The 56,887-nt window shown below is 67.6% G+C and carries 52 protein-coding genes (2 of these 52 cut by a window edge); 26 read left to right on the plus strand and 26 right to left on the minus strand.

Annotated features, from left to right (window positions below; translation table 11 throughout):
* On the minus strand, nt 1-982 hold the start of the coding sequence (gene acnA / locus PPZ50_RS16480) for an aconitate hydratase AcnA (RefSeq protein ID WP_272815544.1). 1,694 nt of this gene lie to the left of the window's left edge; only the first 982 of its 2,676 coding nucleotides appear in the window; its start codon is at nt 980-982; its stop codon lies beyond the left edge, outside the window.
* Nucleotides 983-1,185: 203 nt separating this feature from the next.
* Complete coding sequence (locus PPZ50_RS16485) at nt 1,186-2,259, minus strand: acyltransferase family protein (RefSeq protein ID WP_272815545.1); 1,074 nt, start codon at nt 2,257-2,259, stop codon at nt 1,186-1,188.
* Between the two features lie 165 nt (nt 2,260-2,424).
* On the opposite strand from PPZ50_RS16485, the gene PPZ50_RS16490 reads away from it, so the two are divergent.
* The 6 genes from PPZ50_RS16490 (at nt 2,425) to PPZ50_RS16515 (ending at nt 8,317) form a co-directional block, all read left to right on the plus strand.
* Complete coding sequence (locus tag PPZ50_RS16490) at nt 2,425-3,705, plus strand: lipopolysaccharide biosynthesis protein (RefSeq protein ID WP_272815546.1); 1,281 nt, start codon at nt 2,425-2,427, stop codon at nt 3,703-3,705.
* On the plus strand, nt 3,702-4,298 hold the full coding sequence (locus tag PPZ50_RS16495) for a serine O-acetyltransferase (RefSeq protein WP_272815547.1): 597 nt from the start codon (nt 3,702-3,704) through the stop codon (nt 4,296-4,298). Before PPZ50_RS16490 ends, PPZ50_RS16495 begins: the two co-directional genes overlap by 4 nt.
* Nucleotides 4,285-5,514 carry a glycosyltransferase gene (locus PPZ50_RS16500; protein ID WP_272815548.1) on the plus strand — a complete coding sequence of 410 codons (1,230 nt, stop codon included), beginning with the start codon at nt 4,285-4,287 and terminating at the stop codon, nt 5,512-5,514. The genes PPZ50_RS16495 and PPZ50_RS16500 overlap by 14 nt, the downstream gene beginning before the upstream one ends.
* A 9-nt stretch (nt 5,515-5,523) precedes the next feature.
* Entirely contained in the window at nt 5,524-6,672 is a 1,149-nt protein-coding gene (locus PPZ50_RS16505) for an acyltransferase family protein (RefSeq protein WP_272815549.1), read from the plus strand.
* Nucleotides 6,669-7,736 carry an acyltransferase family protein gene (locus PPZ50_RS16510; RefSeq protein ID WP_272815550.1) on the plus strand — a complete coding sequence of 356 codons (1,068 nt, stop codon included), beginning with the start codon at nt 6,669-6,671 and terminating at the stop codon, nt 7,734-7,736. The genes PPZ50_RS16505 and PPZ50_RS16510 overlap by 4 nt, the downstream gene beginning before the upstream one ends.
* A 134-nt stretch (nt 7,737-7,870) precedes the next feature.
* Nucleotides 7,871-8,317 carry a PilZ domain-containing protein gene (locus PPZ50_RS16515; protein ID WP_272815551.1) on the plus strand — a complete coding sequence of 149 codons (447 nt, stop codon included), beginning with the start codon at nt 7,871-7,873 and terminating at the stop codon, nt 8,315-8,317.
* A gap of 3 nt (nt 8,318-8,320) precedes the next feature.
* Here PPZ50_RS16515 and PPZ50_RS16520 read toward each other — a convergent pair whose 3' ends face one another.
* Nucleotides 8,321-9,724 (minus strand): hypothetical protein, encoded by a 1,404-nt coding sequence (locus PPZ50_RS16520; protein ID WP_272815552.1) that lies wholly within the window; start codon nt 9,722-9,724, stop codon nt 8,321-8,323.
* Between the two features lie 202 nt (nt 9,725-9,926).
* Here PPZ50_RS16520 and PPZ50_RS16525 point away from each other — a divergent pair, with 202 nt between their 5' ends.
* Both PPZ50_RS16525 and PPZ50_RS16530 read left to right on the plus strand, forming a co-directional pair.
* Nucleotides 9,927-11,000, plus strand: coding sequence for a glycosyltransferase family 4 protein (locus PPZ50_RS16525; RefSeq protein WP_272815553.1), 1,074 nt, complete (start codon nt 9,927-9,929; stop codon nt 10,998-11,000).
* A 116-nt stretch (nt 11,001-11,116) separates the two neighbouring features.
* Entirely contained in the window at nt 11,117-11,317 is a 201-nt protein-coding gene (locus tag PPZ50_RS16530) for a hypothetical protein (RefSeq protein ID WP_272815554.1), read from the plus strand.
* A gap of 4 nt (nt 11,318-11,321) precedes the next feature.
* On the opposite strand, the gene PPZ50_RS16535 is transcribed toward PPZ50_RS16530, so the two are convergent.
* The 3 genes from PPZ50_RS16535 to PPZ50_RS16545 all read right to left on the minus strand — a co-directional run bounded on the left by PPZ50_RS16535 (nt 11,322) and on the right by PPZ50_RS16545 (nt 14,181).
* Nucleotides 11,322-12,629 carry an SGNH/GDSL hydrolase family protein gene (locus PPZ50_RS16535; protein ID WP_272815555.1) on the minus strand — a complete coding sequence of 436 codons (1,308 nt, stop codon included), beginning with the start codon at nt 12,627-12,629 and terminating at the stop codon, nt 11,322-11,324.
* 2 nt (nt 12,630-12,631) lie between these two features.
* Entirely contained in the window at nt 12,632-12,898 is a 267-nt protein-coding gene (locus tag PPZ50_RS16540) for a spike base protein, RCAP_Rcc01079 family (RefSeq protein ID WP_272815556.1), read from the minus strand.
* Nucleotides 12,899-12,990: 92 nt separating this feature from the next.
* Nucleotides 12,991-14,181, minus strand: a complete 1,191-nt coding sequence (locus PPZ50_RS16545) for a glycosyltransferase family 4 protein (RefSeq protein WP_272815557.1) — start codon at nt 14,179-14,181, stop codon at nt 12,991-12,993.
* 162 nt (nt 14,182-14,343) lie between these two features.
* Here PPZ50_RS16545 and PPZ50_RS16550 point away from each other — a divergent pair, with 162 nt between their 5' ends.
* The 8 genes from PPZ50_RS16550 to PPZ50_RS16585 all read left to right on the plus strand — a co-directional run bounded on the left by PPZ50_RS16550 (nt 14,344) and on the right by PPZ50_RS16585 (nt 22,839).
* Nucleotides 14,344-14,922, plus strand: coding sequence for a serine O-acetyltransferase (locus PPZ50_RS16550; protein ID WP_272815558.1), 579 nt, complete (start codon nt 14,344-14,346; stop codon nt 14,920-14,922).
* 48 nt (nt 14,923-14,970) lie between these two features.
* Complete coding sequence (locus tag PPZ50_RS16555) at nt 14,971-16,197, plus strand: glycosyltransferase family 4 protein (RefSeq protein ID WP_272815559.1); 1,227 nt, start codon at nt 14,971-14,973, stop codon at nt 16,195-16,197.
* A gap of 71 nt (nt 16,198-16,268) precedes the next feature.
* Nucleotides 16,269-17,495 carry an outer membrane beta-barrel protein gene (locus PPZ50_RS16560; protein WP_272815560.1) on the plus strand — a complete coding sequence of 409 codons (1,227 nt, stop codon included), beginning with the start codon at nt 16,269-16,271 and terminating at the stop codon, nt 17,493-17,495.
* A 28-nt stretch (nt 17,496-17,523) separates the two neighbouring features.
* On the plus strand, nt 17,524-18,324 hold the full coding sequence (locus tag PPZ50_RS16565) for a polysaccharide biosynthesis/export family protein (protein WP_272815561.1): 801 nt from the start codon (nt 17,524-17,526) through the stop codon (nt 18,322-18,324).
* A gap of 49 nt (nt 18,325-18,373) precedes the next feature.
* Nucleotides 18,374-19,702, plus strand: coding sequence for an ATP-binding protein (locus PPZ50_RS16570; RefSeq protein WP_272815562.1), 1,329 nt, complete (start codon nt 18,374-18,376; stop codon nt 19,700-19,702).
* Complete coding sequence (locus PPZ50_RS16575) at nt 19,699-21,063, plus strand: GNVR domain-containing protein (protein WP_272815563.1); 1,365 nt, start codon at nt 19,699-19,701, stop codon at nt 21,061-21,063. Before PPZ50_RS16570 ends, PPZ50_RS16575 begins: the two co-directional genes overlap by 4 nt.
* Nucleotides 21,060-21,743, plus strand: coding sequence for a hypothetical protein (locus PPZ50_RS16580; protein WP_272815564.1), 684 nt, complete (start codon nt 21,060-21,062; stop codon nt 21,741-21,743). The genes PPZ50_RS16575 and PPZ50_RS16580 overlap by 4 nt, the downstream gene beginning before the upstream one ends.
* Before the next feature lie 22 nt (nt 21,744-21,765).
* Nucleotides 21,766-22,839 carry a glycosyltransferase family 4 protein gene (locus PPZ50_RS16585; protein ID WP_272815565.1) on the plus strand — a complete coding sequence of 358 codons (1,074 nt, stop codon included), beginning with the start codon at nt 21,766-21,768 and terminating at the stop codon, nt 22,837-22,839.
* A 183-nt stretch (nt 22,840-23,022) separates the two neighbouring features.
* Here PPZ50_RS16585 and PPZ50_RS16590 read toward each other — a convergent pair whose 3' ends face one another.
* The 3 genes from PPZ50_RS16590 to PPZ50_RS16600 all read right to left on the minus strand — a co-directional run bounded on the left by PPZ50_RS16590 (nt 23,023) and on the right by PPZ50_RS16600 (nt 32,026).
* Nucleotides 23,023-24,414 (minus strand): HlyD family type I secretion periplasmic adaptor subunit, encoded by a 1,392-nt coding sequence (locus tag PPZ50_RS16590; protein ID WP_272815566.1) that lies wholly within the window; start codon nt 24,412-24,414, stop codon nt 23,023-23,025.
* Complete coding sequence (locus PPZ50_RS16595) at nt 24,411-26,612, minus strand: type I secretion system permease/ATPase (RefSeq protein ID WP_336314562.1); 2,202 nt, start codon at nt 26,610-26,612, stop codon at nt 24,411-24,413. Before PPZ50_RS16595 ends, PPZ50_RS16590 begins: the two co-directional genes overlap by 4 nt.
* A gap of 230 nt (nt 26,613-26,842) precedes the next feature.
* The gene (locus tag PPZ50_RS16600; RefSeq protein ID WP_272815567.1) at nt 26,843-32,026 is read right to left on the minus strand and encodes a hypothetical protein; all 5,184 of its coding nucleotides are present in this window, start codon (nt 32,024-32,026) and stop codon (nt 26,843-26,845) included.
* Nucleotides 32,027-32,333: 307 nt separating this feature from the next.
* Between PPZ50_RS16600 and PPZ50_RS16605 the strand changes: the two genes are divergently transcribed.
* On the plus strand, nt 32,334-33,671 hold the full coding sequence (locus PPZ50_RS16605) for a hypothetical protein (RefSeq protein WP_272815568.1): 1,338 nt from the start codon (nt 32,334-32,336) through the stop codon (nt 33,669-33,671).
* An 11-nt stretch (nt 33,672-33,682) separates the two neighbouring features.
* Nucleotides 33,683-34,279 carry a 5'-methylthioadenosine/S-adenosylhomocysteine nucleosidase gene (locus PPZ50_RS16610; RefSeq protein ID WP_272815569.1) on the plus strand — a complete coding sequence of 199 codons (597 nt, stop codon included), beginning with the start codon at nt 33,683-33,685 and terminating at the stop codon, nt 34,277-34,279.
* A gap of 1 nt (nt 34,280) precedes the next feature.
* Here the strand turns inward: PPZ50_RS16610 and PPZ50_RS16615 are convergent, their stop codons facing one another.
* Genes PPZ50_RS16615 through xseA form a run of 5 tightly spaced genes read right to left on the minus strand, consistent with a single transcriptional unit; the run spans nt 34,281 to nt 38,470 of the window.
* Nucleotides 34,281-35,357 (minus strand): lactonase family protein, encoded by a 1,077-nt coding sequence (locus PPZ50_RS16615; protein WP_272815570.1) that lies wholly within the window; start codon nt 35,355-35,357, stop codon nt 34,281-34,283.
* A 35-nt stretch (nt 35,358-35,392) separates the two neighbouring features.
* A complete protein-coding gene (locus PPZ50_RS16620; protein WP_272815571.1) occupies nt 35,393-35,917 on the minus strand; it encodes a superoxide dismutase family protein in 525 nt (174 codons plus the stop codon).
* A gap of 56 nt (nt 35,918-35,973) precedes the next feature.
* Nucleotides 35,974-36,765: a M23 family metallopeptidase gene (locus tag PPZ50_RS16625; protein ID WP_272815572.1), complete on the minus strand. Its 792-nt coding sequence runs from the start codon at nt 36,763-36,765 to the stop codon at nt 35,974-35,976.
* Nucleotides 36,762-36,959, minus strand: a complete 198-nt coding sequence (locus PPZ50_RS16630; RefSeq protein WP_272815573.1) for a DUF2093 domain-containing protein — start codon at nt 36,957-36,959, stop codon at nt 36,762-36,764. Before PPZ50_RS16630 ends, PPZ50_RS16625 begins: the two co-directional genes overlap by 4 nt.
* A 14-nt stretch (nt 36,960-36,973) precedes the next feature.
* Complete coding sequence (gene xseA, locus PPZ50_RS16635; protein ID WP_272815574.1) at nt 36,974-38,470, minus strand: exodeoxyribonuclease VII large subunit; 1,497 nt, start codon at nt 38,468-38,470, stop codon at nt 36,974-36,976.
* Here xseA and purD point away from each other — a divergent pair.
* Both purD and PPZ50_RS16645 read left to right on the plus strand, forming a co-directional pair.
* Nucleotides 38,469-39,740, plus strand: coding sequence for a phosphoribosylamine--glycine ligase (gene purD, locus PPZ50_RS16640; RefSeq protein ID WP_272815575.1), 1,272 nt, complete (start codon nt 38,469-38,471; stop codon nt 39,738-39,740). The genes xseA and purD overlap by 2 nt on opposite strands.
* 4 nt (nt 39,741-39,744) lie before the next feature.
* The gene (locus PPZ50_RS16645) at nt 39,745-40,320 is read left to right on the plus strand and encodes a hypothetical protein (RefSeq protein WP_272815576.1); all 576 of its coding nucleotides are present in this window, start codon (nt 39,745-39,747) and stop codon (nt 40,318-40,320) included.
* A gap of 28 nt (nt 40,321-40,348) precedes the next feature.
* Here PPZ50_RS16645 and PPZ50_RS16650 read toward each other — a convergent pair whose 3' ends face one another.
* On the minus strand, nt 40,349-40,963 hold the full coding sequence (locus PPZ50_RS16650; protein WP_272815577.1) for a PAS-domain containing protein: 615 nt from the start codon (nt 40,961-40,963) through the stop codon (nt 40,349-40,351).
* 83 nt (nt 40,964-41,046) lie between these two features.
* The gene (locus tag PPZ50_RS16655; protein WP_272815578.1) at nt 41,047-42,351 is read right to left on the minus strand and encodes a hemolysin family protein; all 1,305 of its coding nucleotides are present in this window, start codon (nt 42,349-42,351) and stop codon (nt 41,047-41,049) included.
* Between the two features lie 174 nt (nt 42,352-42,525).
* On the opposite strand from PPZ50_RS16655, the gene PPZ50_RS16660 reads away from it, so the two are divergent.
* Nucleotides 42,526-43,203, plus strand: coding sequence for an OmpA family protein (locus PPZ50_RS16660; RefSeq protein WP_272815579.1), 678 nt, complete (start codon nt 42,526-42,528; stop codon nt 43,201-43,203).
* Between the two features lie 46 nt (nt 43,204-43,249).
* On the opposite strand, the gene map is transcribed toward PPZ50_RS16660, so the two are convergent.
* From map to PPZ50_RS16680, 4 genes are read right to left on the minus strand one after another with little or no spacing between them, the layout of a single operon-like run.
* The gene (gene map / locus PPZ50_RS16665; RefSeq protein WP_272815840.1) at nt 43,250-44,023 is read right to left on the minus strand and encodes a type I methionyl aminopeptidase; all 774 of its coding nucleotides are present in this window, start codon (nt 44,021-44,023) and stop codon (nt 43,250-43,252) included.
* Nucleotide 44,024: 1 nt separating this feature from the next.
* The gene (locus tag PPZ50_RS16670; protein ID WP_272815580.1) at nt 44,025-44,231 is read right to left on the minus strand and encodes a ParD-like family protein; all 207 of its coding nucleotides are present in this window, start codon (nt 44,229-44,231) and stop codon (nt 44,025-44,027) included.
* Between the two features lie 48 nt (nt 44,232-44,279).
* Entirely contained in the window at nt 44,280-44,714 is a 435-nt protein-coding gene (locus PPZ50_RS16675; RefSeq protein WP_272815841.1) for a nucleoside deaminase, read from the minus strand.
* A gap of 58 nt (nt 44,715-44,772) precedes the next feature.
* Nucleotides 44,773-45,000, minus strand: a complete 228-nt coding sequence (locus tag PPZ50_RS16680) for a hypothetical protein (RefSeq protein ID WP_272815581.1) — start codon at nt 44,998-45,000, stop codon at nt 44,773-44,775.
* 163 nt (nt 45,001-45,163) lie between these two features.
* Here PPZ50_RS16680 and rpmB point away from each other — a divergent pair, with 163 nt between their 5' ends.
* Nucleotides 45,164-45,463, plus strand: coding sequence for a 50S ribosomal protein L28 (gene rpmB, locus PPZ50_RS16685; RefSeq protein ID WP_066688500.1), 300 nt, complete (start codon nt 45,164-45,166; stop codon nt 45,461-45,463).
* A 129-nt stretch (nt 45,464-45,592) separates the two neighbouring features.
* On the opposite strand, the gene PPZ50_RS16690 is transcribed toward rpmB, so the two are convergent.
* Nucleotides 45,593-46,567, minus strand: a complete 975-nt coding sequence (locus PPZ50_RS16690; RefSeq protein ID WP_272815582.1) for an esterase-like activity of phytase family protein — start codon at nt 46,565-46,567, stop codon at nt 45,593-45,595.
* A 113-nt stretch (nt 46,568-46,680) separates the two neighbouring features.
* Here PPZ50_RS16690 and dapE point away from each other — a divergent pair, with 113 nt between their 5' ends.
* The gene (dapE, locus tag PPZ50_RS16695; protein ID WP_272815583.1) at nt 46,681-47,808 is read left to right on the plus strand and encodes a succinyl-diaminopimelate desuccinylase; all 1,128 of its coding nucleotides are present in this window, start codon (nt 46,681-46,683) and stop codon (nt 47,806-47,808) included.
* A 194-nt stretch (nt 47,809-48,002) separates the two neighbouring features.
* Here the strand turns inward: dapE and PPZ50_RS16700 are convergent, their stop codons facing one another.
* Complete coding sequence (locus tag PPZ50_RS16700) at nt 48,003-48,983, minus strand: SDR family NAD(P)-dependent oxidoreductase (protein ID WP_272815584.1); 981 nt, start codon at nt 48,981-48,983, stop codon at nt 48,003-48,005.
* Between the two features lie 4 nt (nt 48,984-48,987).
* Nucleotides 48,988-50,289, minus strand: a complete 1,302-nt coding sequence (locus PPZ50_RS16705) for a UDP-glucose dehydrogenase family protein (RefSeq protein WP_272815585.1) — start codon at nt 50,287-50,289, stop codon at nt 48,988-48,990.
* Nucleotides 50,290-50,615: 326 nt separating this feature from the next.
* Here PPZ50_RS16705 and PPZ50_RS16710 point away from each other — a divergent pair, with 326 nt between their 5' ends.
* Nucleotides 50,616-52,004 (plus strand): sugar transferase, encoded by a 1,389-nt coding sequence (locus tag PPZ50_RS16710; protein ID WP_272815586.1) that lies wholly within the window; start codon nt 50,616-50,618, stop codon nt 52,002-52,004.
* A 13-nt stretch (nt 52,005-52,017) separates the two neighbouring features.
* Here PPZ50_RS16710 and PPZ50_RS16715 read toward each other — a convergent pair whose 3' ends face one another.
* The 3 genes from PPZ50_RS16715 to PPZ50_RS16725 are packed head-to-tail and all read right to left on the minus strand — an operon-like array spanning nt 52,018 to nt 54,492.
* Complete coding sequence (locus PPZ50_RS16715) at nt 52,018-52,578, minus strand: Smr/MutS family protein (protein ID WP_272815587.1); 561 nt, start codon at nt 52,576-52,578, stop codon at nt 52,018-52,020.
* Entirely contained in the window at nt 52,559-53,830 is a 1,272-nt protein-coding gene (gene mltA, locus PPZ50_RS16720) for a murein transglycosylase A (protein ID WP_336314563.1), read from the minus strand. Before mltA ends, PPZ50_RS16715 begins: the two co-directional genes overlap by 20 nt.
* Nucleotides 53,831-53,850: 20 nt before the next feature.
* Nucleotides 53,851-54,492 carry a Tim44/TimA family putative adaptor protein gene (locus tag PPZ50_RS16725; protein WP_272815842.1) on the minus strand — a complete coding sequence of 214 codons (642 nt, stop codon included), beginning with the start codon at nt 54,490-54,492 and terminating at the stop codon, nt 53,851-53,853.
* Nucleotides 54,493-54,675: 183 nt separating this feature from the next.
* Here PPZ50_RS16725 and secB point away from each other — a divergent pair, with 183 nt between their 5' ends.
* Complete coding sequence (gene secB, locus PPZ50_RS16730; protein WP_272815589.1) at nt 54,676-55,176, plus strand: protein-export chaperone SecB; 501 nt, start codon at nt 54,676-54,678, stop codon at nt 55,174-55,176.
* A 257-nt stretch (nt 55,177-55,433) separates the two neighbouring features.
* A protein-coding gene (gene murJ, locus PPZ50_RS16735) for a murein biosynthesis integral membrane protein MurJ (protein WP_272815590.1) crosses the window boundary here: on the plus strand, nt 55,434-56,887 show its 5' portion. The gene runs 127 nt beyond the window's last position; only the first 1,454 of its 1,581 coding nucleotides appear in the window; the start codon lies at nt 55,434-55,436; its stop codon lies beyond the right edge, outside the window.

Raw genomic sequence — 56,887 nt, forward strand, 5'->3', positions numbered from 1 at the left:
TCGTCTTGTCATCGACCGGGAAGAAGCCGCAGGTCGCGCCATATTCCGGCGCCATGTTGGCGATCGTCGCACGGTCGGCGAGCGTCATCGACGACAGACCCGGACCGTAGAATTCGACGAAGCGGCCGACCACGCCCTTGGCGCGCAGCATCTGCGTGACGGTCAGCACGAGATCGGTGGCGGTGATGCCTTCCTGCAGCTTGCCGGTCAGCTTGAAGCCGACGACCTCGGGGATCAGCATCGACACCGGCTGGCCGAGCATCGCGGCTTCCGCCTCGATGCCGCCCACGCCCCAACCGAGCACACCGAGGCCGTTGACCATCGTCGTATGGCTGTCGGTGCCGACCAGCGTGTCGGGATAGGCGATCGTGCCGCTGCCATCGGTCGATTCCGACGACCACACCGCCTGCGCGACGTATTCGAGGTTCACCTGGTGGCAGATGCCGGTGCCCGGCGGTACGACCGAGAAATTGTCGAGCGCCTTCGAACCCCATTTCAGGAATTCATAGCGTTCGATGTTGCGCTTATATTCCAGCTCGACATTCTCTTCCGCCGCGGTCGGCGTGCCGAATTCGTCGACCATCACTGAGTGGTCGATCACGAGGTGGACGGGGACCTGCGGGTTGATCTTGCCCGCGTCGCCGCCGAGCGTGGTGATCGCGTCGCGCATCGCCGCCAGATCGACGACGCAGGGAACGCCGGTGAAGTCCTGCATCAGCACGCGCGCCGGGCGATACTGGATCTCGCGGTCCGACCGGGCATCCTTCTGCCAGTCGACGATCGCCTGCGCATCCTCTTGCGTGACGGTCACGCCGTCTTCGAAGCGGAGCATGTTCTCCAGCAGCACCTTCATCGAGAAGGGCAGCCGCGACACGTCGCCGAGCTTGGCCGACGCCTTGGCCAGCGAATAATAAGAATAGGTCTTGCCGCCGACAGTAAGCGTGTCGCGGGTGCCGAGCGTGTCCTGGCCAATGGCGGTCATGCGGGTCCTTCCCAGTTGGTCATGGCAGCCCGGCCCGGACGGAGCGGCGTATCCGCTCGCAAGGCCCGCCGCACATGCGAATACGAGCGATAACCGCTGCGCCTTAGCAACCGTGGGCACCGGGGGGAAGGGCATGATGCGCCCATAATTCGCGCAAAAGGTCAATCACTTTTGATCGGCATTCGCATTAGCAAGAATCGCCGTTACGGAACCCCCGCCCCCAGATTGGGTCGACGATAGAAGCGGGACAGCAACGGCTTTTCGATCGCATAGTGGACGACGAACGACCCGATCACCGCCGCGACTACCGTTCCGGCCCAGAACGCCCAGGGCGCGCGGTCGAACAGGCCGATCCTGCCCGCGATCGCATCGGTCACGCGAATCGTCACCGGGTGCGACAGGTACAGCGCGTAGGACGCATCGCCCCCCAGCACGAGCAGCCCCAGCCACCGCCCCGGCGTGCCCCGCGGTTCCAGCCCGAACACCGCCCCGCCCAGGATCAGCGCCGCCGGGATGCCGCCGGTCCACAGCCGCCAGATATGGTCGTACAGGTCGAGTTGATAGCTGATGACCGCCAGCACCAGCCCGGCGATGACCATCGCCCACCCGGTGCCGCGCGACACCCGCCAGCCGCGCAGGAACGCGGCCGCCAGACCGATACCGAACAGGAATTCGCCGATGATCGGATAGCCCCAGAAATGCAGCATCGACCACGACGCTGGCACGACCTGTCCGACGACGATCAGCCCGAAGATCAGCGCGACGACCACGGCGACGCCGGTCCGCCGCGAAAAGCCCAGCGCGATCGCGAACAGCGCGTAGAACAGCATCTCGTAATTGATCGTCCAGCCCAGCGTGAACACCGGGAAGCAATATTCGCCGCACACCGGCCCCGGCAGGAACAGGTAGGAGAACAGGATATTGGTCCAGCCCAAGTCGATCGCCCCGGTCGCGAGGCCGACCGACAGAACCAGCGTGGTGAACAGCCAGTACATCGGCACCACGCGCACGATCCGGCGGCGCAGGAAGGTCGCGGTCGCGCCCGGCCGGGCGAACCGGTCGTGCATCAGATAATACATGACGAAGCCCGAGATGACGAAGAACACGTCGACCCCCAGCCCCCAGTCGAGCGGCACGAACGCATAGCGCCCGGCCCCCGCCCCCAGCCGTTCGAGCAGCGCGTGCTGCGTATGGCCGACCAGCACCAGGAACGCGGCGAAGAACCGCAATATCTGAAGCGAATCGAGCCGCGAGGTCGCCCGTCCTGCTGTCTTCACGACCCGCCTTCCCCTCTGTATCGCGCGACCGCCCGGTTCAGCCGGGCGCTTTACGCATGGTTCATAATCGCCTAGCGCAATTTTGCAGTGCAGCAATATCGTTCGATCGCCGGTCCGGCAGTTTTTCGGTTTGCCGGTCCGGCTGAATGGAGTGATGAATAGGCCATGGCAGGGTTTGCGGGCAAATTGATGCGCGGCGGGTTGCCGAACATGGCGATTCGCGGGTCGCAGCTCTTCTTCCGTTTCGCCCTGTCCTTCTACATCGTCAGCGAGCTGGGGCTGGAGGCGGCGGGCATCTACGGCCTCGCGATCGGCGCGATCGGCATCGTGCCCGCGACGGTCGGCTGGGGCCTCAACTATTTCATCTCGCGCGAGGTGGTGGGCCATACCCCGGCGACCGCCGCCGGGCTGATCCGCGACCGGCTGGCCATCACCATCGCGTCGCTGCTGGCCGGGACCATCGTCGCCGTGCCGGTGCTGATCTGGATGACCGGGGGGTTGAGCGAGACCGCGATCCTGATCCTGGTCCTGCTGTGGCTGGAGACGCTGGCGCTCGACATCTACATGCCGATGATCGGGCTGGAGATGGCGTTGTTCGCCAACGTCATGGTCTTCATCCGCTCGGCGCTGTGGATTCCGATCGTGGTCGGCATCGGCTTTGTCTATCCGCCGCTCCAGACGCTGAACGCGATCTTCCTCGGCTGGATCGCCAGCCATTTCGTCGCCTATGCGATGCTGTTCGTCTATCTGCGCCGCTGGCCGATCCGCGAGGGCCTGCGCGAGCGGATGCAGCTCGGACGGCTGGGCAAGCGGGTGCGGACGGCGTGGTACATCTATTTCAGCGACCTGGGCATCGTCGGTCTCGGCTATGCCGACCGCTTCATCCTGAACGCGCTGCTGGGGCTGACCGCGACCGGTATCTACAGCTTCTATTTCTCGATCACCAATGCGCTTCAGACGTTGATCGCGACCGCCGTGGTGCAGCTGGCGCTGCCGCGCATGGTGCGTGCCGCTCGCGGTGGCGACCGGGCCGAATGGCGCGCCGAACTGCGCCGGCAGATGACCAAGACGCTGACCTATGCCGGGGTGCTGGGCGCGATCATCTTCGTCGCGACCGAGATCATCTTCTATGTCAGCCCCGAAGGGCGCTTCCCGGTCTATCGCACGCTGCTGGCGGTGATGCTGCTGGCCGCGACGATCCGGTCGGGGTCGGACCTGCTGAACGTGGCGATCACCAGCATGGGGCGCGACCATGCCTATGCCGTGACCAACGTCATCGGCGTCGTGCTGGCGCTGGTGTTCGGCGCGGGGTTCATGTGGGCGTTCGGGTTGATCGGCGCGGGCATTTCCGCCGTCGCCACCGCGCTCAGCCTGCTGGTTATCCGGGGCGTCTATCTGCGCAATATCACGCAGCCTGCCATCGGCGCGGAAGGGAGCCCCGCATGACCCGGCCGTCGATGGGTACCGGCTGGCGGCAGTTCCGCGAAGCGGTGGCGGGCGACCTAGCCCGCTTCGCGCGGGTCGGCGGGCGCCGCACACCGCAACGCGGCTTCCTGCTGAAGGCGTGGCTGTTCCTGCCCGGGTTCCGGTTCGTCCTGACGCATCGGTTGCAGGCCCTGATCGCGACCGTCCCGGTCGTCGGGCCATTGGTCGCCAAGCTCTACTGGGCGCGAAGCTGCCGCCGCTATGGTTCGGAAATCGCGCAGATCGCCCGTATCGGGCCGGGCTGCTACATCCCGCACCCCTATGCGGTCGTGCTGGGCGATTGCACGCTTGGCCGGAACGTGGTGATCCTCCAGAGCGTCACGATCGGGAAACGTGGCGACAGCGCGGCGCATGGCCCGCGGATTGGCGACGAAGTCGAGATCGGCGCCGGCGCGATCCTGCTCGGCGCGATCACGATCGGCGACGGGGCGCGGATCGGGGCCAATTCGCTCGTCCTGATCGATGTCCCGGCGGGCGCGATCGCCATGGGATCGCCGGCGCGCATCGTCCAGCCCAAGCCGCCTGCCCCGGAGCAAATCCATGAACGCGCCTGATTCCGGTCACCCGCTTCGTGTCTTCTATATCGGCGCCGGCGATCCGGTTTCGCCGCGATCGGGCATGGACGTCGTCGCGCGGGGGCATATCGCCGAACTCGCCCAATCGCCCGACATCGCGCTCAGCGGCGTGTTCGCCACCTTGCCGGCGGATGGTCCCGCCCCCTCGTTCGGCGGGGTGACCGGCTTTCGCGCCGATACCGCCAAGCCCCCCCGCGGACGCAAGTTGCGCCACATGCTGTCGGGCAAGTTGCTGATGAGCATCGGCTTCGTGTCCGAAGCCGCCCGCCGCGCGGTCCGCGACGGGCTCGCCGCAAAGCCGGACATCGTGGTCGTCGACCATATCCAGGCGCTCGCCAACGTGTCGCTTTGGCGCCTGCTGGTCGGGCGCACGCCGTTCGTGTTCGTCGGCCACAATGTCACGCCCGACACGCTGCTCGACGCGGCGCGACTGCGTACATCGCGGGCGTCGCGGCTGTTTCTGCGGCTGGAAGCGCTGCAGTCCTGGATCATGGAAGCGGCCTTGCTGCTGCGCGCTCGCCTGTCGGTCTTCATCTCGCACACCGATGCCGAGCGATACCGCCACTTGACCGGCAGTCGCGCGGTGGCGCTCTGCCCCGTGATCGAACGCGACGAAAGCGTGGCCAGGACGGGCGACGACCGAGACGCCCGCCGCGTCCTGTTCATCGGAAGCCCCGGCTTTCCGCCGAACCGCAGCGCGATCGACTGGATCGTCCGCGAACTGGCCCCCCGCCTGCTGCAGCGCGACGTTCCGGTCACGGTCAGTTTCATCGGCGGCGGAACGCGCGACTATATCGGTCCGCCGGCGACGAATGTCGAAACGCTGGGGTTCGTGGCCGATGCGGAAATGGAGCGGCTGTTGTCGCAGTGCCTGTGCATGCTCAGTCCCGTCGTTCACGGCAGCGGCCTGAAGATCAAGGTGCTAGAAGCGTTCGCAGCCGGTGCCCCGGTTCTTGCCACGCCCCTGTCGCTGCAGGGATTTGGATTCATGGGACAGCCGCCGATGCTGGACCTCGCGGACCCCGATGCCGCGGTCAACCGGATCGCCGCGCTCGCCGCCGACCCCGTCGCCGCGGCGTCGCTGCGCGATCAGGTCCGCCGCGCATGGAGTGCGCATGTCGCGGCACGGCACGGCGCGCTGGCCGACGCCATCCGCGTCGCAGCCGGACGTCGCCGGGTGCATCGGACAGGATAGGATAAGGCGATGACCACCGAGATATTGCCGGCCGGCGAAGCACCCACGCGCGCAATCCCCGCCGCTGTCCTCGACCAGAATCTTTCCATCTATCTCGACCTGTTGCGGCTGGTCGCGGCCGTGGAAGTCGTGCTGGGCCATGCCCGCCATTTCGTCATGCCGCGCCTGCCCGGTTTCCTGTCCGGGCATACGGGAGAAGCGGTCGCGATATTCTTCGTGCTGTCGGGTTTCGTGATCGCCTTCGTCGCCGACCGCAAGGAACGCACCCTGCGCAGCTACGCCACCGCGCGACTGTCTCGGCTCTTCTCGGTCTGCCTGATCGCGCTTGCGTCCAATGTCGTGTTCGATGCGATCAGCCGGCATTATGGCGCTCAGCCGCTGACCGCGCTGCCCTATTACAATGGCGATTACCTCGGCACGCTACCCTTCTCGCTGACGTTCACCAACGAACTGTGGTTCTCGCACCGGGTCTTCGGCACCAACGAGCCCTATTGGTCGCTCGGGTTCGAAGCGGCCTATTACGCCATCTTCGCGGCGTTCTTCTATGGCGGCCGGCGGCGGGGGGCGATCCTGGGGGTCGGGCTGATGCTGTTCTTCGGGCCGAAGATCGTCGCCTATATGCCCATCTGGCTGATCGGCTACGCTACCTATCACCTGCTGCGGACGGGACGCATCCGGCTGCATCCCGCGATGGCCGCCGGAGGCTTCGTGGTGTCGATCGGCCTCTATCTGATGGTCAAACGTACGATGGAGCATTGGGCGTCGCCGATGTTCGAGCCGGTTGCCGCCGAACAGCTGGCACGCAGCTTCGTCTATTTCGCGATCGTCGGCCTGCTGGTCGCGGTCAATATCGTGGCGTTGCGGCAGCTGGCACCGACACGCAGACTGATACCGGACCGCGTCGCTGCGGCGATCCGCTGGCTGGCCGGGGCCAGCTTCACGCTGTACCTGGTGCATCAGCCGTTCCTCGTCATGTTGTCGTCGCTGTTCCCCGGCATCCGCACCAGCGCAGTTGCGGGTGGCGCGGCCATCCTCGCGACGTTTGCGCTTGCCCTGGTGCTGGCGGAACTGGGGGAACGCCGCAAACGCACGTTCCAGTCGGCGTTCGGGCGGATTCTCGGCGTCGCACCTGCATCGAAGGATATGCCGGCGGCATGAACATCGACCGTTCCGAAGCGGCCCCCGTCATCGGTGGCAAGCGTCCCGGCGTCATGCTGTACAATCTGCACGCGTTGCGCGCGGTGGCGGCGATCCTCGTCATCTTCGTGCATACCACCGACGTGCTGGCGCCGGTCGGACTGCGCGACACCAAATTCTATTTCGGCATCGCCGGGGTCGACCTGTTCTTCGTCATCAGCGGGTTCGTGATGACCTTTACCCAGGATCGCAAACCGATCGCCCCGCGCGAATTCGCGATCCATCGCATCATCCGCGTCGTGCCGCTCTACTGGACGATGACGCTGGCGGTGTTCGCGGCGGCGATGGTCGTGCCATCGCTGTTCGCGTCGGAGACGGTGACGGTCGCCAAGCTGCTCCAGTCGCTCTTCTTCTGGCCGTACATGAATGATGTCGGCCGAATCCAGCCGCTGCTGTTCGTCGGTTGGACGCTGAACTATGAATTCTTCTTCTACCTGATTTTCACGCTCAGCATCGCGCTCTGCGCCGGGCGGCAGCGGGTCGCGCCGTTGCTGTGCGTCGCGTTGCTGGCGGCGATCGTCGCGCTGGGCGCGGCCGTGCCCGACCTGCCGGTCGCGGCGCAATTCTTCTCCAATTCGGTGATCCTCGAATTCGCGCTGGGCATCGTCGCGGGCCGGCTGTTCGCGCGCGATGCGCTGCCGCGTGGAGCATGGGCGTGGGCGCTGATGGCGATCGGGTTCGTGGTGCTGCTGGGTGCCGAACAGGCGGGGCTGCGCGCGCCGCGGGTGCTGGTACAGGGGATCGCGGCGACCGTCGTGGTGGTCGCCGCGCTGGGCATCGAACGCGACGGCCATGCGCTGCGCGGGGCCTTCGTCCAGTTGCTGGGGGCGGCCAGCTACGCGCTCTATTTGTCGCATCCCTTCGTCATGAAGGCGTTCGGGATCGTCAGCCGCAAGCTGCCGGCGGGACCGCTCACGTGGATGCTGGCGCTGCTGGCGATGATCGCGTCGGTGGCCGTCGCGATCGCGATCCACAAGCTGTACGAGGTGCCGGTCACCAAATGGCTGCGGCGGCGCGCGGGCTGACCGGCAAGTCCCTGCCGCCGGGCGGCAAGACGTTGCCGGCGCGGTAACCATTTAGGAACACGTTTTCGGAACCGCCCCTGCGGTAGAGCTGCGGTCCAGGGACAATATGTCTCGTGTAGTGACCGGGAACCGACGTGAACATCAACGCGCATCTCTATCGCCAGGACGATCGCCGTCATGAGGATCGGGTACTCGTGGAGCGGGCGGGCACGCTCCGGCTGGCCGAACACCCCCCCGAATCGATCACCATCGCCGACCTGACCCGCGACGGTTGCCGGATCGACGCACCGGTGCCGCTGGCCCCCGGTACGCAGATCGGGGTCGGCATCGCCGGCGTCGGCGTGGTGCGGGCCGAAGTCCGGTGGCGCAACGGGTCCGAACATGGCTGCGCCTTTGCCGAGCCGCTGCGGTCGGGCGCGGTCACGGCGGCGTTGATGTCGAACGTCCATCCGTTTCCGGGCAGCGCCGAACCGGTCGCCGCATCGTCGAAATTGTCGGTCGGCACCAGCAGCGCGGCGTTGTTCGCCATCGCCGCCAGCGGGTGGGGCGTCGTCGCCGCGCTGCTCTGGCTGGTCGACTGACGATCAGTCGAACGTCGCGCCGAGCGGAACGCCCGACAGCGCCGACGCGTCGATCACCACCGGGCGCGTGCCGACATCGACCACCGCCGCGGCGGCGGACGGTGCCGGCTGGCACAGCGGGCGCGCGGCCACCGGTCGGCCGCCGAACGACAGATGGGCGACCTGCCCCTGCTGTTCGGCAAAGGCGACCAGCCGCCGCCCCTGCGCGCCGTCGAGCTGGATCAGCGTCAGTCCGCCCCCCTGGCGCAGTACCCGCCAGCGGCGCGCGGCATGGACGATCCGGGTGACGTCGGCGACCATGCAGACCGCCGGCTTCGGCCGGTAGTCGTAATCGAACAGCCCGAAATTATCCTCCAGCTCGGCCGGGTTCCGCCCCTGGTCGCGCAACTGGTAGATCCAAACGCCGCCGATCCACGGCGTCGCCGCCGCCCACAACAGGAATTGCGCGGCATTGTCGCCCGCCACCTGGCGCGGAATGTCGCAATGCCCGCCGGTCGTCGTCGGCCATCCGGTTTCGGTGATGTAGAGCCGGGGAGCCTTCGCCCCCTGCGACGCGACCAGTTTGCGCCGCAGCCCTTCGATCCGGCCGATCGCTTCGGTCGCGGTGCGGTATCCGGGGCGCAGGCAGTGGTTGTAATAATGGACCGACAGGCCGCTCGCCTGCTGCGCCGCGCCCTGTGCGACGATCGCGTCGGTCCATAGCCATTGCGGGTCCTCGCCCACCGCGCCGACCAGCACGACCGCGTTCGGATCGGCCTTGCGGATCGCGGCGACGGTCCGCTTGGCCAGCGCGGTGTAGTTGCCGGCCGAGCGCGGATCGTCCGGCTGTCCGGCATCGGTCAGCTTGGGCCGGCCGAGGACCGCGCCCATATTCCATTCGTTCCACACCTCGTACATCGGCGGTTTGGCGCGCATCGCCGCCGCCGCCTCGCCGGCAAAGGCCGCGAATTTGGCGCGCCCCTCCTCGTCGATCGGGGAGGCACCCTTGCGGAACGCGGGATGGCCGTAATCGACCGCCAGCAGCGGACGCGCCGGCGTCGCGGCGATCATCCCCGCCAGGCGCGGCGACAGCGATCCGGGCTGGTCCAGCCCGTTGCGCTTGAACACCTGCCACGGCAGGTCGTCGCGGAACGAATCGACCCCCAGCGTCGCGATCGCCTTCGCGGTCGGGGTCGCTTCGTAACCGAAGGTGTGGTTCAGCCCGAAATGCACGCCGACACCCATGGTCAGCGGCGTGGCGCGGGCGGGCAGCGCGGAATAGTCGAGTTTCAGCGACAGCGGTTCGGCGGCGCGCATCGTCCCGCGCGACCATAGCAGCGACAGCGCGATCGCCGCGACGCCGACCAGCCCGGCCGAAGCGATGGTCGCGCTGCGTCGGCGGTCGGAGCGGTGCCAGGATCGTTGCATGTTCTTCTCCGCGGCGATTGGGGACGCCTGGACATACCGCATTGCGGCATGACTACCAATGCGCCGGCGGCGGCCGTGGCACGGCCGGTCGGAATTATCGCGCATCGGGACGCGGTTAGGCCGGTCGGGAGGCCGCACGGGACTCGATTTCCTTTCGCAGTCGCGGCATAGCCGCCCCATGCCAGCCGATCGGGATCGCCCCATGCCGCACATCTACGTCAACGGACGCTTTCTCGGTCGTCCGGTGACCGGCGTCGAACGCTTCGCTCATATGGTGCTGGACCGCATCCACGACCGCCAGCCGCAGGACGGTCGCGCGCCGGGGATCACCATTCTCGCCCCGCCGGGAATCGATGCGCCGGCGAAATGGCCGCGCTTCGCCTTTCGCACGGTGGGCAGCGGCGGCGGCCATCGCTGGGAACAGCTGTCGCTGCCCGGTGCCGCACGCGACGGCATCCTGCTCGGGCTGTGCAACGCCAACCCGGTGCGCAGCCGCCGCGCGCTGACCGTGATCCACGATGCCGCCGTCTATGATTTCGGGCAGGGTTTCGCGCGCAGCTATCGCCTGCTCCACCGCACGCTCGGCCGGTTGCTGGCCCGCCGGTCGCATATCGCCACCGTCTCGCGCTTTTCGCAGGCGCGGCTGGCGGCGGTGCTGGGGGTCAAGGGCGAGCGGATCGCGGTGATCCCCAACGCCGCCGACCATATCCGCGCGATCACGCCGGACGAGACGGTCCTCGAGCGCCACGGCCTGACGCCGGGCAAGTTCCTGCTGATCGTCGGGTCGTTCGCGCCGAACAAGAACCTGCCGCGCGCGATCCGCGCCTTTCGCGCGATCGCCCGGCCCGACGACCGGCTGGTGCTGGTCGGCGCGGCGGTGCGATCGTTCGCCGACAACGCCATGGGCGCGGTGCCCGAAGGGGTGATCCTGCCCGGCCGCATCGGCGACGAGGCGCTGATGACGCTCTACGCCCATGCCCGCGCGCTGGTCTTCCCCAGCCTGTACGAAGGGTTCGGCATCCCCCCGCTGGAGGCGATGCAGTTCGGCACGCCGGTCGTCGCATCGACCATCGCGCCGGTGCGCGAAGTCTGCGCCGACGCCGCGCTCTATTGCGATCCGGAGGACGAGGCCGCACTCGGCGCGGCGATGCGCCAGATGCTGGACGACGACGACGTCCATGCCCGGCTGTCCGCCGCCGCCCGCGCCCGGGCGCTCGCGTTCGACTGGGACGACAGCGCGACACGGCTGCTGGACACGCTCGCCGCCATCGGGTGACGACAGCGATTTCCTTGCTCGGGAGGAGCGGGAGGATGACGGAGGCACGCAATCATGCCCGTGCCTTTCCGTGGCTCGGGCGGCGGATACCGGGCTGAATCGCGCTGCTGTCCGGGTTGCTGCCGGCGTTCGCCATCGGCGTCCTGCTGTGGCGCTATCGCCCGGCGCTGCCGCTTTCGGCACTGGGCGTGCCGTGCATCGCCGGCCTGATGATCGCGTGCCCGTTGCTCGATCGCTGGTACGACCGCCCGGTCAATCGCTGGCTGAACCGGCGGTTCGGGGGCCGCGCGGATCCGGCGCGGATGGCGGCCCCCTGACGCATCAATAGTCGCTGTCGCGCCGCTTGAGCGCCATCTGCCGCACGACGAACTGGCAGCTGCCCGACCCGGCCGACAGCGCCCGCACCGACAGCTGGGCAAAGCCGCCGCTGCCGACATTCGCGCGGATCAGGTGCGGGCGGGTGCGCAGCGTCAGCCGCATCGCCTTGTCCACCCCGACATAATTCGCCGCCGCTGGGGCATAGAGACAGAAATTGTCGTAGCTCTGCCCGCCCGCCCCGGTATTCTGGGTAAATTGCAGGTAGAGCGAGGCCAGCCCGGACGGCGTGCCGAGGATGTCGACGACCGCCACCCCCTCCACGAGGTCGCCGGGCAACAGGTTGGCGGTCGCAACGTCCTGATGCAGCCGCACCTGCGCATTGGCGGCGGTGAAGCTGGCATCGATCGCGACGTTGTTGCCCAGGCCATCGGGATCGGCCTGCGTCGCATAGGTAGCACTTGCCCCGGTGCCGGCCGATCCGACGAAGCCGGCCGGGATCGTGCCGCTCGCCCCGTTCGCCGCCGTGCCGCCATTGGCCGTCACGAACAAAGGGTTGGCGACCAGCTGCCGCCGGCCATTGCCCGACAGCGCGGCGCGCATGTTGAGCGCGGCCCCCGGTCGCGCTGGCACGATCGCTCCCAGCAGCGCGGCGAGGCTTTCCCCCCAATAGGCAGCACCCCGCCCGTTCAGATGGGTTCCGTCATAGGCATGGGCGGCGCGGAACTGCACCGCGCTGTCGGAATAGGCGGGCTGCATCGCCACCAGCCTTGCGTCATGGACATGGACGCCCGGCGCGCGTTCGGCATGGTCGAACAGCATTGCGTTCAGGTCGTTGACCTGTCCGATCTGCGCGGCGGACAGCGCGTTGCTGCCGACCTCCGCCTCGACCACCACGATCATCCCGGCTGCCCGCGCGGTATCGATCATCGTGCGGATATTGGCGAAGGCGGTCGCCCCGCTGGTCGCGGCGCTGGGATAATTCTGGGCGATGTCGTTCAGCCCGGCATGGATGTAGAGCAGCCCCGCCCCGGTGCCGATCGCCGACGACAGGCGCGGCAGCATCTGGTCGGTCCGGTCGCCGGACTTGCCGAAACACGCTCCGATCACCAGCCGCTGCCCCAACAGGGCATTGGCCCAGTTGACCGGCGAGGTCGCGGCATAGCCGCGCTGGCCGCTGTCGATATAGATCGCCGCCGCGCGGCTGTCGCCCAGCGCTGTCACGACATGCGGCAGCCGGCGATTGGGCAGGACGGACAGCCGGGCGAGGCTGGACGGATTGGCGCCACCGACGGCACCCGAAGTGCGCGCCATGGTCAGGCCTCCGCGATCAGGTTGGTCGCGGTCGTCCCGGTCGCGCGGACATATTGCGCGCGCACCGCGACATAGCTGGCGTCGGGAAGGTTGCGATAGGTGACGTCGGCGCTGCCGCGCACCCCGCGCAGCGTCAGGTCGCCACCGGTCCCGACATAGATCCCCTTGGGCACGACGGGCAGTTCCTGCGTATCGCTCGGCACGACGGCAAAGGGTGCGGTGGCCGGAGCCTCGGGGCTGTCGGCATGGGCGGAAAAGCGATCGGCCATGGTTCCTCCTGTCTCGGCCGGCACGGTGCCGGCACAGGAGTTCCCGCTATGTTCTCGTCAGGCTAATGTATCCAACAATCGCCCCCGCTCCTTCAGGCGGCGTCCCCGGCGTAGAAGGACAGATAGTTGCCGACGACCTTTTCCTCCGAAAACGCCTCCAGCACCTCGGGCGCGACGCCGCGCACCGCGCGCCAGTCGTCGGCCGATGCGAGCGCGGTCGCCAGCCGTTCGGCAAGCGCCGCCGCATCGTCCTTGGCATAGATCGCGCCCAGCAGGGCGAGATGGCCGATCTCGGGCGTGCCGCCGGCATCGGAATAGATCACCGCCTTGCCGCGTGCCAGGCAGTCGATCATCGTGCGCGGCAACGGTTCGGGCCAGGTCGACGAGATGATGACGACATCGACCCCGGCATAGAAATCATCGGCATTGACGAACCCCAGCCAGCGGATGCGCGGATCGGGGTAGCGTGCCTGCAGGTCGGCGACATAGCTGCCCTTGCCCGCGCCCGCGATCACCAATTGCCAGTCGGGCCGCTCCAGCCGGGCAAAGGCGTCCAGCACGACCTCGATCCCCTTTTCGGGTTCGACCCGCCCGATGAACCCGAACGTCAGCCCGCCATCCTCGGGCACCGCCGCCGGGGTCGGGGCGGAGCGGACATCGGCGATGTTGAAGATCACGCGCGCATCGGTGTCGTTGAAATAGCCATGGCGACGATGGGTATCGATGACATATTGGCTGTTCGACGCGACCGCATCGACCAGCACCGAATTGTCCTTCTTGCGCCCGGTCAGCAGCTTGCAGTCGACGCAGCGCTGCACGCAGTCATGCCCGCCGCGATAGAGCGAGGCGCGCGCGCACAACAGGCTATAGTCGCGCAGCGTGTGGACGATGCGGATATTGCGCCGTTTGGCCTCGGCCCAGATTTCGGTCGAGAACCCTTGCAGGTTGTTGGTGTGCAGCACGTCCGGGCGGATGCGATCCATCAGCGCGACGAGATCGCGGGTCGCCGCCGGATTGCGCCGGTCGCGCAGATGCCATGCCAGGCGGCGGGGCTTGGATTCGTTGCGTTCGGCGTCGAACGGCCAGTACAGGTTGCGTAGCGGCAAGCGGTGGATCGTCACCGCGCCGTCCTGTTCCTCGCGCTGGTCGTCGGCGTCGTGCAGGCTGGCGACATGGACCTCGTGCCCGCGCCGGGCGGCGGCCCGCGCCAGCAGCGCGACGCTGCGTTCCGCGCCGCCCACGGTCGATGGCGGGTACAGGGTATTGACGATAAAAACCTTCACGACCGCGTCTCCGCCCCTTTTCGACCGATGCCGCCCCGACGACGTAGCGGCGCTACTATCAGCTTACGTCCGGTAAGGATATGGTAGCGCAGGAGACGATACGAAGGTTTCATGCCGCACTGCAACCTTGACCCGGTGCGTGCTTGCGACGAAGGCCCACGCATGACCGATGCATCGTCCCGATCCCCACGATTTCGCACGCTGGTACAGCAGGATATCGCCCATTTCGCCCGGCGCGACGGCGAAGCGATCACGCGCGGCTTCCTGCTGCGCCTGTTCCTGCTGACCCAGGGGTTCCAGTTCGTGCTGGCCCGGCGGATCCAGGACGTGTTGCCGCGCCTGCCGCTCGTCGGGCGACCGGCACGGCGGATCTGGTGGTGGTGGACCTGTCGCCGCTTCGGTGCCGAGCTGGCGATCGACGCGACCTTCGGCGGCGGCCTCTACATACCCCATCCCTATGGCATCGTCGTCGGCGCCTGTACCGTCGGGCGGGACGTCACGATCCTGCAGAATGTGACGATCGGCACCCGTAGCAGCGACGATATCGGTCGCGCAACGATTGGCGATGGAACTTATCTAGCCGCTGGTGCGGTTATACTGGGTCCGGTACGAATCGGTGCCGGCGCAAGGATCGGCGCAAACGCCGTCGTATTGCAGGACGTCGCGGCGGGGGAGGCCGCAGTCGGCGTGCCTGCGCGAACGGTACGTTCCGCGCATAACGCCGATCTTCACTTGAATTAAGGACTTTGCCGTTACACGGTCGGCGAGTTGGGGGGCGCGACGAGTTTCATGCGTATATTGGAAGTAAGCGCCTTCTATACCCCGTACATTATCGGTGGTGCGGAAATCTGTGCCCAGAATTTGACCGAATGGTTCACCGAACAGGGCCATGAGGTCGCGGTGCTGTCGGCCGCGCCGCAACGCGAGCATGAAAGCTGGGGCACGCCGATGAACGGCTACCGCCTCTACCGCGTCGGCACCCCGCATATCTATCCGGTGTTCCAGGCGAGTACCGCGCCGGGCTGGAAGAAGCCGATCTGGCACCTTCAGGACATTTACGACCCGCGCAACGAAGCGATGTTCGAGCGGGTGATCGAGGATTTCCGGCCGGATTTCGCCCATATCCACTGGATTCAGGGGCTGGGCTATAACGGGCTGAAGGTCTTGGCGCGGCACGACATCCCGACCGCGATCACGCTGCACGACCTCGCCTATGTCTGCGTGCGTACGACGATGTTCCGCGGCGACCATGAATGCGTACGGCAGTGCAAGGGTTGCCGCATGAGCATGAACGCCAAGATCGGCTATCTGGAGGATATCCCCCGGCTCGGCTTCATCTCGCCATCGCGCGCGAACCTCGACAAGGTCGGCAGCCTGATGCCGATCGCGCAATATCCCTCGTTCCACATCCTCAACCCGATCACCTACCCCGCCCCCAGCGTCCCCCATATGCCGTCGGACAAGGTGCGGTTGCTGTTCGTCGGGCGGCTGGAGAATACCAAGGGGATCGGCTTCGCGCTCGACCTGCTCGAGCCGCTGGCCGAACGCTACGATTTCCACCTGACCGTGCTCGGCAAGGGGCCGGAGGAAGAGGCGCTGCGCCGCCGCTTCGGCCATCTGCCCTGGGTGGATATCGTCGGCCATGTGCCGTTGCAGCAAGTGGCCGACACCATGGCGCAGAGCGACCTGCTGCTCGTGCCGTCGCTGTGGATGGAGAATTCGCCCGGAGTCGTGTTCCAGGCGCTGGGGGTCGGCCTGCCGGTCCTGGCCAGCGACAAGGGCGGACTGCCCGAACTGATCGATCCGGGCCGCAACGGCTATATCGCGCCGGCGGGCGACACCGATCGCTGGCGCGAGCAGATCGTGTCGCTGCTCGAACGGCCCGAACAGCTCGGCGCGCTGCGCGAACAGACGGCGACGTCGGCGGCGGAGTTCGATTACGGCAACCTCGCGCAGAAGATGCTCGACGCCTTTGCCGTTATCCGCGACCATCGCCGTCCCACCGCGAGCCATTAGGGTGCGGACCCATGCTGCAACGCAACATTACCTTATTGTCTCGCTCCGGTGATCCGGGCATAAGGCGCGGCGTGACAACGATATTGCCCTTCCGATCCCGTGCCTTCGGCACGCTGGTACCGCTTGTCGCGGGTGTCGTGGCCCTGCCGGCATCGGCACAGACCGCGACCCCGGCCTTCCAGCCGCGCGATACCCGCGTGGAGCGTCCCGAGATCCGCGATCCGGCCTTCACCCTGTCGGCCGGGCTGCTCGGCACCTATGATGATAATATCTTCCGTACCGATTCGGCGAGGCAGCGGCCGGTCGACGACTTCATCCTCACGCCGCAGGTCAACGGCCAGTACAAGCGGCAGATCGGGCTGAACGACATTACCGTGCGCGCCGATGCCAGCTATGGCTATTATGTGCGCAATCCGGGGCGCAGCCGGGTCCAGGCGATCCTCGACACGCAGGGCACGTTCCGCATCGCGGGCACCTGCGTCGTCAAGCCGCTCGCCCGGATCCAGCGGCAGCGCGCCGACTATGGCGACATCAACGGCTCGATCGACAATTTCCAGACCTTCACCGCGCTGGGGCTGGAGGCGACCTGCCCGCGTACCGTCGGCCTCTTCCCCATCGTCGGCGTCCGTCGCGACACATCGGACAATGATCCGCGCTTCGCCTTCGCCAATCAGAAGGCGATCAGCTACACCGCCGGCATCGGCTATGCGCGGCCCAGCATCGGCACGATGACCGCCTATTACAACCGGATCGACAGCGACCGCAGCGCCATCGGCGTGACCAACCATATCGACCGGGCGGGCGTCACCTTCGTCCGTTCGGTGGTGTCGAGCGCGTCGCTGAAGGCCGATGTCCAGTACCTCAACGCGCGCAGCATCGGCGCGGTCGTCCGCCCCTATCGCGGGCTCGGCTGGGCCGGCGAACTCGTCTACCGCCCGTTGCCGCGCCTGTCGCTGACCGGCACGACCGACCGCCGCATCATCAACGACACCTTGGTCCCGGCCGGGTTCGCGGTGCAGACCGATTACGGCCTGCGCGCCGACTGGCAATTCGCCGAGCGCACGCAGATCCGGACGCAGGCCAGCTACGCCACCCGCTCGTTCCGGGGCGATCCGCTGGTCATCGTCAGCGGGATCAACGACGACACGCTGGTCGACGCGCTGGTGCGCATGACCCGGCGGGTCGGTGCCCGTGTCGACCTGCAGGTCGAGGCGCGCCACATCTCGCGCCAGACCGATACCGATGCGAACCAGTATAAAGTCACGTTGGCGACAGGTGGCATCACCTATCGCTTCTGACCGACGAATCATCCGTGAAGGATCGACCATGCATATGTTTCGAGCATTGCTGACCGCCGCGCCGCTGCTGGCGCTCGCCCCCGCCGCCATGGCGCAGACCGCTGCTGCCCCGGCCTATGCACCGGCATCGGCGCCTGCCGCCGCCTATGTGCTCGGCGCGAACGACGAGATCGAGGTGAAGGTCTTCGGCCAGCCCGACATGAGCTACAAGACGCGCATCCGCGCCGACGGAACGATCACCGCCCCCTATCTCGGCACTGTCATGGCGGCGGGCAAGACGACGGGCCAGCTGTCCGACGAGATGATGCGCACCTTCCTGCGCCAGAAGATCCTGAGCGCGCCGTCGATCAACATCGAGGTGACGACCTTCGCCAGCAAGACGGTGACCGTGCTGGGCGCGGTGCCGACCGCCGGCCTCTACGCGCTCGACCAGCCCTATTCGGTCGCGGCGATGGTCGCGAAGGCCGGCGGCGCGCGTGCCGATGGTGCCAACACCGTCATCCTGACCCGCGCCAACGGGCAGGTCGAGCGCATCTCGCTGACCGATGCCGCCACCGCCGCGACGCGGTTGGTGGCACCGGGCGACACCGTGTTCGTGCCGACCGCCGAAAAGGTCTATGTCTATGGCGAGGTCAATCGCGGTGGCGCCTTCCCGGTGACGCCGGGCATGACCTTCCGCCAGGCGCTGGCGCTGGCCGAGGGGCCGACGCTCGCCGGTTCGACCCGGCGGATCGAGGTGCGCCGCGGCGGCAAGCCGCTTACCAAGCCGTCGCTCGACGACGTGGTGCAGCCCGAGGACGTGCTGGTCATCAAGGAAAAATGGTTCTGATGCCCGTACCGCCCGTCCGGCCCCGTCAGCGTTTCGCAAGGTATCGCGTATGAACGTCTTCCGTCAGTTCGCCGACTGGCTCGGCCGCCTGCTGGAGCCGCAGCCGGCCGTGCGCAGCCTGCCCCGCCCGGTGCAGGGTGCCGCTCCGGTCCCGGCCGTGCCGTTCCAGGCCCCGCCGGCGCCGGCCAGGCCGGAACGGTCGCGGCGGGCGATCATGCACGAGGTGTTCGACACCGGGATGCCGGTCGCCAATCGCGCGGCGCTGGCCGGGCGTACCAACGAGCTGGAACGGCTGCTGGATGCGGTCCTCGACCATCGCAAGCACGGCATCATCTATGGCGCGCGCGGGTCGGGCAAGACGTCGCTGTCGCGCATCTTCGGCGACATGGCCGATGAGCGCGGCTGCCTCGTCCTCTACAATCTCGCCAGCGGCGACATCGCGTTCCACGACCTGTTCCGCCCCTATCTGCTCGACATCGCCGCCGAACCGCAGTCGAAGGTGCGCCGGTCGGAAGTCGACGCGCTGCTGAACGAACCGTTCGACGCGCGCCGGCTGGCCAGCCTGCTCGCCGACCGGGTGGAACGGCGCACGATCCTGATGCTCGACGAGTTCGACCGGGTGCATTCGCAGGAGACCAAGGCAGAGCTGGCAGCGCTGATGAAGCTGCTGTCGGACATGCGTTCCGAGGTCAGCATCGTCACGATCGGCATCGCCGCCAATCTCGAGGACCTGATCGCCGGCCATCCCTCGCTGCGCCGCCACCTGATCGGCGTCGCGGTCGGCGGGCTGACCCCGACCGATCTCGACGCGCTGCTGCGCCGCTGCCTGAACCGTGTCGATCTCGACATCACCGACGATGCCGCCGCGACGATCGTGTCGGCGGCGGTCGGATCGCCCTATCACCTGCGGCTGTTCGGCCTTTATGCCGCGCTGCAGGCCGATGCGATGGGCAAGACCGTGATCGACGCCGATGTCGCGTCGCGCGGATTGCAGGTCGCGTTCGCCGAATGGCGCGACGTCAGCCGCCGCAACGCCGACCTGCTGCTGGCGCAGATCGACCGGCCGCGCGCGTCGGCGCTGCCCGCCGCCATCATCTGCCTCAACGCCGCGATGCGCTCGCGCGTCGACCGGGCGGAGGTGATCGCGGAGCTTGGCGAACCCGGCAGCGCCGAACAGGTCGATGCCATGCTCGACACGCTCGCCCCGATCCTGGTCGAAAGCAGCACGTCCGGCCAATATGTGTTCGACGATTCGCTGGCGCCGCAATTCTTCTTGCTGCTCTTCACCCGCAAGATCGCGTCGGACGGCGGCAGCATCGGCCGCGGCGCGGGCGACGACCTGCGCGCGCTTCTTCACGACAAGGGGGCCACCCAATGATGAGCTTCTCCGACCTGATCAGCGCGATCCGGCATCGGCTGCGTACCGTGATTATCGTCGGGCTGCTCGTGTTCGGCGCACTAGTCGCGCTGGCCATGGTGCAGAAGCGGCAGTACAGCGCCTCCTCGTCGCTGCTGGTCGACCTGACGCAGAGCGACAGCAACGCCGCCAACGCCAATGGCAACGCCCAGCAGAACGCATCGGTGATCGACACGATCATCGGGACGCAGATCGACATCATCCGCAGCAACGCGGTGCTGGAGGAAGTCGCGCGGACCGACCCCGCCTTCCAGAGCGCGGCATTTGGCGAAACCGCCGAACAGCGCATCCAGAACGCGACCGGGCTGCTCCGCCGCCAGCTGATGATCGGCAGCGAAAAGGGCAGCAACGTCATCCGCCTGAGCTATACCGCGACCGATCCGGAAGCGGCGGCGGCGACGCTCAACCGCATCGTCGACACCTATCTGACCAAGCAGGTCGAGCTGCGCACCAGCCCGGCGCGCAACAGCGCGAAATGGTATGACGAGCGCACCCGTGCCGTGCGCGAACGTTTCGAAGCGGCCCAGCGCCGCCTGTCGGACTTCCAGCGCGCCAACGGCATCGTCGGCGTCGACCGCATGGACATCGAAGGCGACCGGGCGAAGAACCTGTCGACCGAACTGGTGCAGGCCCAGGCCGAAGCCGCCGCGGCCCGCGCCCGCGCGACGTCGTCGGACGGCCCGGAAGTCGAATCCTCCACCATCGTGCAGGAACTGCAGCGCGAGGTCGGGTTGCAGGCGGGCAAGGTCGCCGAACTGTCGAAGACGCTGGGCGCCGCCCATCCGACGATGGTCGCCGCCAATGCCCAGCTGTCGGCGCTGCGCAGCGAACTGGCCAAGGCCCGTTCGACCCAGGCCGGCGCGCTCGATTCGGCCAGCCTTGCCGCCGGCCGGCGCGAGGCCGAGCTGCGCGCGCGGCTGGAACAGCAGCAGCAGCGGATGCTGAGCATGTCGGGCGTGCAGGACCAGCTGAACGTCCTGCAGCGCGACGTCGACGCCACCCGCCAGACCTATGACACGGTGCGCCAGCGCTTCAACGAAGCCTCGCTGCAGAGCGAGATTTCGCAGGCCAATGCCAGCCGTCTCGACGAAGCCGTGGCACCGCTGCTGCCCTCGACCCCCAACCTGCCGTTGTGGTTCGCCGCCGCGCTGGTGCTGGGGCTGGGTGCCGGCATCGGTGCCGCCGCCGCGCAGGAATTCGTGCGGCCGCGCCTGCGCACCGCATCGGGCACCGCATCGGCGCTCGACCTTGACGTCATCGTCGACATGACCGCGCTCGACGGCGCCGGTCGCCACCATTCGAACAGGGAGTTCGCGGCATGAGGATCCGGTCGAGCAACTGGGCGGAGGATACCGCCCCGATCGCCGCCGATCGCGCGGAGCGGGTCGGCGTCGCCCCGGCGGTGTCGGCGGCGCAGGTCGATCCGTCGCTGGTCGCGGCGTTCGATCTCGAACTGCCCTATGTCGTCGCGCTGCGCACGGTGCGCAGCCGGATCGTCCAGCATTACGGCACCGATGGCGAACAGCAGGCCTTTTCCTGCGCGATCATCGGGCTGGACTGCGAAGAGGAACTGGCCGCGTTCGCCGCCAACCTGTCGGTCGTGATGGCGCGGATGCAGACGCCGACGCTGCTGATCGACGGCAATCTGTCGCAGGCATCGGTCCATCCGCTGTTCGGCCTGCCTGAGCGGACCGAGGCGCAGGCGACGCCGATCGCCAACCTCTGGGTCGCCGGATCGGGCGGCGCGACCGGACAGGCGGCGCTCGAACAGCGCCCGATCCTGGAGCGCAGCTATGACTGGAACCTGCCGGTGACGCAGACGCTGGCGGCGCTCAGCGTACAGGGTGCGGCCAGCGGCGCGTCGATCGCGGCGGCGCTTACCGGCTTCGACCAGGCGATCCTGCTGCTGCGCAAGAACGTCACCGCCCGCCGCGCCGCGCGGCAGCTGGTCGACCGGCTGGACGAACGGCGGATCGCGATCACCGGCACCGTGCTGGTCTGACGTCCGCGATTACGATCCCGTCATGCGTATCCTGCACGTCTGCGACAGCATCATCGGTGGCACCGGCAGCTACCTCGCCGAACTGCTGACGTTGCAGGCGCAGCGGCGGGGGCCGGGCAAGGTCATGTTGCTGATGCCCGAGGAGCATCGCGACCATATCGAACCGCGCCTGGCGAACAGCGGGGTCGAGTTCCGCTATTTCACCCGCAAGAGCCGGCTGCGTGGCATGGCCCGGCTCGCGCTGACCTTCCTGTCGGTCCGGCGCGAATTCCGCCCGGATATCGTTCATGGCCATACGTTTGGCGCGGGGATCGTCACCCGCGTGCTGCGGTTCGGGCGGCGGCCGGCAACGGTCTTCTGCCCGCATGGCTGGGCGTTCGATATCGAGATGCCGGCACCGGCGCGCAAACTGCTGGTCGCGACCGAACGGCTGCTGGCGCTGCGGTCGGAAAAGATCATCCTGATCTCCGAACATGAGGAACGCCGCGCCCGCGCGATCGGCATCGCCGAAAAGCGGCTGGCGGTGGTGCCCAACGGCATCGCCGCCGCGCCGCCCGCCATTCCCGCGGTGCCGTGGCAGGACGACCGGCTGAAGCTGTTGTTCGTCGGCCGCTTCGACCGGCAAAAGGGGCTGGACCTGCTGATCGAGGCGATCCGCCCGCTGGCGGACAAGGTCGCGCTGCGCATCGTCGGCGCGCCGGCGGTCAGCAGCGGCTATCATCCCCCCGCCCTGCCCCATGTCGACATTCGCGGCTGGCGCGACCGCGACGGCGTGGTGGCGGAGATGAAGGCATGCGACATGCTGGTCGTGCCGTCGCGCTGGGAAGGGTTCGGACTGGTCGCGGTTGAGGCGATGCGCGTCGGCAAACCGGTCCTCGCCGCCGCCGCCGGCGGCCTGAACGACATCATGGACAGCGGTCGCTACGGCATCACCGTCCCCGTCAACGATCCCGCCGCGATCCGCGCGGCGATCGAGGCGCTGTCGTCGGAAAAACTGGCCGTGCTGGCGCAGGCCGGCCATGCCCGCTTCCACGACCGCTATACCGCCGAACGGATGACCGACGATATCGACCGGGTGTACGCCGAACTGGCGTGACGGGCGGCTAGTCCGGGCGGAGGTGGTCCGTCCGACCTGCGCAAGAATCCGGGGCACTCGCAAAGCCCGACCGTACCCCCGCGCAGGCGGGGGTCCAGGGCCCCAGACGCAGGCGGTGACTTGCGTGGCTCTGGCCCCCCGCCTTCGCGGGGGTACGACAGAAGCGAGGCAACGTCGTAGCCCCTACCGCTCCCGTGCAGCCTCGCGAATGCCGGTATCCATCGGGTCGAACAGATAGCGGATGATCCGCCGCTCGCCGATGCGCACGTCCGCAGTCGCCGACAGTCCCGGCGTCAACGGCACGCGGCGGCCATCGGCCTCGATGGTCCGCTGGTTGAGTGCGATGCGCGCGACATAATAAGGCGGCGTCTTCTCATCCTGCACCGCGTCGCGGCTGATCGTCAGGATACGGCCCGGCACCGTGCCGAACCGGGTAAAGGGAAACGCCTCCAGCTTGACCGACACCGGCTGCCCCGCGCGGACGAAGCCGGCATCGCGGTTCATCACCCGCGCCTCCATCACCAGCGCATCGTCGGGCACGACGACCATCAGCGGCCGGACCGGTTCGACGACGCCGCCGATGGTATGCACCGCGAGCTGCTGTACCGTGCCGTCCACGGGCGCGCGCAGCTGCTGCATCCGGCTGCGGTCGCGCGCCTTGGTCAGTTCCTCGCGGCGCATCATCGCCTCGGCCTGTGCACGGGCAAGGTCGGTCAACGCGCTCTGCCGCGCCGCCTCGCGCGACTGGGCATATTGCTGGGCATAGCGGCGCGCCTCCGAATTGCCGCGCGCGACCTGCGCCGCCGCGACGTCACGGCTGCCCGCCTCGCTGCGCCGCTGGCGCTGTACCTCCAGCAGGCGCAGGCCCGACGCATAGCCCTTGTCGGCCAGCGTCGTGATCGCCGCCAGATGCTTGTCCATCAGCGGGCGATTGGCGTCGTAGGTCCGCACCTGGTCGCGCGCCGCCGCCGCGTCGGACAAGGCTGCCGACCGCGCCGCCGCCAGCCCCGCGCCCTCGGCCCGGATCGTCGCCAGCTGTGCGGCGACCAGCCGCCGCTGCGTATCCGCCACATCGGCGGGCGTGCCGGCCGGGGCGACGAAATGCCCCGCCCCGCCGCTCAACCCGTCGACGATCGCCTGGCCCCGCGCCACGTCGATCTCGGCGGCGAGCAGCGCGCGCGCCGCCTGCGATTCCTCGGCACCCGATACGGTCGAATCGAGGTCGACCAGCACCTGCCCCGCCTTCACCCGGTCGCCGTCATGGATATGGATGTTGCGGACGATGCCGGCGGTCGCCGCCTGCACCAGCTTGACGCTGCCGACCGGCGCGATCTTGCCATCGGCGGTGGCGACGACATCGACCTTGCCCAGCACCAGCCATGCCGATGTCGCGGCGAGGCAGCCGAGCATGACCCACGCGGTCCGCCGTCCGGTCGGCGATACCGGCCGTTCGATGACTTCGAGCGCGGCGGGCAGGAAGCGCGGTTCGAGATTCTCCTTCCGGTCGCGCGCCTCGGCACGATCGTCGGCCAGCGCGCGGCGGAACAGGCTCCAGTGATAAGCAACGGCACTCATGCGGCAATTCCGTGCAGGACGCCCATCTGGCGTCGGTGAAGATCGGCGTAGCGGCCACCCAGTTTCAGCAGTTCGTCATGATCGCCCGCCTCGACCAGCCGGCCGCGCTCCATCGCGACGATCGTGTCGCACTGGCGGATCGCGGACAGGCGGTGGGCGATGATGATGACGGTGCGCCCCTCGGCCATCGCGCGTAGATTGGTCTGGATGATCTCCTCGCTCTCCGCGTCCAGCGCGCTGGTCGCCTCGTCGAAGATCAGGATGCGCGGCCGCGTGACGAGCGCGCGGGCGATGGCGAGGCGCTGGCGCTGCCCGCCCGACAGGTTCGCGCCGCGTTCCTCGATCATCGTGTCATAGCCCTGCGGCAGGCGCGTGATGAAGTCGTGCGCGCCGGCCAGCGTCGCCGCCTCGATCACCTGTTCCAGCGGCAGCGCGGGATTGGCGAGCGCGATATTCTCGCGCACCGACCGGTTGAAGAGCATATTCTCCTGCAGCACCACGCCGATCTGCCGCCGCAGCCATGCCGGGTCGATCTGGCTGATGTCGATCCCGTCGATCAGCACGCGGCCCGCGGCGGGGACGTAGAAGCGCTGGAGCAGCTTGGTCAGCGTCGACTTGCCCGATCCCGACGATCCGACGATGCCGAGGGTCGATCCCGCGGGAATGGTCAGGTCGACATCCTCCAGCGTCCACGGCCCTTCGTCGGCATAGCGGAAGCGGATCGATTCGAATGTCACGTCGCCGCGAATGGCGTGCGGCGCGCTCTGGCTGCCCGATCCCGGCTCGACGCGCTGGTTCAGCAGGTCGCCCAGCCGCTGTACCGCCAGGCGGACCTGCTGGAACTCCTGCCACAGCTGGGCCATGCGGATGACCGGGCCGGACACGCGCTGCGCGAACATGTTGAACGCGACGAGGCCGCCGATGGTCAGGTCGTGCGAGATCACCGCCTGCGCCCCGAAATACAGGATCGCCGCCATGTTCAGCTTCGATACCAGCTGGATCGCCTCCGACCCCGAATTGCCGAGGTTGATGACGCGCTGGTTCGCCCCGGCATAGCCGGCCAGCTGGCGTTCCCAGCGATCCTGCCATTGCGGCTCGACCGCCGCCGCCTTCACCGTCTGGATCCCGCCGATCGTCTCGATCAGCAGCGCGTTGTTGGCCGCGCCGCGTTCGAACTTGTCGGCGATGCGCGCGCGCAGCGGCCCCGTCACCAGCATGGCGATCACGAAATAGGCCGGGATGGTCAGCACCGCGACCGCGAACAGCGTCCACGAATACATCGCCATCGCCGCGAGGAAGACGAGCGTGAAGACCGGGTCGATCAGCACGGTCAGCGAGGCGTTGGTCAGGAATTCGCGGATCGTCTCGATCTGGCGGACGCGGGCGGCGGTGTCGCCGACCCGGCGCTGCTCGAAATAGCTGAGCGGCAGGCGCAGCAGATGGCGGAACAGCCGCGCGCCCAGTTCGACGTCGATCTTCTGGCTGGTCTCGGAATAGAGGCTGGTACGCAGCCAGCCGAACGCGGTTTCCCACAGCGACACCGCGACGAAGCCGACGACCAGCACGGTCAGCGTCGACATCGTCTCGTGCACCAGCACCTTGTCGACCACATTCTGGAAGAACAGCGGCGCGGCAAGGCCGAGCAGGTTCAGCGCCAGCGTGATGAGCAGCACCTCGCCGATCAGCCGGCGATAGCGCACGACCTGCGGAATGAACCACGAAAAGTCGAAGTCGCGCAGCGCGAGCCGCGCGCTCTCGCGGGTGGTGACCAGCACCAGCTCGCCCGACCACATCAGCTCGAAATCGCTGCGGCTGACCTTGGTCACCGGCAGGCCGGGACGCTGTACCAGCACCGCGTCGTCGCTGACCTGCCCGATCAGGAACCAGCCATCGACCCCGTCGGCCAGCGCGGGCAGCGGGAGGCGGGCGAGATCGGCGAAGGACGCCCGGCGCTTCTTCGCGCGCACGCCCTCGATATTGCCGGTCAGCCGGATCAGGTCGTCGGCCGACACGGTATGGAAATGCCCCATCTCGTGGCGCAGCTGCGCCGGATCGACCGCGATGCCATGGATTTCCAGCAGCGCCGCCAGCGCGACCAGCCCGCTGTCGTTGCGGATCGTCTGGTGGATCATGCCGCCACCCCGCCCGTCGTTCCGCCCGTCGCGGTCCCGCGACGCCCACCCCGATGTTGCACGCACATACCCTTTCACAACGGTCCGGCACGTCGCCATGCCATGGTGCGGCGCAGCGTATCGGCGGACCGGGATGGGACATGCTTAACGCCGAATGCCTAAGATTCCCTTGCGGGCGGCGTCACATCACCGACATGAAGCCAAGCATTTTCATGACGTTAGCGTTACGAAACGACACCGCCCCGCACCGGTGGTCCGATGCGGGGCGGTGGTACGGGCCGCGGAGGATCGATCGATCAGCCGAGCATATACACCCCGCTCGCCTGCGGCGAAGCGACCAGCCGGCTGGGATCGACCCCGGCCAGGGTCACCGTCTCGCCGCTGCCGAAGCGCAGCACGGTATTGCCGCCCGACAGGGTGATGGTCGGCTGCCCGCCCTTGGTCAGCGCGCTGAGGTCGAGCAGGTCGTGTCCGACACCGAAATCGGTGATCGTCGCACTGGCGCCGCGCTGGATCACGAAGCGGTCCTTGCCCAGGCCCCCGGTGAGGATCGTCGTCGCCGCGCGATCGGCCAGCAGCACCTCGTCCGCCAGCGTACCGGCGATCTTGCCCGATCCATTGTCGAACAGCACCGCCTGATATCCCGACAGCGCGCGGGCGCCCGACAGGTCGTGGCCGTTTGCCGAGAAGCTCTCGGTCATCTTCGCGCCGTTCGCCATCTGGGTCGTGCGGTCGGTCACCACGCCGTTCCGATAGGAAGCGGTGATGGTGTCGCCCGCCGACGACTGGACGACGCTCTTGACCAGCAACTGCGTCGCCGGATCGAAATAGAGCGAGGTCTTCGATCCATCGGCGGCGGCGGTCACCTGGCTCTGGCGGCGGTCGGCGGCGTCGAACCATTCGCTCGTCTTCGTCCCGTCGGCGGCGACGGTGAAGCCGGCGATGCGGGTGCCGTCGGCACGGGTCTGGCCCCCGGCCACGGTCCGCTTGGCGCTGTCATATTTCTGCCAGTCGGTGACGAGCGACGCGCCCGATCCGGTATAGCTGAAATTCTGGCCGCTGCCGTCGGCATATTCCACGAAGCGCCGGCTGACCGCGCCGCTCGCCACGTCGTAGCGCAGCGTTTCCCAATTGCCGCCGGCATCGGTCGTCGCCTTCGTCGCCAGCCGCCCCTGCGCATCGAACGTCTCGACGATCCGGTCGCCCTTGACCAGGTCGTTGGTGACCCGGGTTTCGACCCGGCCCGCCTTGTAGACCGACTGCACCTTGGCGGTCGCGGTTTCGGCGATGGTGTCGACGATCCCGCCCGACTTCGCATCGAAGCGGGTGGTGAACTTGTCGCCATTGGCGGCGATCGCGGCGTTCAGCGTCTTGCGTCCGGCCCCGTCATAATAGGTCAGCACGCTGCTGCCGTCGGGCGCATTGGTTTCGGTATAATCGAGGCTGCCATCGGCGTGCAGGCGCGTGACCCCCACCACCTTGCCCGCGGCATCGATCACCTGGGTTTCGGTGACATAGCTCTTGCCGGTGATGCCATAGGCGGTGACCTCGCCGCTATGGTCGGTCCGCTCGACATAGCGCCGCGACGGCTTGCCCGCCGCGTCGTAGATCAGCGTGGTCCAGGTGTTGGCCGAATCGACCGTCACCGCGCTGATCCGCTTGCCATCGGCGGCGAAGGTATCGATCTGGCGCGTGCCGGCCACGACCGCCTCGTTCACCTTGCGCCCATCGGCAAACACCGTGCGCTGCGCGGTCATCACCCCGTTGACGAAGGTCGCGTCGATCAGGTCGCCCGTCGCCGTCTGCGTCTGTTTCTGGGCCAGCGCCTGGGTATCGGGCGTGAAGGTCATCGACACGCGCGTGCCGTCGGCATGGATGTTCAGCTGGTTCAGCTTCAGCCCGGTCGCATCGAAATTGCTGATCTCGCGCGCGCCATCGGCATCGTTGCGTTCGTGATAGTCGAGCGTCCCGTCGGCATGGGTGCGAAAGATTTCGACGACCTTGCCCTTGGCATCGGTCACCTGGCGCAGCGTGACATAGGATTTGCCGGTGATGCCATAGGTCGTGTTGTCGCCGCTGCCATCGGCATTCTGGACGAAGCTGCGCGCGGGATTGCCGGTGGCGACGTCGAACTGGATGGTGGTCCACGTCTTCGTCGCGCTGACCGATACCTCGGTCGTCTTGCGCCCCTGCGTGTCGTAGCTGACGGTATCGCGGCTGCCATCGGCACGCACGGTCAGGACCTGCGTCACCACGCCGCCGGTATAGGTCGTCGTCAGCGTGTCGCCCGCCGCCTGCACGATCGACTGGGTCGGTTTGCCGGTGACGGCGTCCCAGTTGCGCGTGGTGCGGCTGCCATCGGCCCCGGCGATCACCTCGCTCAGCTTGTTGCCGGTCGTGCCATAGGTCGTGGTCGTCTTGGTCCCGTCGCCGGCGACCGCCTCGCTCGATACCAGGCTGCCATCGGCGCGCGACCGTTCGACCAGCGTCACCACGCCCTTGGCGTTGGTCACCTGCCGCATCGTGACATAAGACTGGCCGGTGATGCCATAGCTGACATTCTCGCCGCTGCCGTCCGCATTCTGGACGAACTTGCGGGTCAGCTTGCCGCTCGCCGCGTCGAACTGCTGCGTGATCCACGTCTTGGCCGCCGTCACCTCGACATCGCTGACCTTGCGGCCCTGCGCGTCGTAGCTGATCGTATCGCGGCTGCCATCGGCACGCACGCTCAGCAACTGGGTCACGACCCCGCCGGTATAGGTGGTGGTGACGGTATCGCCGCCCGCCTGCACGATCGACTGGGCAAGCTTGCCGGTGGTCGCGTCCCAGGTGCGCGTGGTGCGGCTGCCATCGGTACCGGCGACGACCTCGCTCAGCTTGTTGCCAGTCGTGCCATAGGTCGTGGCGGTCTTCGTCCCGTCCGCCGCCACGGCGTCGGTCGACACCAGCGTCCCGTCGGCCCGCGACCGTTCGACCAGCGTCACCACGCCCTTGGCATTGGTCACCTGCCGCATCGTCACATAGGACTGGCCGGTGATGCCGTAGCTGACATTCTCGCCGCTGCCGTCCGTATTCTGCACGAACTTGCGGGTCAGCTTGCCGCTCGCCGCGTCGAACTGCTGCGTCGTCCAGACATTGCCGGCGCTGACCGCGACGTCGCTCGTCTTGCGGCCCTGCGCGTCATAGCTGATCGTGTCGCGGCTGCCATCGGCGCGCACGCTCAGCAGCTGGGTCACGACCCCGCCGGTATAGGTGGTGGTGACGGTATCGCCGCCGGCCTGCACGATCGACTGGGCCAGCTTGCCCGTGGTCGCGTCATAGGTCAGCGTCGTGCGCTTGCCATCGGCCGCGGCGATCACCTCGCTCAGCTTGTTGCCGGTCGCGCCATAGGTCGTCGCGGTCTTCGTCCCGTCCGCCGCCACGGCGTCGGTCGACACCAGCGTCCTGTCGGCCCGCGACCGTTCGACCAGCGTCACCACGCCCTTGGCATCGGTGACTTGGCGCATCGTGACGTAGGGCTGGCCGGTGATGCCGAACGCGATATTCTCGCCGCTGCCGTCGCGGCGCTGGATATAGTGCGACTTGACCGCCCCGCCCGCATAGATCGACGTGGTCCAGGTACCGGCGGCATCCACCGTCACCTCGCGGGTCCGTACGCCCGCCGCATCGAATTCGTCGATCGTCCGGCTGCCATCGGCGCGGTTGAGCGTATAGCCCGACAGCACGCCCTTGGTGTAGCTCGACACCGCGACGTCGCCATTGGCCGATTTCTCGACCAGTTCGGCGATCTTGCCCGTCGCGACGTCATAGGTCGTCGTCACGGTCCGCCCGTTGCTGACCGCCACGACCTGCGACAGCTTGCCGCCGCTGTAGACATTGTCGGTCACGTCGCCCGTGGCGGTGACGGTGCGCGAATGCTTCAGCACGCCGCCGTCAAAGGCAAGGTCGGTGGTCGAGGTCAGCTTGCCCGCGCCGTCGAACAGCCGGTCCTGCCGCCAGTTCGATCCGGTCTCGCTGACCTTGAAGCTGACGCCGCCGCCGGCGACCTTGGCCAACAGCGCGCCGTAATTCTTGACGACATAGTCCTTGGTCGCATCCGACGCGAGTTCGATCACCTTGCCGTCGGTCAGCGTGACCGACTTCAGGCCGCTCGACCGGGCGAGCGTGTCGATCTGCGTCGCGAACTGCGCGGCGGTCATCGTCAGGTCGGGCGCGCTGACCGGCGGCAGGTCGACGACCGGCCCGGCGGCGCCCACCTCCACGACCAGCGGACGATCGCCGACCGCAAGCTGGATCGAGGAGACGTTGGTATAGACCGCGATCGGCTTGGTCCCGCCCAGCGGATCATAGACATAGACCGTCTTCTGCACGCCGCCCAGATCGACGGTGACCGTCTTCGCCTCGGTCACGTTTTCCTTGTCGAGCGGGTCGTTCCACGCCTTCACGTCGCGCCATACGACCAGGTCCCATGCCCCGCTCGCCTTGGTCAGCACCATCGAATGGCCATCGCCCGGCAGGTTGCCGAGCGTATATTTCGCCTTGCTGGCATCGGTGCCGGTCCCGGCATCGACATAGCCCAGGATCGTGGTCAGGTTGTGGATCGCCGTCGCCGCCAGCTTGGGCGTGCCATCGGCGTTGAACAGGCCGAAATTCTTTTCCTTCTGCGGCCCGTCGGGCGCAAGGTTGCTGTCGAGCAGCTCGTACAGATAGGTCTGCTGCGCGCCGTTCTCGAACGCCAGCAGCATGGCGTTGAGCGTCAGCTTGGCCTGTGCCGACTGGTTCACGCCCAGGTCGGGATTGCTGGCGAGCGTGGTATAGCCGGTCTCGGTGATGACCACCGGATCGCCCTGCGACGTGCGCTGCGCACGGGCCAGCGATGCTTCCATCACCTTGTCCGCCTGCTGCCCGGTCGCGGTATAGGCATGGGCGTTGGCGAAGTCCGAATAGGCCCCCAGGTCGCCCAGCGCCGCGGCATCGGCGTCGCTTTCCATGCCCAGCGACATGTTGATGACCGGAATGCCGGCCAGTCCCGCATTGGACTTCACCGCGCCGTACAATGCCTTCTGGAACGCGCCGGCGGCGGCCAGCGACGACGATCCCTTGTAGCTGAACGCCTGGATATTGGCCTCGTTCAGCCCCTCCACCGCGATCACGCTGCCCTTGTAGTTCGCCGCGAACGCCTCGATCGCCTTGATATGCTCGACGAGCGCGGCATCGCCCGCCGTCGGCAGCGACGAACTGATGAGGAAGTCGAACTTCACCCCGGCGGCGGCCATCGCGTTGGTCACCGCGCTGGCGGTGCCGAGCGTCGGCAGGTTGTCGCGTACGCGGTTGATGCCGAGATAGGCGAGGCTGTTGTTGACGATGCTCGAATTGGCATAGCCGGCATTGCCCGAATGGGCATTGACACCGAGCGTCGAGAGAAAGGCGGTGGCGGTGGCGAAGCTGGGCACGGACAGGCTCTCCGGGTGGGATAACATGTTCGTTTCTACCGACACTGTCTGGACAGTGACTTACGCCGACCGGTTAATCCGCCGTTATGCACGAAATGCCGGACCATGCGGCATTGCAGCAGAATCCCGGATTGCCGGGCATCATGCTGTATCCGTAACGATTCTCGTGTCGGATGCATATCGAAAAACTGCGCCAGTACGGCACTTTGCTGCATTGCGGCATGGCATTGTACTTTGTCCCCCGCGCCCGTAGAACGCGGCTGTCGTGCCGGTATCCGGACAGGCCGGACGTGCGCGACCATCATGCGGCCTGACCGCCAATCGGATATCTGCGATGGCAACGACGATCGATTCCCAGTTCCCGGACATGCCGTCCGCCCCGACCGGGCTGCGCCGCTGGGTCCGCGACGTCGATGTCGACCGGGCGGTGCTGCCGCTGACGATCGTGTTCCTGACCTATGGCACGCGCGATGCGCTGACCGGCGTGTTCCGCTACTGGCTGCCGAAATTCCATCTTGCGGGTGCGTGGTTCGTGCCCGACTTCATGTCGTTCCTGGTCGTGGCCTATTTCGTTTGGGTCTTGGCGATCCGCCGGCAATCGGCATGGGCGATCCTGTTTTCGATCAGCGTGTTCGTCTCGGCGATCCTTGGCTGGATCTTTATGGCGTCGTCGGCGGTCGCGCTGCTGTCGTCGGTCAAGCTGATGTCGCCGATGTTCGTCGGCCTCGCCTTTGCCGGGCGATCGATCGCCGATCGGAAATGGGCCTGCTATTTCATGTTCATGCTGGCGGTCGTGTCGACCGTGGGGCTGCTATGCTCCCCGCTGTTCGACTATCCCTGGGTCGGCATGGCGGTCGAAACCTTTGGCCAGACCAAGGCGGTCGGCCGCGTATGGTGGTCGGGCGGCGCGATCCGCTATGGCGGCTTTGCCGGCGACAGCACGATGGCGGCCTATATGTGCCTGTTTCCGCTGGTCATCGTCCACCGCCATATCTCGCCGAAGCTGGTGCTGCTGATGGCCGGACCGGTCGGCCTCGCGCTGCACCTGTCGACCAGCAAGACCGCGATCGGGTGCGGCGTGCTGTTCGCGGCCTATTATCTGTTCGTCGTGCTGCCGGGGCTGCGCAAGGACGATGGCGATCGCCGGCGCGAACTGACGCGCCTGTTCGCGAAATGGTCGTTCGTGCTAGTGCCGGTTCCCTTCATCCTGATGCTGGCGCTGGGCGGTACCGACCTGACGAAGATCGATCCGATGCTGTTCAGCATGCAGGACCGGATCAACAATACCTGGACGTTCCCGTTCACCTATCTGGGGCAGAATTTCCCGATCGGGCTCATCACCGGTTGCGGCCTGGGCTGCTTCACCTATCCGATGGAATATACGCAGCTCGCCTATCTGATGGTGCCGGTCGATAACTTCTACGTGGCGACCTATGTCATGCTGGGCGTGCCGTTCATCCTGTTCGTGATCGGCATGTTCACCGCGACCATCAAGAGCATGGACAATGAAAAGCTGACGCTGATGGCGTTGCTGAACGTCTATGTCATTACCGTTCAATGCTATGGCCCGTCGACCGCGACGATCGTCATGGGCTATGCGTTCAGTGACATGTTTCTGAACCACACCCGCCAATGGAAACGCCGCCATCGCGCCGGGTCGGCAGCCGGCTGACGGTTACCGACATGCCCGTGACCAACGTGCCGAGGCGTATCGCGTTCGTCATGGCGACGCGCCACGAATATGGCGCGCAGCTGCAACGCCGGTTCGATCCGCTCGTCACCGGCGTCGGCCCGGTCGAGGCCGCTGTCGCGACGGCGACCATGCTGGCCGAGGCGGCGGCAACGGGCGCGCTGCCCGATCTGGTCGTGTCGATCGGATCGGCGGGATCGCGGACGCTCCCGCTGGGATCGGTGTGGCAGGTGGCGAGCGTGTCGTGGCGCGACATGAACGCGTCGCGCATCGGCTTTGCCAAGGGAGTGGTGCCCTTTGCCGATTTCGGCGCGGTGCTGCCGCTCGGCACCGCGCTCGACTGGCCGACGGCGCGGCTGTCGACCGGCGCGGACATCGTCGGCGGCGACGACTATGCGCGGATCGATGCCGATATGGTCGACATGGAGACCTATGCCGTGGTGCGCGCCTGCCAGCGCTTCGGCGTGCCGGTCATGGGCCTGCGCGGCATTTCGGACGGGCCGGGCGAGCTGGAGGCGCTGGGCGGATGGACCGCGATGCTGGGCGTGCTGGACGAGAAGCTGGCGGCGGTGGTCGACCTGCTGGCGTAGCCTATGCCCGGTCGAGGAACACCACGCCCGGCACCGCGATGCGCACGGGCGTGGGGCGCAGGCGGCCGTCATAGGTCAGGTCGAGGATCGACACCGTGCCGCTGCGCTCGTTGGCGACGAGCAGCTGCCCCATCTCCTGCAGCAGCAGGAAGAAGCGCGGCCAGTCGCCGCCGCACGGGACATGCTGGGCAAGCGTCGCGCTGCCGTCCTCGGCCAGGTCGAATACGGCGATGCTGTTGTGCCCGCGGTTGGAGGCATAGAGGCGGCGGCCGGCGCGATCGATCGCGATATGCGCGGCATAGGAGGTGCCCTGCCAATCGGGCGGGAGCAGCGAGGTCGTGGCGCGCGCGGTCAGCGTGCCGTCGAACTGCGCGTCGAGCGTGGTCAGCGTGTTGGCCAGTTCGGTGACGACATAGGCGATTGGCAGCGTCGGGTGATAGGCCAGATGGCGCGGCCCCGATCCCGCCGGCGCGCGCCATGCGACCGCCGGCTCGCCAATCTCTCCGGTCGACAGCGCATAGGCGAAGACCGCGTCGGCGCCGAGATCGACCGAATGCAGGAAACGATTGTCGGGGGTGAAGCCGACCCAGTGCGCGTGCGGCCCCGCCTGACGGTCCTTGCGCGGGCCGGTGCCCTTATGCTGGCGGATGATCGGGGGCTGCGGCATGCCGGCGGCGAGCGGATAGAGCGCGACGGTGCCCGACGAATAATTGGCGACCGCCAGCAGGCCGCCGTTCGGCGCGATCGCGACATGGCAGGGATCGTCGCCGCCGCTCGGCAGGTCGGCAAGGACCTTGCCGTCGCGGTCGGTCGCGACCATCCGCCCCTGCGCGAATTCCCGCACGAAATAACGCATGTCGCCGCGCGACACGCCGAAGGATGCGTCCTTCAGCGCGGGATCGGCGTCGCCGACGCTCCAGCTGCGTGCCGTAGCGGGCAGGCGATAGACCCCCGCCCCGCCCTTTCCGGCATAGGTGCCGGCGATCAGCGCCTGCCGCCATCCCTGCGCGCGGACAGGCAGGGCGGACAGGGTGGCGGTGGCGGCCATGCCGGCCAGAACGGAGCGTCGCGTGGTCATGGACCCGCTATGCGCCGCCCGGCCGCCATGCGCAATCAGGCGGCGGTGAACACCCCGCAGGCGATGCGACCACCCGAATTGCCCGACGGGTCGGTCTTATAGTCGTCGGCATTGGCGTGGACCACGAACGCCGCTCCATCGGCGTCGAGCAGCCCGTCCATCGTGCCGGCGGGCAGCATGATCGTGACCGACCCCGATCCATCGGCACCGATGGTCAGGTTGGGCGCGTCACCCGCATGCGGGCCGGCGGGGTTGCTGGTGCCGTGCTGCTTCGACGTGGGGTTCCAATGCCCGCCGGCGGTGGTGAAATCGGGCGCGTCGCAGCGGCCGGTGGTGTGGACATGCGCGCCATGGACGCCGGCGGGCATGCCGCGTGCGTCGATCATGATCTGGATGCCGCCCGCCATTTCGGTCGCGGTGACGGTGCCGACATCGGCACCGGCGGCGGTGCGCAGCGGCGCGGTGGCGGTCCGGCCGGCACTCGCTCCGGTCGAGGCGGTGGTGGTGCAGCCGGCAAGCGCGGTGGCGGCGATGGCGGTGAGCAAGGTGGCACGCAGCATGATCGAGTTCCCCTTTGATACAGATGCGGAATGTTTCTCTGGCACCGAGGGTTCCGTCACGGCGTCATCGGTCCGGTCAGCAGCAGCGGATCGATCCGCGCATCGTGCCATTTCATGCCCCAGTGGAGATGCGGCCCCGTCGCCCGCCCGGTCGCGCCGATGGCGCCCACCACCTGTCCCTGGCGCACATGGTCGCCCGGCTTCACATCGATGCGCGACAGATGGAGGAACGCACTGTTCAGTCCCATGCCGTGGTCGATCATCAGCAGATTGCCCTCCAGCGTGAAGGGGGCCGACGCCGCGAGGATGACGACGCCATCGGCGGGCGCGGCAACGGGCGTGCCGGTCGGGCGCGCGACATCGACGCCCGAATGATAGGCGCCGGGTTCGCCGGCATAGATACGCTGCGACCCGAACAGGCCGGAGATGCGACCCTTGACCGGCCAGGCGAAGCGTTGCCGCCACCCCTGCGCATCGGTCGCTATGTCCCGCGCGGCGGCGATCTGCGCAAGTTCGGGCGCACGGCGGCGCTGGAATTCGGCGGAGGGCTGCGCGATGCGCGGCAGGGTCGGCAGCCGCTCGATCCGCCACGCGCGCGGCGCGACGCTCAAAGGACGGACGATGCGCTGGCCATCAGGCAGCGTCGCGATCAGTGTCGCGGACGGGCCGGCGTCGCGGTCGAACGCGATCAGGAACTGCCCGTCCGGCGCGACGGCGACCGGCTGTCCGTCCAGTTGCAGCGTCGCGCCTACGGCCACGCTGCCGGTCAGCACCGCGCCCTGCCCCGGCGCACCGCTCAGCACGATCGCGGCGGGAGCGGCCGCGATCAGGACGGTGGCGGCGATCACTCCGGCGCGAGCGCCTTGGTCGATGCCTCGGCATCGACATAGGCTTCCTGGCGGCCTGCATTCCAGTAGCGCAGTTCGTCGAGCGGGATACGGCTGCCGGTGACCGCACAGGTCACGAAGTCGCCATCGGCCAGCACCCGGAAGTTATTGGTCAGGTAGTGGAGCTTGGCGGGGCGGCTTTCGGGCTTCAGCATCTTGGGTGTCCGGATCAGAGCAGGGTGGGTTGCGTGGGCTCGACATAGGCGCGCCCTCCGGCACGCTCAACCTTCGCGTCCAGCACGCCGTCGCGGAAGTGGAGTTGCAGCGCCCCGGCCGCGCGCGCATCGGCGGCGGTGGCGACGGTCTTGCCGTTCGTCTTCGCGACGACGCGGACATAGCCTTTCTGCAGCAGATTGTCGGGGTTCACCTGTTCCAGCATCCGTGCGGTGCCGTCGAATCGGGCGCGCGCCTGCGCCAGCCGCTGGGTCAGCATCGCAGGCCTGAGCGCATGGCCGTGACGGTCGAGGTTGCGCCGCGCGGTTGCCACGCGGCGTTCGAGTGCCAGCGACAGGCGACCGGCGACATCGTCCAGCCGCTGGCGCTGCGGCCCCAGCAACGCGTCGCGGCGCGGCATGACGCGGACCAGCGCCGCGAGCTGCTCGCGCCCGCGATCATGATAGCGCCGCACGCAACGCTGGGTGCGCAGCGACAGGGTGGCGAGCGTGTGGGCAAGGTCGGCGCGGACCGGCACCGCCAGTTCGGCGGCGGCGGTCGGCGTCGGCGCGCGCAGGTCGGCGGCATGGTCGCACAGGGTCGTGTCGGTCTCATGGCCTACCGCCGAGATGACCGGGATCGGCGAGGCGGCGACCGCGCGAACGACGACTTCCTCGTTGAAGCACCACAGATCCTCGATCGACCCGCCGCCGCGCGCGACGATCAGGAGGTCGGGGCGATAGATCGTGCCGCGCTCACCATTTGCCGTACCCCCGCGCAGGCGGGGGTCCAGGGTTTCAGTCGCCGACGCCGGTGCTTCCGGCTCTGGACCCCCGCCTGCGCGGGGGTACGGGTTCGATTCTTCGGAAGTCGGGCGCGGGGGGAGCGCAGCGAACCCCTTCACCGCCGCCGCGATCTCCGCCGCCGCGCCTTCGCCCTGCACCTTGACCGGCCAGACGAGCACATGCGTCGGGCAGCGATCGGCCAGCCGGTGGAGGATGTCGCGGATGACCGCGCCGGTCGGCGAGGTGACGATGCCGATGGTGCGCGGCATGAACGGCAGCGGACGCTTCTTCGCCGGATCGAACAGCCCCTCGCCCGCCAGCTTCGCCTTCAACTTCTCGAGCAGCGCCATCAGCGCGCCCTCGCCGGCCAGCTCCAGATGATCGATCACGATCTGGTAGCGCGAGCGGCCGGGATAGGTGGTGAGCTTGCCGGTGGCGATCACCTCGACGCCGTCCTGCGGCGTGAACGCCAGCCGCCCCGCCGATCCGCGCCACATTACCCCGTCGATCAGCGCAGCATCGTCCTTGAGCGCCAGATAGACATGGCCCGACGACGCGCGCTTATAGCCCGAAATCTCGCCGCGCAGCCGGACGCGGCCGAACTCCCCCTCGACCATCCGCTTCAACCGGCCGGCGAGTTCGCTGACGCTTTCGGGCGCGGCGTTGTCGTTCGCGCGCGGCTCGGCTACGAGCCGGCTCGACATAAAATCGGGGAAACGATCGTCCATGAATGTCCTGTTGATCGGATCGGGTGGGCGCGAACATGCGCTGGCGTGGAAGCTGGCACAGTCGCCGCTTCTCGATACGCTTTATGCCGCGCCCGGCAACCCCGGCATCGCCCAATCCGCGACGCTGATCCCGCTGGACGTGACCGATCACGCCGCGGTGGTGCGCTTCTGCGTCGAACGGTCGGTCAAGCTGGTGGTGGTCGGGCCGGAAGCGCCGCTGGTCGCCGGCCTTGCCGACGATCTGCGCGCGGCCGGCATCGCGACCTTCGGGCCATCGGCAGCGGCGGCGCAGCTCGAAGGGTCGAAGGGCTATACCAAGGATCTGTGCCGCGAGGCCGATATCCCGACCGCAGGCTATGTCCGCGTGTCGTCGCTCGACGAGGCGATCGCCGCGCTCTCCCCCTTCTCGCTGCCGGTCGTCATCAAGGCCGATGGGCTTGCGGCAGGCAAGGGCGTGACCGTGGCGATGGACCGTGCCGAGGCCGAGGGGGCATTGGCCGCGATCTTTGCCGATGCCGGCGGCGAGGCGGTGATCGAGGAGTTCCTCGCCGGCGAGGAAGCCAGCCTGTTCGTGCTGACCGATGGCGTGTCGCTGCTGCCGTTCGGGTCGGCGCAGGACCACAAGCGCGTCGGCGACGGCGATACCGGGCCGAATACCGGCGGCATGGGGGCCTATTCCCCCGCCCCGGTCCTGACGCCGGCGCTGGAGAAACTGGCGATCGATACCATCGTCGCGCCGACCGTCCGCGCGATGGCAGCGCGTGGCACGCCCTATTCCGGCGTTCTCTATGCCGGGCTGATGCTGACCGATCGCGGACCGAAGCTGATCGAATACAACGCGCGCTTCGGCGATCCCGAATGCCAGGTGCTGATGGCGCGGCTCGACAGCGATCTGCTGCCGGTGCTGCTGGCAGTCGCGCAGGGAACCCTGGCAGAGGTGGCGCCGCCCGCCTTCAGCGACGATACCGCATTGACGGTCGTGATGGCGGCACCCGGCTATCCGGGCACGCCGGAAACGGGCCGCGCGATCGGCGGGATCGACGCGGCGGAGGCGACCGGCGCGACGGTGTTTCATGCGGGAACCCGTTCGGAGGGTGCAGGCGTTGTGACCGCCGGTGGCCGGGTGCTGGCCGTGACCGGGCGCGGGGCCAGTGTGACCGCCGCGCAGGAAGCGGCGTACCGGGCGGTCGATGCGCTCGACTTTCCGGGCTTCTGCCGCCGCGACATCGGCTGGCGGGAAGTCGCGCGCGAAGCGGCGATGAAGGATTGAGACGATGGATAGCGGCACCACTCCCCTGCAATCGCCCGGTTTCCTGGGCGCGCTGACGACGGTCCATTTCGTCCTGATCGCCGTGCTGGCGGTGCTGACGATCATCGGCATCGCCTATGGCATGAAGCTGGCGCGGGCGCGGCGGCAGGCAGCGCGCGAGCTGGAGGATGCCGGGCATCTGGAGCATGGCGATGCGGCGGTCCCCGAGCCGGCGGCAGCGGTCGAGACTGCGCGTCCGACTCCGCCGGTCGAACGGACGCCGGTCGAGCGCATGCCGGAACCGGCGATCGCTCCCGCGCCTGCTCCGGTCGCCACCCCGATACCGGCCGCGCCCGCTGCTGCGGATACCGACCTGACCCGCCTGAAAGGTCTCGGCCCCAAGGTCGCGGCGATGCTGATCGAACAGGGCGTTCCCGATATCGCGACGTTGGCGACACTGGATGCCGCCCGGGCCGATGCGGTCGCCGCGCAACTCGGCATGTTCGCACCGCGCATGACGAAGGATCGCTGGGTCGAACAGGCGCAGTTCCTTGCGGCGGGCGATATCGCCGGGTTCGAGGCCAGGTTCGGAAAGCTGTAGCGCCGGTCGATACCGCGTCGTACCCGCGCTACATCAGGCGCAGCGATTCATCGATGACGTGGTTGATGTGGTGCAGGACGTCGGACGTCTGGCGCGACAGATGCCGGATTTCGTCGGCGACGACCGCAAAGGCCCGGCCGCCCTCTCCGATCCGTGCCGCCTCGATCCGGGCATTGAAGGCGACCACCCGCTTCTGCGCGGCGATGTCGGCGACCCGGTGGAGCAACGTACCGGCTTCGCGGGTCAGGTTCTCGCGGCGCTCGCTGACCTTGGTCAGGTGGCGCGTATGGGTGACATCGACATAGGTCAGGATGGCGCCCCCCTGATCGACCGGCGTGAAGCAGATTTCCAGGATCGTCCCGTCGTCGAAATGATGGTCGAAGTGCCGCACTTCGCCCGCCCGCCGCCATGCGCGATGATTTTCGACGACCCCGGCCACCCGGTCCGGCGACCAGCCGACGGCCGCGCCGACATGGGCGAGATATTCCGGCAAGCTCGCCCCGGGGCCGATGGCCGAACCGGCAAAGCCCAGCATGCGGCCGACATGCGCGTTCATCGGCACGATTCGCTCGGCAGCATCATAGACGAGCATGCCGTGGCGCATATGGTTCATGACCAACGCTAGGAGTTCGGGTGCCGCCATCGCCAAGATCGTATACCTTTCGACACGAGCGGTAGCCCCAATCTCCCTAACGGACCGTTACGCAGGCGAAACCGGGTGGCGCGTTACGCCGCCTGCTCCACCAGCAATTTGTCGATCTTGCGCCCGTCCATATCGACGATCTCGAAGCGCCAGCCCTGTTCGGTGAAATGCTCGCCCTCGGTCGGCAGGTGCTTGAGGATGGCGAGCGCGAGGCCGGCCACGGTCGCATAGTCGCGGTCCTCGGGCAGGTCGATGCCGATGCGTTCGGCCAGCTGGTCGGCAGGCGTCTGGCCCGATACCAGCAGCGATCCGTCGTCGCGCCGGACGATATGCGGATGGTCGCCCTCCTCCGCATCCGACGCGAAATCGCCCGCGATCGCGCGCAGCAGGTCGGCTGGCGTCACGATTCCTTCGAAATGGCCATATTCGTCATGGACGAGGCCCATCGGCACCGCCGCCCGGCGGATCGCCTGCAACGCGTCCATCGCATCGACCTGATCGGGCAGCACCGGTGCCTCGTGCAACAGCGTGCGCAGATCGAGCGGTTCGCCGCGACAGATCGCCGCGACGATGTCGCGCGCCTGCACCACGCCGATCACCGCATCGACCGATCCTTCGGCCACCGGCAGGCGGGTGTGCGGCGTCGTCGCCATCGCCGCGCGGATGCCGGCATCGTCGAGCGTGACGTCGAGCCATTCGACTTCGGTCCGCGGCGTCATCACCTCGCGTACCGGACGGTCGGCAAGGCGGACGACGCCCGAGATGATCGAGCGCTCATGCTCCTCGATCACGCCCGACTTGCTGGCTTCGGCGACCAGCAGGTGCAGTTCCTCCGCCGTCACCCGGTTTTCGGATTCGCGGTTCATCCGCAGCAGCTTGAAGATCAGGCCCGAGGTGGTGTCGAGCAGCCACACGAACGGCGCGGTGATCCGCGACAGCCACAGCATCGGCAGCGCGACCAGCACCGCGATCGGTTCCGGGCTGCGCAGCGCGAACTGCTTGGGCACCAGTTCGCCGATCACCAGGCTGGCAAAGGTCGTGACGCCGATGACGACGCCGAACCCGACATTGGCCGCGAGCGATTCGGGCAGGCCCAGCAGCACCAGCCGCTCGCCGACCGGCCCGCCCAGGCTGGCGCCCGAATAGGCGCCCGACAGGATGCCGATCAGGGTGATGCCGATCTGGACGGTCGACAGGAATTTGCCGGGATCGTCGGCCAGCCGCATCGCGGTAGCAGCACCCCTGCCCCCCGCTTTCGCCAAGCCTTCGAGCCGTGCCTTGCGCGCGGAGACGATGGCGAGTTCGGACATGGCGAACACGCCGTTCAACGCCACCAGCGCGAGGATGATGACGACGTCGAACCAGGGGAAGGGTGTGAGAGGTTCCATTGAACTGCCCCACCCATGCCGCAATGCCGCGCCCCGCACAACCGGCGAGTCGCGGCGGGACGATCAATTTGAGCGTCGGCCGGTCAGGAACCGTTCAAAACGGATGCGGAACAAGTGCGGCGTTGCCCGGTTTTTCCGGGCAAGACCGAAATTGGATACGTTGGAGGACATGACATGGCGAAGGGCTCGAAATTCTGGATCGCGGGTGCGCTGTCGGCGGCGCTGCTGACCGGCGGGTGCGTGACCGACCCGGAAACCGGCGAGCGCAGCATCTCGCGCGCGGCGATCGGCGGCATCGGCGGTGCGGTCGGCGGCTATCTGCTGGGCGATCTCGTTGGCGGACGCCGCGACCGGACCGAGAAGATTTTGGGTGCCGGCATCGGCGGCCTCGCCGGCGCGGGGATCGGCGCGTACATGGACAAGCAGGAGCGCGACCTGCGCGCCCGCACCGCGGGCACCGATGTCGAAGTGACGCGGCGCGGCGATGACCTCGTGCTCAACATGCCGGCGGGGATTACCTTCGCCTATGATAGCGCCAATGTGCAGCCGCAGTTCCGCGCGACGCTGGACCAGGTCGCCGACGTGCTGCGCGATTACAACCAGACCTATATCGACGTGTACGGCCACACCGACTCGACCGGTTCGGACGCCTATAACCAGACGCTGTCGGAGCGTCGCGCCGCATCGGTCGCGACCTATCTGACCTCACGCGGGGTACAGTCGGCCCGCATCGGCACGCGCGGTTTCGGCGAGACCCAGCCGATCGCGTCGAACGAGACCGAGGAAGGCCGCGCCGAAAACCGCCGCGTCGAGATCAAGATCGTGCCGATCGAGCAGGACCAGCTGCGGTAATGTGCGATGTTCCGCCGTACCCCTGCGCAGGCAGGGGTATGGCGGATCAGCGGCGACCCGACGGCACCTCGTCGGACCGTAGCGTCAGCACTTCCACCCCCGTTGCGGTCACCGCGACCGTGTGTTCGAACTGTGCCGACAGCTTTCCGTCGGCGGTGACGACGGTCCAGTCGTCGTCCTCCTGCACGACCTTGCGCGACCCCTGATTGACCATCGGTTCGATGGTGAAGGTCATCGCTTCCTGCAGCACGGCGCCGGTGCCGGGGCGGCCGAAATTCAGGACCGAGGGTTCCTCGTGCATCTCGCGGCCGATGCCATGGCCGCAATATTCGCGCACCACGCTATAGCCCTGCTTCTTCGCATGGCGTTCGATCGCCGCGCCGATATCGCCCAGTCGCGCGCCGGGGCGGACCTGTGCGATGCCCGCCCACATCGCGCCCTGCGCCGCCTGCACCACCCGCCGCGCCTGCGGGGTAACGGTGCCGACCATATAGGTCTTGGACGAATCGGCGATGAAGCCGTTCTTTTCCAGCGTGATGTCGAGGTTCACGATATCGCCGTCGCGCACGATCGCCGCCGCATCGGGCACGCCGCGGCACACCACATCGTTGATCGAGCTGTTGAGGACATAGCCAAAGCCATATTGCCCCTTGCTGGCCGGGCGGGCGGCAAGGTCGTCGACGATGAACCGCTCGACCAGATCGTTGATCGCCAGCGTCGACATGCCCGACAGCGGCTGTCGGTTGAGCATTTCGAAAACGGAGGCCAGCAGCCGGCCCGATTCGCGCATCAGGCCGAGTTCGGCGGGGGACTTCACCATCTCAGGCGGCGACCGCATCGACCGCGCCGACCTGTGCGGCGGCGAGGCGCGTACGGATGATGTCGTTGAACGACAGCTCGGGATTGGCCTCGGCGATCATGCCGATCGTCATCCAGAATTCGGCCTGTGCATTGATCGAGCGGCACAATACCCCGCTCGCCCGCCGCACCTCCTCGTGCAGCGCGTCGTCGATCTTCACGATACCCATTGCCGTCCTTTCGATATACGAACCATATATGGTCCGTATACCGCGCGGTCAAACCCCGCGTCGTCCGGCGAAGAACGCGCGCAGCAGGGCAGCCGATTCGGCCTCGGCAATGCCGGGATAGATGTCGGGCCGGTGGTGGCAGGTCGGCTGGATGAAGAAGCGCGGGCCGTGCTCGACCGCCCCGCCCTTCGGATCGGACGCGCCATAATAGAGCCGGGCGATCCGGGCATGGGCGATCGCCCCCGCGCACATCGCGCACGGCTCCAGCGTGACCCACAGGTCGCAATCCTCCAGCCGGTCGCGGCCAAGTGCCTGCGCGGCGGCCCGGATCGCGAGGATTTCGGCATGGGCGGTGGGGTCGGCCAGCGTGCGCGGGGCGTTGGCGGCGGTGGCGATCACCTGCCCGTGCCGCATCACCACCGCCCCCACCGGGACCTCGCCCGATTCGGCGGCGGCACGGGCGGCGGCAAGGGCATGGCGCATCGGCGCGGCGTCGAACATGCCGGCCCCCTTGCCAGCCGGGGCCGCTACCCGCCAGCGGTTACTGCGGGGCCTTTTCCACGTCGACCGTAGGCACCGCGACCGTGCGGTTGACGGTGCCGACATCCACCTTGCCGACCTCGACGTCGAACTTCGGTACCTGACCACCCTCGATCTTGACCTGGGGCAACGCCCCCTGCTGCGTCTGCGGAATGCCGATCACCTGAAAGATCATCAGCCCCGCGACGAACAGCACGACCACACCCAGCAATGCCAGAAATCCGCGCATCCATCGTCTCCCGATCTTGTCATCATCCGAATCGTTGCCGTAACAACGCAGTCGCGGCGGTACCGGTTGCACGCGCGCCCTTGCGGTTGACGCGGCGGCCGTTCGACGCTATCCGCGCCGTCTTTCCGGGGCATGTGTCCCGACACAGAATCAGGATCAAATCATGTCGCGCATCTGCGAGCTGACCGGCAAGGGCCGGCAGGTGGGTCACAATGTTTCCCACGCCAACAACAAGACCAAGCGTACGTTCCTGCCGAACCTGCAGAACGTCACGCTGATGTCGGAAGCGCTGGAGCGCTCGATCCGCCTGCGCGTGTCGACCCATGGCCTGCGTTCGGTCGAGCATGTCGGCGGCCTCGACAACTGGCTGCTGAAGACCAGCGACGACGACCTGTCGCTGCGTGCCCGCCGCCTGAAGCGCGACGTGAAGAAGAAGGCCGCCGCGGCAACCGCCGCCGCCTGATCCTGTTCGCGACGGATGATTCGAAACCCCGGACGGCCCGCCGCCGTCCGGGGTTTTCGCGTGCCCGGTTGCCGGCAGGTGCGATGCCCGGTATCGGCGAAGATGCCGTCGGGCCGGTCGCTGCCCCGCTCAAAGCTTGAGGCGGAACTTCAACAGCAGCGAGCGTTGCCAGAACGCCTGGTTATCGTCCGACGCGACCCACAGGATATCGCGCCCATTCTCGCGGGTAAGGGCCAGCGCTTCGAAATTGTCGTGGATCGCATCGCCCTCGAACGCGGAGATGGTGCGGCCGGTCACGATCGCGCCGGGGCGGATCGCCCCCGCCTCGACCAGTTGCAGCCGCGCGGTGAACAGCTGGGGCAGGCCGAAGCGGCGGACCAGCACCAGCAGCCGTCCGTCGGGCAGCGCGAGTGCGTCGGTCACCGCGAATTCGGGCGGCGCCACATAGCGGAAACCGTACCACGGCACCGCCGGGTCGATCGGATTTCCCTTAAACCGGATCGCGGCAAAGCCCTTCAGCCCGCGCTTCGCGTTCGATTCGCTGAACACCACCACGCTGCCATCGGGCAGGGTCGCCACCGCCTCAGGCCCGCTATTGGCCGACCATTTGCGCATCGAGCGCGGCGCGCGCGACCCGACCACCCGGCGCAGGTCGTGATCGTAGCGCCACAGCGCATTGGCGCGTTCGAACCCGACCAGCACGTCGCCGCCGGGCAGCACCGCCATCGATTCGCTGTCGCGGTCGCGCTTTTCCCATCCGGTGCCCGGACCGCCGGGCAGTTCGCGCGCCGCCGCGTCGCGTACCTGCCAGTCGCGGCCCATCGTCAGCCGGACGATGCCGCCGCCGTCGGACAGCAGCGTGAAGCGCGTGCCCTCGACCCGCATCGACGAAAAGCCGCCGAACACCGGGTCGGGACTGCGCAGTTCGACCCCGCCCAGATAGGTCAGCGCGCCGAGCCGCCGCCGTGCCGGATCGCCCGCGAACAGATCGACCGGCGTCGTGGTCACCTGCGCCGGTCCCGGTCGCAGCAGCGGCAACCGCTCCGCACCCGACCAGCCGGGCACGATCAGCAACACCGCAAGGGTCACGAACAGGATACGCATCGCCAACGGCTCTAGGGGGGCGCCGCCCCTGCCGCAATGTCGTGCGCCATTGCATCCGGCGCATAGCTGGGCGATGCGGCGGCAGTCCTGCCGTCCTGTTCGAAAGCCAATCGATGTCCGATGTCGTCGCCCTGACCAAGGCCCTGCTCGCATGCGACAGCGTAACGCCCGCGACCGGCAGCGTGTTCGACGTCGCCGAAGCGATGCTGGCACCGCTGGGCTTCGCCGTCGAACGGTTCGTGACGGGCGAGGCGCCGGACGGGCCGGTCGAGAATCTGCTGGCGGTGCGCGGGGACGGCGGGCGGCATTTCGCCTTTGCCGGGCATCTCGACGTCGTGCCGCCGGGGCCGGGCTGGACCAGCGGGCCGTTCGAGCCGGCCGAACGCGGCGGGCTGATCCATGGGCGCGGCGCGGTCGACATGAAGGGGGCGATCGCCGCGTTCATCGCCGCCGCCGCGACGCTGCCCGCCGGGCTGGGCACGATCAGCCTGATCCTGACCGGCGACGAGGAGGGACCCGCGATCTTCGGCACCCGCGCGCTGATCGACCGGATGACCGAACGCGATCTTGCCCCCGACCTGATCCTCGTCGGCGAACCGACGTCGCAGGCGCTGCTGGGCGACATGATAAAGATCGGGCGGCGCGGATCGGTCAATCTCTGGATCGACGTGCCCGGGCGGCAGGGCCATGTCGCCTATCCGCACCTGGCCGACAATCCGATCCCGAAGCTGGTCGCGGCGCTGGCGGCGATCGAGGCGGTGGTGCTCGACACCGGCAACGACTGGTTCCAGCCGTCGAACATCGAGGTGACCGACATCGCCGTCGGCAATCCGGCGACCAACGTCATTCCCGGCCATGCCCAGGCGCGGCTGTCGATCCGCTTCAACGACCTGCATCGCGGCGACGCGCTGATCGAGCGGGTCCGCGCCATCGTCTATGCCCATGCGCCCGAAGCGGTGGTGACCGGTCGCGTGTCGGGCGAGGCGTTCCTGACCCCGCCGGGCGCGTTCTCGACGCTGATCGCCGATGCGATCCGGCGGCACACCGGTCGCACGCCCGAATTGTCGACGACCGGCGGCACGTCCGACGCCCGGTTCCTGTCCCGCCTGGCCCCCACCGTCGAATTCGGCCTGCTCAACGCGACGATGCACAAGGTCGACGAAGCGGTCGCGGTCGACGATCTGCGGCTGCTGACCGCCATCTATGCCGATATCGCGAAGGGGGCGCTGCGCCAGATATGAGCTTTCAGGCCTACCCGTTCGTCCTGAGTAGTCACTGAGCTTGTCGAAGGGACGTATCGAAGGACCGTTTGCGGCAAGTGCTTCGATACGGGTCTTCGACTGCGCTCAGCCCCTGCTCAGCACGAACGGGTGGCTTTCAACTCGTCAGCTCCAAGCGCCAACGCACCACTCCGTCCAGCTATAGCCGCTCCGGCTCAACCGACCCGATAATAGTCCCGATACCAGTCGGCGAAGCGCTGCAACCCTTCGGCCAGCATCACCTTGGGCTGATAGCCGGTCAGCTCGCGCAGCTTCGACACATCGGCATAGGTCGCGGTTACGTCGCCCGGCTGCATCGGCTTCATGATCTTGACCGCTTCCCGCCCGATGGCGTTTTCCAGCGTCGAGATCATCTCCATCAGCCCGACCGGATGGCTGTCGCCGATGTTCAGCACGCGGTGCCCGCCCTGTTCCGGCGGATGGTCGAGCGCGCCGAGGATGCCGGTGACGATATCGTCGATATAGGTGAAGTCGCGCGCCATCTTGCCTTCGCCGTACACCTCGATCGATTCCCCCGCCATGATGCGGTTGGTGAACGAGAAATAGGCCATGTCCGGCCGGCCCCACGGGCCATAGACGGTGAAGAAGCGCAGGCCTGTCTGCGGAAAGCCGTAGAGCTTCGCATAGGACTGGCTCATCAGCTCGCACGCACGCTTGGTCGCGGCATAGAGCGAGACCGGATCGACCGAGGGTTCGTCCTCGCTGAACCCCTGCCCGCCCATCGGCTTGTCGCCATAGACCGAGCTGGACGAGGCATAGACCAGATGCTCGAACCCCGGTGCGTGGCGGCACGCCTCCATGATCGACAGATGCCCGGCGAGGTTCGACCGTTCATAGGCCATCGGGTTGTCGATGCTGTAGCGCACCCCCGCCTGTGCCGCGAGATGGACGACGCGGGTCACGCCATTGTCGCGCACCAGCTTCGCCATCGCCTCGGTATCGGCGATGTCGGCGCGGTGGAAGCTGAACTCCCGCCGGCCGTTGAAGGTCGACAGGCGCGCTTCCTTGAGCGACGGGTCGTAATAGTCGTTGACGATGTCGACGCCGATCACCGTCTCGCCCCGCTCCAGCAGGCGGTGCGCGGTCGCGTGACCGATGAAACCGGCGGCGCCGGTGACGAGGACGGGACCGGCCATCGGATCAGCGGCCCACGGCGGTGTAGGAGAAGCCGGCAGCCTCCACCACGTCCCGCGGATAGATGTTGCGCAGGTCGACCAGGATCGGCTGCGACAGCAGCGACTTCACCCGCGGCAGGTCCAGCGCGCGGAACGCGTCCCATTCGGTGACGATGACCAGCGCGTCCGATCCCTCGATCGCCTGATACACCCCGTCGCAGAAGGTGACGTTGTCGACCAGCTTGGCGGCATGTTCCATGCCTTCCGGGTCATAAGCGCGGATGGTCGCACCCGCGTCCTGCAACGTCTGGATCACCGCGATCGCCGGGCTGTCGCGCATGTCGTCGGTGTTCGGCTTGAAGGTCAGGCCCAGCACCGCGACGGTCTTGCCACGGACATCCTCGCCCATCGCGGTGATGACCTTTCGGCCCATCGCGCGCTTGCGGTTGTCGTTGACCGCCACGACCGCCTCGACGATGCGCTGCGGCGCTTCGAAATCCTGGCTGGTCTTGAGCAGGGCCAGCGTGTCCTTGGGGAAGCACGACCCGCCATAGCCGGGGCCAGCGTGCAGGAACTTGGCACCGATACGGTTGTCGAGGCCGATGCCGCGCGCGACGTCCTGCACATCGGCGCCGACCTTCTCGCACAGGTCGGCGATCTCGTTGATGAAGGTGATCTTGGTGGCGAGGAACGCATTGCCCGCATATTTCGTCAGTTCGGCCGCGCGGCGGGCCATTTCGATCACCGGCGCACGGTTCAGGCTGAGCGGACGGTAGATTTCGCGCATCACCGCCATCGCCCGCTCGTCATCGCCGCCGACGACGACGCGGTCGGGACGCTTGAAATCGTCGATCGCGGCGCCTTCGCGCAGGAATTCGGGGTTGGAGACGACCGCGAAATTGCCCTCGGGATTATGCTTGGCAAGGATGCGCTCGACTTCGTCGCCGGTGCCGACCGGCACGGTCGACTTGGTCACGACGACCGTGAAGTCGGTGATCGCCTGCGCGATTTCTTCCGCTGCGGCATAGACATAGCCGAGATCGGCATGACCGTCGCCCCGGCGCGACGGGGTGCCGACCGCGATGAAGATCGCCTGCGCGCCCTTCACCCCTTCGGCAAGGTCGGTGGTGAATTCGAGCCGGCCGGCCGCGACGTTGGAGGCGACCAGCGCGTCGAGGCCCGGTTCGAAGATCGGAATGCGGCCGGCATGAAGCGCGTCGATCTTGCTCGCATCCTTGTCGACGCACACGACATGGTGCCCGAAATCGGAGAAGCACGCCCCCGACACCAGACCGACATAGCCCGTTCCAATTACCGCGATGCGCATTTCCTGGCCTCCATACGTCCGTTCCTGCCCGGCAACGTTGTTTTGCGGCAGGGCAACATGAAAATTGCCTCACCTTGTTTCCACGGGAATGACAAGCCCTGTTTTTGTGGAACAGGTCAAGCGCGGGACGAAGCGTCCCGGGTGCAGGATGATCGGGTCCGGGGTTTCCCAAGCGGTCCGACGGCGGCTTGTCCTTCCAAAGCTTCCATTTGGCGCGGGTTTCCGGCAATGGTTGAAATCAGGCTTTTCATTTAGTCACTTTTGCATAACGGATTTCGGTCAATGGGCCGGTACGTGGTCACAACCGTCCAAGGGGTGCGAATCCGGTGAACTCTACACCGACCGACATGATCGTTTCGCCGGACGATGCTGCAGCGCAGCAAGGCTTCTGGAGTACCCCGCACGCCCTTCGCTTGCGGGTATTCGGCATCCTGCTGATCCTCGACCTGTTGTCGATCGGGATCGGTTTCGCCGTTCCCTGCATCTGGTATCGCTACGACCCGTCGCTGGTCGGCGTCTTCTTCGTGGCGAGCGCGGTCTATGTCGCGATCGCGTTCAACGGCGGGGCATTCTCGTTCAAGCCGTCGCGGACGTTCATGATCGATACCGGCCCGGCCGTCCGGTCGCTGCTGTTCACCTATGGCACGCTGTTCCTGATGTCGTACTTCCTGCGGCTGGACCAGACGCTGCCGCGCGGATTGCTGGTGATCGCGATGGCGACCGGGCTGATCCTGCTGTCGGTCCTGCGCCAGATCGTGGTCGTCTATACCGCGACCCATTTGCGCGACCGGCTGCTGACCCAGTTGCTGATCGTCGACGGCATGCCGATCACCCCGCCCGACGGGTTCCAGGTGTTCGACGCCCGTGCGCGCGGGCTGCGTCCGAACCTGCGCGATCCGGCGATGCTCAATGCCTTCGGCCTGCTGATCCGGGGATGCGAACGGGTCGCGATCGCGTGCCGGCCGGAGGATCGCAATAACTGGGCGATGATGCTGAAGGGCGTGAACGTCCGTGGCGAGATCGTCGTCAACGACCTCGAATCCTATGGCGCGTTCGGCGTGTCGAACGTCGGCGACCTGCCGGCGCTGACGGTCGCGGTCGGGCCGCTGCCCTTGCGCAAGGCGCTGGCGAAGCGGCTGTTCGACCTTGCCATCTGCGTGCCGGCCCTGATCGCGCTGCTGCCGGGCATCATCCTGATCGCCATCGCGATCAAGCTGGACAGCAAGGGCCCGGTACTGTTCCGCCAGCGCCGCGTCGGACAGGGCAACGAATTCTTCTACATCCTGAAATTCCGGTCGATGAAAGTCGAGCAGAGCGACCCCGACGGCAAGAAATCGGCCAGCCGCGACGACGACCGCATCACCCGGGTCGGCTATTTCATTCGGCGGACGAGCATCGACGAGCTGCCGCAGTTGTTCAACGTGCTGCTGGGCGACATGAGCATCGTCGGGCCGCGTCCGCACGCGCTCGGCTCGCTGGCCGGGGACAAGCTGTTCTGGGATATCGACGAACGCTATTGGCACCGCCATGCGCTCAAGCCCGGCATCACCGGCCTGGCGCAGGTCCGCGGTTTCCGGGGCGCGACGACCGAGACGACCGACCTGACCCAGCGGTTGCAGGCGGACCTCGAATATATCTCCAAATGGTCGTTCTGGCGCGATGCCGCGATCCTCGTGCTGACCGTCCGGGTGCTGGTCCACCGCAACACCTTCTGACCGGTCGGACCGGTCAGTCGGGGCGACGCCCCGGCCGGCGCAGGATCAGGTACAGCGCCCCCTGCCCGCCATGGCGGATATGCGCGCCGCGGATCGATGCCACCCGGTCGGCATAGGGACCGGCGATGATCCAGTCGTGCACCGCCGCCCGGATCGCGCCGCGCGCATGCGGGCGTTCCGATTCGGCGCGGGGCGGCTTGCCGGTCACCAGCAGCAGCACCCGGTCGCCGCGCTGGATCGCGCGCGCCAGCCCCTGGTCGAGCAGCGCATGCGCCGATGCCAGCGTATGGCCGTGCAGGTCGAGCGTCGAATCGGGGCTGACCAGCCCGCGCGCGAGCTTCCGGTCCCACCCTGCGTCGAGCGTCGGTCCGGGGATGCGCGCCTTGGCCGGGGCCGGCGGGGGGACGCAGGCGCAGGCGCGGACCGGCTTGGGCGCCGGCACGCCATGCTTCTCCAGCCGTTCGAGCGGCGGCGGCGCGGAGGGCCTCGCGCGGGCGGCGTGGAGCGGCTTTACCGCCGCGACCACCCGCGCCCATAGCGCCGCCTCGCCCGGATCAAGGCGTCGCCCGGCCACCCGCGATCCGTGCGACGGTGCCGATCGGCAACAGGAGGAAGGCGGTGCCGCGCGCGCTCATGCCGCCGGCGATCGCCCGCGCTTCGTCGCCCGCACCCCAGAAGGTGTCGAAGCGGTTCGTGCCTTTGATCGCGCCGCCGGTATCCTGCGCCACCCACAACCCGCTGGCGTCGGTGCGGTCCATCGACAGGAAGACCGGCGCGCCCAAGGGCACGAAGCGTATGTCCGCCGCGACGCTGGCATTGCCGGTGACGGGCAGGCCCATGGCGCCCAGCGGCCCCGGCCCGGTCAGTTCGCGGAAGAAGACGAAGCTCTTGTTCTCGCGCATGATCGCGCGGCCCTGTTCGGGATTGGCGCGCAGCCATGCCATCAGCCCCTGCATCGACGCCTGCCCCAGCTGGACCAGCCCGCGGTCGCGCATCAACTTGCCGATGCCGGTATATTCCCGGCCATTCTGCCCGGCATAGCCAATGCGCATGACGCCGCCATCGGGCAGCCGCAACCGGCCCGATCCTTGTACCTGCAGGAAGAACATCTCGACCGGATCGGCCGCCCACGCGATCTCCAGCCCGCGTCCGGCCAAGGCGCCTTGCTCGATCGCGGTCCGGTCGAAATAGGGAACGAAGGCGGTGCCATCGACCCGCCCGCGAATGCGCTTGCCCTTCAGATCGGGCGAGAACAGGCCGAGGTCGACCTCGACCAGATCGCCCGGCACGCCGTAGATCGGCGTTTCATAGCCGCTGCGCCGGGTACGCGATCCATGGATTTCGGGTTCGTAATAGCCGGTGGCGAAGGCCTTGCCGTCGCCGACCTGCGCGGTTTCGAACCAGCGCGCGAAAAAGGCGCGCGCACCGCCCGAGGGAACGCCGCGCGCCGCGTCGCATGCCGGCTGCCAGTCGACCGGGCGGGTCAGGCCGGTCGGGTCGGCGCGGCGCACGACCGAGGCGCAGCTGATCCGGAAGGCGGCCACCGCGCGGGCAGCGACATCTTCGGCAATCGGCAGGTCGGCGACCGGCGGTCCGGCGACGACACCGGCCGCCAGCGCGGTCGTCGCGCCATCGACGGTGCCGACCCCGGTGATTGGCGGCAGGGGTACCGACGCGGTCGGCTGGCGCACCGGTAGCGGCCGGGTCGGCGTGCCGGGCGACGGATCGACCCGACCCGGCGCGGGCCGCGACGCCACGCTCTCCGCCCCGCGCGGCACGATCGCGTTCGAACAGCCGGCCAGCAGCAGCGCAGCGAATGCCGCCATCCCCCCTGTGCGCATCGCGATCAGGCTTCGTCGGTGTCGGCAAGCTTCCAGTTCGGGTCACTGCTCTTGAGCACCCGCAGGAACGTCCACACGTCATGCGTCTCGACCGCGTCCGACAGCGAGCCGGCGATCATGTTGCCATCGGCATCGCGGGTGACCGCGGCGATATCGGCATCAAAACGGACCGCGACGCGGGCGACCCCGCCCTCGACCGATGCCTCGGTCACGACCGCGCGCTCGATCGAGACGAGGCGGTTGTCGAGCGTCTGGCCGGCGGCGTTACGCTCGGCGATCGCCTGTCCGAAGGCTTCGCGCACGTCGCGTTCGGTCAGCCATTCCAGCGTCGCCTCGTCGTCTTTCCAGAAAGCCTCGAGGATCATGCGATAGGCGGACTTGGCCCCTTCGATGAACTGCGCGACGTCGAAGCTAGGATCGGCCGCGATCAGCGCGCGCAGGCCGGGTTCGGCACCGCTTTCGACATGGCGCGGACCCAGCACGCGCGCCTCCGGCGTCACCTCGATCGGGCGGGCGGCCGGCGGCGTGCCGATGCGTTCCTCGGCCGGGCGCGGCAGGGGTTCATGGCCGGTGCGCTTGCCCAACACGGCATAGAGCCGCATCGCCAGAAACGCCGCCACCATCGCGAGCAGGACGACAAAAACCAACATGCCTTCACTTCCTTCCGTCGATCGGACATAGGACCGATCGGGCGCGGATACAAACGCTGCGGCGGCCATCTGTTTCGCCGGGCGGGTCGACCCGTTGAATCGCGGTCCTGCCGCTGCTAGTCCGCGCCATCTTAACGCGGCAAGCGCCAAAGCTTTCCGCCGTAGCGGACAGGAACTACCATGGAAGATCAGAACGACGCCACCGGCATCGACGCCTTTGCCAATGGGGACGACAGCCAGCCGTCGGTCAACGTCATCACCCAGTACGTCAAGGACCTGTCGTTCGAGAATCCGAACGCGCCGGGCGTGTACCAGCTGCCGGGCAGCCCGAAGCTGGACGTGCAGTTCAACATCGGCGCGAACCAGGTCGGCGACGATGTCCATGAAGTCGTGCTTAAGATCGAGGCCCGGGCCGAGATCGAGGATCAGGTGATGTATCTGGTCGACCTGTCGTTCGCCGGCCTGTTCGGCCTGCGCAACATTCCCGCCGAGCATCTCCAGCCGTTCCTGCTGGGTGAAGCGCCACGCATCCTGTTCCCCTTCGCCCGCCGGGTGCTGGCCGATGCGGTGCGCGACGGCGGCTTCCCGCCGCTGATGCTGGAGCCGATCGACTTCGCGCAGCTGTATCTCAGCCAGGCCGAACAGCAGGCCGGGATGGGCGAGGTCGCCGGTCACGCCTGAAGTCTTGGCGGCGGGGCTGACGGAAGTCCGATCGGCATTCAGACCCTGACTGCCGCCCGCTTCCGTACCCCCGCGCAGGCGGGGGTCCAGAGCCAGGCAAGACGAAGGCTTGCGTATGTTGCCCTGAATCCCCGCCTGCGCGGGGATACGCCAAGGGCTACTTCGCCGAGGTCTCGACCATGTCCGGGATGATGAACGTCGCGGCCCCTCGATCCAGAACGGCACCGGGAACACTGCATGTCGATCGGCCCTAGGGCATGAAACTCGCAAAATCGCTGGGATCGGTCGGCGGGCTGACGCTTGCCAGCCGGGTGCTGGCGCTGGTCCGCGATTCGCTGCAGGCGACGTTCGTCGGCGCGGGCTTCGCGTCGGATGCGTTCCTCGTCGCGTTCCGGCTGCCCAACATGTTCCGCGCGCTGTTCGCCGAAGGGGCGTTCAACGCCGCGTTCGTGCCGCTGTTCAACAAGAAGGTGGCCGAAGGCGACGAGGCCGCCGAGGGACAGGGGCTCAGCGCCGGCATCGCCTTTGCCCGCGACGTGCTCTCGGTGCTGCTGCCGGTGCTGATCGCGGCGACGGTGGTCATGCTGATCGCCGCTTGGCCGCTGACCTATTTGTTGTCGGGCGGGTTCAACGATCCGACGCCCGACCAGTTCGCCTATGCGGTCACGCTGTCGCGGATCACCATTCCCTATCTGTTGCTGATCTCGATCGTGTCCTTGCTGGGCGCGATCCTCAATTCGCTCGATAAATTCTGGGTGAATGCCGCCGCCCCGATCCTGCTCAACGTCGCGATGGTCGCAGGGCTGTTGTTCTTCCACGGGCCGGACGCCTATGCGACGGCGCGGGTGCAGGCATGGGCGGTGACGGCGGGCGGCGCGTTGCAGCTGGGCTGGCTGATGTTCGCCTGCCGCCGCGCGGGCGTGTCGCTCAAACCCCGCCGGCCGCGCATGACCGACGATGTGCGCGCGATGCTGAAGCTGATCGTGCCCGCCGCCGCCGGGGCGGGGGCGATGCAGTTCAACCTGGTCATATCCACCGCGCTGTCGGGCAAGCTGCTCGATGCCGGGTCGATCTCCTACATCTATTATGCCGACCGGCTGAACCAGCTGCCGCTGGGGCTGATCGGAATCGGGCTTGGCACCATCCTGCTCCCCACCATTTCGCGCCAGTTGAGCCGCAAGGACGATGCGGGCGCGATGGATACGCAGAATCGCGGCATCGAACTGGCGCTGCTGCTGACGCTGCCCGCGACCATCGCGTTCCTGACCGTCGCCGAACCGATCATCCGCGCGCTGTTCCAGCATGGCGCGTTCGGGCCGGAGGATACGATCCGCTGCGCCCAGTCGCTCGCCGCCTTCTCGCTGGGACTCCCGGCCTATGTCCTGATCAAGGTGCTGACGCCGGGCTTCTATGCGCGGCAGGATACGCGGACGCCGGTGCGCTTCGCCATGTGGTCGATCGGGATCAACATCGTGCTGAACCTCGCGTTGATCCCGACCGTCGCCCATATCGGCCCGCCGCTGGCGACCGCCGTTGCCGCATGGGTCAATGTCGCGATGCTGTACGTCACGCTCAAACGGCGCGGCCATTTCGCGCTGGACCGGCAGCTGACCCATCGCCTGCCGCGCTTCGCCGTCGCCGCGCTGCTGATGGGGGCGGCGCTGTTCTTTGCCGATACGCTGGTCGCGCCGTGGACGACGGGGGCGGTCGT

The sequence above is a fragment of the Sphingomonas hankookensis genome (assembly GCF_028551275.1).
Taxonomy (GTDB): domain Bacteria; phylum Pseudomonadota; class Alphaproteobacteria; order Sphingomonadales; family Sphingomonadaceae; genus Sphingomonas; species Sphingomonas hankookensis_A.

Bases quoted from the DNA above. Each gene is read 5' to 3' on its own strand.
- PPZ50_RS16700 (WP_272815584.1), bottom strand. From the start codon at position 48,983: ATGGCCGGTCCCGTCCTCGTCACCGGCGCCGCCGGTTTCATCGGTCAC.
- PPZ50_RS16670 (WP_272815580.1), bottom strand. From the start codon at position 44,231: ATGGGTATCGTGAAGATCGACGACGCGCTGCACGAGGAGGTGCGGCGG.
- PPZ50_RS16580 (WP_272815564.1), top strand. From the start codon at position 21,060: ATGAGGATCCGGTCGAGCAACTGGGCGGAGGATACCGCCCCGATCGCC.
- PPZ50_RS16660 (WP_272815579.1), top strand. From the start codon at position 42,526: ATGGCGAAGGGCTCGAAATTCTGGATCGCGGGTGCGCTGTCGGCGGCG.
- PPZ50_RS16680 (WP_272815581.1), bottom strand. From the start codon at position 45,000: ATGCGCGGATTTCTGGCATTGCTGGGTGTGGTCGTGCTGTTCGTCGCG.
- PPZ50_RS16650 (WP_272815577.1), bottom strand. From the start codon at position 40,963: ATGGCGGCACCCGAACTCCTAGCGTTGGTCATGAACCATATGCGCCAC.
- secB (WP_272815589.1), top strand. From the start codon at position 54,676: ATGGAAGATCAGAACGACGCCACCGGCATCGACGCCTTTGCCAATGGG.
- PPZ50_RS16605 (WP_272815568.1), top strand. From the start codon at position 32,334: ATGGCAACGACGATCGATTCCCAGTTCCCGGACATGCCGTCCGCCCCG.
- PPZ50_RS16645 (WP_272815576.1), top strand. From the start codon at position 39,745: ATGGATAGCGGCACCACTCCCCTGCAATCGCCCGGTTTCCTGGGCGCG.
- PPZ50_RS16535 (WP_272815555.1), bottom strand. From the start codon at position 12,629: ATGGCGCGCACTTCGGGTGCCGTCGGTGGCGCCAATCCGTCCAGCCTC.
- PPZ50_RS16495 (WP_272815547.1), top strand. From the start codon at position 3,702: ATGACCCGGCCGTCGATGGGTACCGGCTGGCGGCAGTTCCGCGAAGCG.
- PPZ50_RS16500 (WP_272815548.1), top strand. From the start codon at position 4,285: ATGAACGCGCCTGATTCCGGTCACCCGCTTCGTGTCTTCTATATCGGC.
- PPZ50_RS16490 (WP_272815546.1), top strand. From the start codon at position 2,425: ATGGCAGGGTTTGCGGGCAAATTGATGCGCGGCGGGTTGCCGAACATG.
- PPZ50_RS16705 (WP_272815585.1), bottom strand. From the start codon at position 50,289: ATGCGCATCGCGGTAATTGGAACGGGCTATGTCGGTCTGGTGTCGGGG.
- PPZ50_RS16565 (WP_272815561.1), top strand. From the start codon at position 17,524: ATGCATATGTTTCGAGCATTGCTGACCGCCGCGCCGCTGCTGGCGCTC.
- PPZ50_RS16525 (WP_272815553.1), top strand. From the start codon at position 9,927: ATGCCGCACATCTACGTCAACGGACGCTTTCTCGGTCGTCCGGTGACC.
- PPZ50_RS16675 (WP_272815841.1), bottom strand. From the start codon at position 44,714: ATGCGCCATGCCCTTGCCGCCGCCCGTGCCGCCGCCGAATCGGGCGAG.
- PPZ50_RS16505 (WP_272815549.1), top strand. From the start codon at position 5,524: ATGACCACCGAGATATTGCCGGCCGGCGAAGCACCCACGCGCGCAATC.
- PPZ50_RS16630 (WP_272815573.1), bottom strand. From the start codon at position 36,959: ATGCTGAAGCCCGAAAGCCGCCCCGCCAAGCTCCACTACCTGACCAAT.
- PPZ50_RS16575 (WP_272815563.1), top strand. From the start codon at position 19,699: ATGATGAGCTTCTCCGACCTGATCAGCGCGATCCGGCATCGGCTGCGT.
- xseA (WP_272815574.1), bottom strand. From the start codon at position 38,470: ATGGACGATCGTTTCCCCGATTTTATGTCGAGCCGGCTCGTAGCCGAG.
- PPZ50_RS16540 (WP_272815556.1), bottom strand. From the start codon at position 12,898: ATGGCCGATCGCTTTTCCGCCCATGCCGACAGCCCCGAGGCTCCGGCC.
- PPZ50_RS16655 (WP_272815578.1), bottom strand. From the start codon at position 42,351: ATGGAACCTCTCACACCCTTCCCCTGGTTCGACGTCGTCATCATCCTC.
- PPZ50_RS16615 (WP_272815570.1), bottom strand. From the start codon at position 35,357: ATGACCACGCGACGCTCCGTTCTGGCCGGCATGGCCGCCACCGCCACC.
- dapE (WP_272815583.1), top strand. From the start codon at position 46,681: ATGTCCGATGTCGTCGCCCTGACCAAGGCCCTGCTCGCATGCGACAGC.
- PPZ50_RS16590 (WP_272815566.1), bottom strand. From the start codon at position 24,414: ATGAGTGCCGTTGCTTATCACTGGAGCCTGTTCCGCCGCGCGCTGGCC.
- PPZ50_RS16570 (WP_272815562.1), top strand. From the start codon at position 18,374: ATGAACGTCTTCCGTCAGTTCGCCGACTGGCTCGGCCGCCTGCTGGAG.
- mltA (WP_336314563.1), bottom strand. From the start codon at position 53,830: ATGGCGGCATTCGCTGCGCTGCTGCTGGCCGGCTGTTCGAACGCGATC.
- PPZ50_RS16520 (WP_272815552.1), bottom strand. From the start codon at position 9,724: ATGCAACGATCCTGGCACCGCTCCGACCGCCGACGCAGCGCGACCATC.
- PPZ50_RS16555 (WP_272815559.1), top strand. From the start codon at position 14,971: ATGCGTATATTGGAAGTAAGCGCCTTCTATACCCCGTACATTATCGGT.
- rpmB (WP_066688500.1), top strand. From the start codon at position 45,164: ATGTCGCGCATCTGCGAGCTGACCGGCAAGGGCCGGCAGGTGGGTCAC.
- map (WP_272815840.1), bottom strand. From the start codon at position 44,023: ATGGTGAAGTCCCCCGCCGAACTCGGCCTGATGCGCGAATCGGGCCGG.
- PPZ50_RS16610 (WP_272815569.1), top strand. From the start codon at position 33,683: ATGCCCGTGACCAACGTGCCGAGGCGTATCGCGTTCGTCATGGCGACG.
- PPZ50_RS16585 (WP_272815565.1), top strand. From the start codon at position 21,766: ATGCGTATCCTGCACGTCTGCGACAGCATCATCGGTGGCACCGGCAGC.
- PPZ50_RS16690 (WP_272815582.1), bottom strand. From the start codon at position 46,567: ATGCGTATCCTGTTCGTGACCCTTGCGGTGTTGCTGATCGTGCCCGGC.
- PPZ50_RS16600 (WP_272815567.1), bottom strand. From the start codon at position 32,026: ATGTTATCCCACCCGGAGAGCCTGTCCGTGCCCAGCTTCGCCACCGCC.
- PPZ50_RS16510 (WP_272815550.1), top strand. From the start codon at position 6,669: ATGAACATCGACCGTTCCGAAGCGGCCCCCGTCATCGGTGGCAAGCGT.
- PPZ50_RS16550 (WP_272815558.1), top strand. From the start codon at position 14,344: ATGACCGATGCATCGTCCCGATCCCCACGATTTCGCACGCTGGTACAG.
- PPZ50_RS16620 (WP_272815571.1), bottom strand. From the start codon at position 35,917: ATGCTGCGTGCCACCTTGCTCACCGCCATCGCCGCCACCGCGCTTGCC.
- purD (WP_272815575.1), top strand. From the start codon at position 38,469: ATGAATGTCCTGTTGATCGGATCGGGTGGGCGCGAACATGCGCTGGCG.